60 protein-coding genes, 1 pseudogene and 1 riboswitch (2 of these 62 cut by a window edge) are annotated in these 57271 nt (G+C 50.4%); of the genes and pseudogenes, 45 read left to right on the forward strand and 16 right to left on the reverse strand.

Translation table 11 applies throughout. The annotated features are described in order from the left end of the window. Together B0G52_RS17805 and B0G52_RS17810 are read left to right on the forward strand one after the other, a co-directional pair. On the forward strand, positions 1–652 hold the end of the coding sequence (locus B0G52_RS17805; RefSeq protein WP_094046732.1) for an ATP-binding cassette domain-containing protein. Its footprint begins 1604 nt before the window's first position; the window shows 652 of its 2256 coding nt (coding positions 1605–2256); its start codon lies off the left edge, out of view; its stop codon occupies positions 650–652. Between the two features lie 34 nt (positions 653–686). After that, complete coding sequence (locus B0G52_RS17810) at positions 687–1397, forward strand: FAD-dependent oxidoreductase (RefSeq protein WP_094046733.1); 711 nt, start codon at positions 687–689, stop codon at positions 1395–1397. A gap of 118 nt (positions 1398–1515) precedes the next feature. On the opposite strand, the gene B0G52_RS17815 is transcribed toward B0G52_RS17810, so the two are convergent. Further along, positions 1516–2289, reverse strand: a complete 774-nt coding sequence (locus tag B0G52_RS17815) for an alpha/beta fold hydrolase (protein WP_094046734.1) — start codon at positions 2287–2289, stop codon at positions 1516–1518. Between the two features lie 171 nt (positions 2290–2460). On the opposite strand from B0G52_RS17815, the gene B0G52_RS17820 reads away from it, so the two are divergent. Together B0G52_RS17820 and B0G52_RS17825 are read left to right on the forward strand one after the other, a co-directional pair. After that, complete coding sequence (locus B0G52_RS17820; RefSeq protein ID WP_158223763.1) at positions 2461–3066, forward strand: TetR/AcrR family transcriptional regulator; 606 nt, start codon at positions 2461–2463, stop codon at positions 3064–3066. A gap of 154 nt (positions 3067–3220) precedes the next feature. After that, a complete protein-coding gene (locus B0G52_RS17825) occupies positions 3221–7057 on the forward strand; it encodes an S-layer homology domain-containing protein (RefSeq protein WP_158223764.1) in 3837 nt (1278 codons plus the stop codon). 63 nt (positions 7058–7120) lie between these two features. Here B0G52_RS17825 and B0G52_RS17830 read toward each other — a convergent pair whose 3' ends face one another. Together B0G52_RS17830 and B0G52_RS17835 are read right to left on the reverse strand one after the other, a co-directional pair. Continuing rightward, entirely contained in the window at positions 7121–7876 is a 756-nt protein-coding gene (locus B0G52_RS17830) for an EcsC family protein (RefSeq protein ID WP_094046737.1), read from the reverse strand. Positions 7877–7992: 116 nt separating this feature from the next. Further along, on the reverse strand, positions 7993–9090 hold the full coding sequence (locus tag B0G52_RS17835) for a glycoside hydrolase family 88/105 protein (RefSeq protein WP_094046738.1): 1098 nt from the start codon (positions 9088–9090) through the stop codon (positions 7993–7995). 130 nt (positions 9091–9220) lie between these two features. Here B0G52_RS17835 and B0G52_RS17840 point away from each other — a divergent pair, with 130 nt between their 5' ends. From B0G52_RS17840 to B0G52_RS17885, 10 genes and pseudogenes are all read left to right on the forward strand, one after another. After that, complete coding sequence (locus tag B0G52_RS17840) at positions 9221–10054, forward strand: AraC family transcriptional regulator (RefSeq protein ID WP_094046739.1); 834 nt, start codon at positions 9221–9223, stop codon at positions 10052–10054. 52 nt (positions 10055–10106) lie between these two features. Then, positions 10107–10414, forward strand: a pseudogene (locus B0G52_RS17845) (YdeI/OmpD-associated family protein). A 381-nt stretch (positions 10415–10795) separates the two neighbouring features. Beyond that, positions 10796–11020, forward strand: coding sequence for a glutaredoxin family protein (locus B0G52_RS17850; RefSeq protein WP_094046740.1), 225 nt, complete (start codon positions 10796–10798; stop codon positions 11018–11020). After that, positions 11017–11412, forward strand: a complete 396-nt coding sequence (nrdI, locus tag B0G52_RS17855) for a class Ib ribonucleoside-diphosphate reductase assembly flavoprotein NrdI (RefSeq protein ID WP_094046741.1) — start codon at positions 11017–11019, stop codon at positions 11410–11412. Before B0G52_RS17850 ends, nrdI begins: the two co-directional genes overlap by 4 nt. Continuing rightward, complete coding sequence (nrdE, locus tag B0G52_RS17860) at positions 11387–13480, forward strand: class 1b ribonucleoside-diphosphate reductase subunit alpha (protein WP_094046742.1); 2094 nt, start codon at positions 11387–11389, stop codon at positions 13478–13480. Before nrdI ends, nrdE begins: the two co-directional genes overlap by 26 nt. Continuing rightward, on the forward strand, positions 13468–14433 hold the full coding sequence (gene nrdF / locus B0G52_RS17865) for a class 1b ribonucleoside-diphosphate reductase subunit beta (protein WP_233162766.1): 966 nt from the start codon (positions 13468–13470) through the stop codon (positions 14431–14433). The genes nrdE and nrdF overlap by 13 nt, the downstream gene beginning before the upstream one ends. Before the next feature lie 174 nt (positions 14434–14607). Next, a complete protein-coding gene (locus B0G52_RS17870; RefSeq protein ID WP_094046743.1) occupies positions 14608–15207 on the forward strand; it encodes a TetR/AcrR family transcriptional regulator in 600 nt (199 codons plus the stop codon). Positions 15208–15283: 76 nt separating this feature from the next. Further along, positions 15284–17869, forward strand: a complete 2586-nt coding sequence (locus B0G52_RS17875; RefSeq protein WP_094046744.1) for an S-layer homology domain-containing protein — start codon at positions 15284–15286, stop codon at positions 17867–17869. After that, positions 17862–18551, forward strand: coding sequence for a hypothetical protein (locus B0G52_RS17880; RefSeq protein ID WP_094046745.1), 690 nt, complete (start codon positions 17862–17864; stop codon positions 18549–18551). The genes B0G52_RS17875 and B0G52_RS17880 overlap by 8 nt, the downstream gene beginning before the upstream one ends. A 132-nt stretch (positions 18552–18683) precedes the next feature. Further along, positions 18684–19895 carry a chromate transporter gene (locus B0G52_RS17885; RefSeq protein ID WP_094046746.1) on the forward strand — a complete coding sequence of 404 codons (1212 nt, stop codon included), beginning with the start codon at positions 18684–18686 and terminating at the stop codon, positions 19893–19895. A gap of 6 nt (positions 19896–19901) precedes the next feature. On the opposite strand, the gene B0G52_RS17890 is transcribed toward B0G52_RS17885, so the two are convergent. Beyond that, positions 19902–20606, reverse strand: coding sequence for a hypothetical protein (locus tag B0G52_RS17890; protein ID WP_094046747.1), 705 nt, complete (start codon positions 20604–20606; stop codon positions 19902–19904). 181 nt (positions 20607–20787) lie between these two features. Here B0G52_RS17890 and B0G52_RS17895 point away from each other — a divergent pair, with 181 nt between their 5' ends. The 8 genes from B0G52_RS17895 to B0G52_RS17930 all read left to right on the forward strand — a co-directional run bounded on the left by B0G52_RS17895 (position 20788) and on the right by B0G52_RS17930 (position 26541). Beyond that, on the forward strand, positions 20788–21642 hold the full coding sequence (locus B0G52_RS17895; RefSeq protein WP_094046748.1) for an ABC transporter ATP-binding protein: 855 nt from the start codon (positions 20788–20790) through the stop codon (positions 21640–21642). Beyond that, a complete protein-coding gene (locus tag B0G52_RS17900; protein ID WP_094046749.1) occupies positions 21635–22291 on the forward strand; it encodes an ABC-2 transporter permease in 657 nt (218 codons plus the stop codon). The genes B0G52_RS17895 and B0G52_RS17900 overlap by 8 nt, the downstream gene beginning before the upstream one ends. After that, complete coding sequence (locus B0G52_RS17905; RefSeq protein WP_094046750.1) at positions 22288–22653, forward strand: GntR family transcriptional regulator; 366 nt, start codon at positions 22288–22290, stop codon at positions 22651–22653. Before B0G52_RS17900 ends, B0G52_RS17905 begins: the two co-directional genes overlap by 4 nt. 139 nt (positions 22654–22792) lie before the next feature. Further along, positions 22793–23674, forward strand: a complete 882-nt coding sequence (locus tag B0G52_RS17910; protein ID WP_094046751.1) for a haloalkane dehalogenase — start codon at positions 22793–22795, stop codon at positions 23672–23674. A 161-nt stretch (positions 23675–23835) separates the two neighbouring features. After that, positions 23836–24462, forward strand: coding sequence for an NAD(P)/FAD-dependent oxidoreductase (locus B0G52_RS17915; RefSeq protein ID WP_094046830.1), 627 nt, complete (start codon positions 23836–23838; stop codon positions 24460–24462). Positions 24463–24547: 85 nt separating this feature from the next. Further along, positions 24548–24934, forward strand: a complete 387-nt coding sequence (locus B0G52_RS17920; RefSeq protein ID WP_233162768.1) for a MerR family transcriptional regulator — start codon at positions 24548–24550, stop codon at positions 24932–24934. Next, positions 24934–25938 (forward strand): oxidoreductase, encoded by a 1005-nt coding sequence (locus tag B0G52_RS17925; RefSeq protein WP_094046753.1) that lies wholly within the window; start codon positions 24934–24936, stop codon positions 25936–25938. The genes B0G52_RS17920 and B0G52_RS17925 overlap by 1 nt, the downstream gene beginning before the upstream one ends. 102 nt (positions 25939–26040) lie before the next feature. Next, complete coding sequence (locus tag B0G52_RS17930; protein ID WP_158223765.1) at positions 26041–26541, forward strand: DinB family protein; 501 nt, start codon at positions 26041–26043, stop codon at positions 26539–26541. Positions 26542–26553: 12 nt separating this feature from the next. Here B0G52_RS17930 and B0G52_RS17935 read toward each other — a convergent pair whose 3' ends face one another. After that, positions 26554–27294 (reverse strand): class I SAM-dependent methyltransferase, encoded by a 741-nt coding sequence (locus B0G52_RS17935; RefSeq protein ID WP_094046755.1) that lies wholly within the window; start codon positions 27292–27294, stop codon positions 26554–26556. A gap of 136 nt (positions 27295–27430) precedes the next feature. Then, positions 27431–28027 carry a TetR/AcrR family transcriptional regulator gene (locus B0G52_RS17940; RefSeq protein WP_158223766.1) on the reverse strand — a complete coding sequence of 199 codons (597 nt, stop codon included), beginning with the start codon at positions 28025–28027 and terminating at the stop codon, positions 27431–27433. Between the two features lie 113 nt (positions 28028–28140). Next, positions 28141–28201: riboswitch (Fluoride riboswitch) on the forward strand. A gap of 160 nt (positions 28202–28361) precedes the next feature. Here B0G52_RS17940 and B0G52_RS17945 point away from each other — a divergent pair. After that, positions 28362–29585, forward strand: coding sequence for a voltage-gated chloride channel family protein (locus B0G52_RS17945; RefSeq protein ID WP_094046831.1), 1224 nt, complete (start codon positions 28362–28364; stop codon positions 29583–29585). Here the strand turns inward: B0G52_RS17945 and arsC are convergent. Then, the gene (gene arsC / locus B0G52_RS17950) at positions 29575–30006 is read right to left on the reverse strand and encodes an arsenate reductase (thioredoxin) (protein WP_094046757.1); all 432 of its coding nucleotides are present in this window, start codon (positions 30004–30006) and stop codon (positions 29575–29577) included. The genes B0G52_RS17945 and arsC overlap by 11 nt on opposite strands. 26 nt (positions 30007–30032) lie before the next feature. Next, complete coding sequence (locus B0G52_RS17955) at positions 30033–31322, reverse strand: arsenic transporter (protein ID WP_094046758.1); 1290 nt, start codon at positions 31320–31322, stop codon at positions 30033–30035. 96 nt (positions 31323–31418) lie between these two features. Here B0G52_RS17955 and B0G52_RS17960 point away from each other — a divergent pair, with 96 nt between their 5' ends. Both B0G52_RS17960 and B0G52_RS17965 read left to right on the forward strand, forming a co-directional pair. Further along, entirely contained in the window at positions 31419–31817 is a 399-nt protein-coding gene (locus B0G52_RS17960) for a MerR family transcriptional regulator (protein ID WP_158223767.1), read from the forward strand. Further along, on the forward strand, positions 31783–32421 hold the full coding sequence (locus B0G52_RS17965) for a nucleotidyltransferase domain-containing protein (RefSeq protein WP_233162770.1): 639 nt from the start codon (positions 31783–31785) through the stop codon (positions 32419–32421). The genes B0G52_RS17960 and B0G52_RS17965 overlap by 35 nt, the downstream gene beginning before the upstream one ends. Before the next feature lie 150 nt (positions 32422–32571). On the opposite strand, the gene B0G52_RS17970 is transcribed toward B0G52_RS17965, so the two are convergent. Next, positions 32572–33000, reverse strand: coding sequence for an SRPBCC family protein (locus tag B0G52_RS17970; protein WP_094046760.1), 429 nt, complete (start codon positions 32998–33000; stop codon positions 32572–32574). A 221-nt stretch (positions 33001–33221) separates the two neighbouring features. On the opposite strand from B0G52_RS17970, the gene B0G52_RS17975 reads away from it, so the two are divergent. Continuing rightward, on the forward strand, positions 33222–33566 hold the full coding sequence (locus tag B0G52_RS17975; protein ID WP_233162773.1) for a hypothetical protein: 345 nt from the start codon (positions 33222–33224) through the stop codon (positions 33564–33566). 189 nt (positions 33567–33755) lie between these two features. Continuing rightward, positions 33756–34199 carry a cell wall hydrolase gene (locus B0G52_RS17980; protein WP_094046761.1) on the forward strand — a complete coding sequence of 148 codons (444 nt, stop codon included), beginning with the start codon at positions 33756–33758 and terminating at the stop codon, positions 34197–34199. Between the two features lie 133 nt (positions 34200–34332). Here the strand turns inward: B0G52_RS17980 and B0G52_RS17985 are convergent, their stop codons facing one another. Beyond that, positions 34333–34767, reverse strand: a complete 435-nt coding sequence (locus B0G52_RS17985) for a flavodoxin domain-containing protein (RefSeq protein ID WP_094046762.1) — start codon at positions 34765–34767, stop codon at positions 34333–34335. A 21-nt stretch (positions 34768–34788) separates the two neighbouring features. Then, complete coding sequence (locus B0G52_RS17990) at positions 34789–35277, reverse strand: MarR family transcriptional regulator (protein WP_094046763.1); 489 nt, start codon at positions 35275–35277, stop codon at positions 34789–34791. Between the two features lie 241 nt (positions 35278–35518). Between B0G52_RS17990 and B0G52_RS17995 the strand changes: the two genes are divergently transcribed. From B0G52_RS17995 to B0G52_RS18060, 14 genes are all read left to right on the forward strand, one after another. Next, positions 35519–36082, forward strand: a complete 564-nt coding sequence (locus B0G52_RS17995; protein ID WP_094046764.1) for a sigma-70 family RNA polymerase sigma factor — start codon at positions 35519–35521, stop codon at positions 36080–36082. Beyond that, positions 36072–36575, forward strand: coding sequence for a DUF3600 domain-containing protein (locus tag B0G52_RS18000; RefSeq protein WP_094046765.1), 504 nt, complete (start codon positions 36072–36074; stop codon positions 36573–36575). The genes B0G52_RS17995 and B0G52_RS18000 overlap by 11 nt, the downstream gene beginning before the upstream one ends. Before the next feature lie 130 nt (positions 36576–36705). Then, positions 36706–37596, forward strand: a complete 891-nt coding sequence (locus B0G52_RS18005) for a hypothetical protein (RefSeq protein WP_094046766.1) — start codon at positions 36706–36708, stop codon at positions 37594–37596. 48 nt (positions 37597–37644) lie between these two features. Then, complete coding sequence (locus tag B0G52_RS18010; RefSeq protein WP_094046767.1) at positions 37645–38403, forward strand: aminoglycoside adenylyltransferase domain-containing protein; 759 nt, start codon at positions 37645–37647, stop codon at positions 38401–38403. Between the two features lie 199 nt (positions 38404–38602). Continuing rightward, positions 38603–40858 carry an ATP-binding cassette domain-containing protein gene (locus B0G52_RS18015; RefSeq protein WP_094046768.1) on the forward strand — a complete coding sequence of 752 codons (2256 nt, stop codon included), beginning with the start codon at positions 38603–38605 and terminating at the stop codon, positions 40856–40858. Positions 40859–40957: 99 nt separating this feature from the next. Next, complete coding sequence (locus tag B0G52_RS18020) at positions 40958–41239, forward strand: hypothetical protein (protein ID WP_198960675.1); 282 nt, start codon at positions 40958–40960, stop codon at positions 41237–41239. After that, positions 41215–41517 (forward strand): type II toxin-antitoxin system RelE/ParE family toxin, encoded by a 303-nt coding sequence (locus B0G52_RS18025; protein ID WP_094046769.1) that lies wholly within the window; start codon positions 41215–41217, stop codon positions 41515–41517. Before B0G52_RS18020 ends, B0G52_RS18025 begins: the two co-directional genes overlap by 25 nt. Before the next feature lie 367 nt (positions 41518–41884). Further along, positions 41885–42286: a GntR family transcriptional regulator gene (locus B0G52_RS18030; RefSeq protein WP_094046770.1), complete on the forward strand. Its 402-nt coding sequence runs from the start codon at positions 41885–41887 to the stop codon at positions 42284–42286. Next, positions 42283–43380 carry a DUF5808 domain-containing protein gene (locus B0G52_RS18035; RefSeq protein WP_094046771.1) on the forward strand — a complete coding sequence of 366 codons (1098 nt, stop codon included), beginning with the start codon at positions 42283–42285 and terminating at the stop codon, positions 43378–43380. The genes B0G52_RS18030 and B0G52_RS18035 overlap by 4 nt, the downstream gene beginning before the upstream one ends. Positions 43381–43490: 110 nt before the next feature. After that, positions 43491–45494: a serine hydrolase domain-containing protein gene (locus B0G52_RS18040; protein WP_369827082.1), complete on the forward strand. Its 2004-nt coding sequence runs from the start codon at positions 43491–43493 to the stop codon at positions 45492–45494. A 179-nt stretch (positions 45495–45673) separates the two neighbouring features. Beyond that, on the forward strand, positions 45674–46123 hold the full coding sequence (locus B0G52_RS18045; protein ID WP_094046773.1) for a Gmad2 immunoglobulin-like domain-containing protein: 450 nt from the start codon (positions 45674–45676) through the stop codon (positions 46121–46123). 50 nt (positions 46124–46173) lie between these two features. Beyond that, entirely contained in the window at positions 46174–46692 is a 519-nt protein-coding gene (locus B0G52_RS18050; RefSeq protein WP_094046774.1) for a sigma-70 family RNA polymerase sigma factor, read from the forward strand. Between the two features lie 13 nt (positions 46693–46705). Beyond that, positions 46706–47632 (forward strand): DUF4179 domain-containing protein, encoded by a 927-nt coding sequence (locus B0G52_RS18055; RefSeq protein ID WP_233162775.1) that lies wholly within the window; start codon positions 46706–46708, stop codon positions 47630–47632. Between the two features lie 138 nt (positions 47633–47770). After that, positions 47771–48985, forward strand: a complete 1215-nt coding sequence (locus B0G52_RS18060; RefSeq protein ID WP_094046776.1) for an MFS transporter — start codon at positions 47771–47773, stop codon at positions 48983–48985. 78 nt (positions 48986–49063) lie between these two features. Here the strand turns inward: B0G52_RS18060 and B0G52_RS18065 are convergent, their stop codons facing one another. Then, positions 49064–50611 (reverse strand): MFS transporter, encoded by a 1548-nt coding sequence (locus B0G52_RS18065; protein ID WP_233162777.1) that lies wholly within the window; start codon positions 50609–50611, stop codon positions 49064–49066. A gap of 148 nt (positions 50612–50759) precedes the next feature. Between B0G52_RS18065 and B0G52_RS18070 the strand changes: the two genes are divergently transcribed. From B0G52_RS18070 to B0G52_RS18085, 4 genes are all read left to right on the forward strand, one after another. Continuing rightward, positions 50760–51617, forward strand: coding sequence for a LysR family transcriptional regulator (locus B0G52_RS18070; RefSeq protein ID WP_369827083.1), 858 nt, complete (start codon positions 50760–50762; stop codon positions 51615–51617). A gap of 302 nt (positions 51618–51919) precedes the next feature. Beyond that, positions 51920–52270, forward strand: a complete 351-nt coding sequence (locus B0G52_RS18075; protein ID WP_094046779.1) for an ArsR/SmtB family transcription factor — start codon at positions 51920–51922, stop codon at positions 52268–52270. 25 nt (positions 52271–52295) lie between these two features. Next, entirely contained in the window at positions 52296–53096 is an 801-nt protein-coding gene (locus tag B0G52_RS18080; RefSeq protein ID WP_094046780.1) for an arsenite methyltransferase, read from the forward strand. 89 nt (positions 53097–53185) lie between these two features. Next, positions 53186–53749 carry a dihydrofolate reductase family protein gene (locus B0G52_RS18085; protein WP_094046781.1) on the forward strand — a complete coding sequence of 188 codons (564 nt, stop codon included), beginning with the start codon at positions 53186–53188 and terminating at the stop codon, positions 53747–53749. Here the strand turns inward: B0G52_RS18085 and B0G52_RS18090 are convergent. The 4 genes from B0G52_RS18090 to B0G52_RS18105 form a co-directional block, all read right to left on the reverse strand. Beyond that, positions 53691–54323 (reverse strand): GNAT family N-acetyltransferase, encoded by a 633-nt coding sequence (locus tag B0G52_RS18090; RefSeq protein WP_233162779.1) that lies wholly within the window; start codon positions 54321–54323, stop codon positions 53691–53693. The two genes, B0G52_RS18085 and B0G52_RS18090, sit on opposite strands and share 59 nt — an antisense overlap. Continuing rightward, positions 54320–54931, reverse strand: coding sequence for a TetR/AcrR family transcriptional regulator (locus B0G52_RS18095; RefSeq protein ID WP_094046835.1), 612 nt, complete (start codon positions 54929–54931; stop codon positions 54320–54322). Before B0G52_RS18095 ends, B0G52_RS18090 begins: the two co-directional genes overlap by 4 nt. 299 nt (positions 54932–55230) lie before the next feature. After that, entirely contained in the window at positions 55231–56229 is a 999-nt protein-coding gene (locus tag B0G52_RS18100; protein WP_233162781.1) for a Ger(x)C family spore germination C-terminal domain-containing protein, read from the reverse strand. An 86-nt stretch (positions 56230–56315) separates the two neighbouring features. Beyond that, positions 56316–57271: the 3' portion of a GerAB/ArcD/ProY family transporter gene (locus B0G52_RS18105; RefSeq protein ID WP_094046783.1), read on the reverse strand. It continues 166 nt past the right edge of the window; the window shows 956 of its 1122 coding nt (coding positions 167–1122); its start codon lies beyond the right edge, outside the window; the stop codon is at positions 56316–56318.

The following is a 57271-nucleotide window of genomic DNA, read 5'->3' on the forward strand; positions in this document are numbered from 1 at the left end:
TCGCAAGGCGTTCGCTTCCGCGAACAAGGTCAACCAGGGCTTGTTCAGCTTTAATTCCAAAGGGGCTTGCGAGAACTGCCAGGGGCTGGGCGCCGTCTATACGGACCTTGCGTTCCTGGACAGCGTTAAGCTGCCGTGCGAAGTATGCGGAGGCAGACGCTTCAAGGAAGAGGTGCTCGCGTACAAGCTGGACGGCAAATCGATTGCCGACGTGCTGGAGATGACCGTAGAGCAGGCTTTGGAATTCTTCCAGCTTAAAGAGGTCGTGCGCAAGCTTCAGGCGATGAGCGACGTGGGGCTGAACTATATTACGCTCGGCCAGCCGCTCAGCACGCTCTCGGGAGGGGAATGCCAGCGCATCAAGCTGGCCAGCGAGCTGCACAAGAAGGGCAGCATCTACGTGATGGACGAGCCGACGACCGGTCTGCACATGTCGGATATCGGCCACCTGCTGGAGATCATGAACCGTCTCGTCGATGCCGGCAATACGGTCATCGTCATCGAACACAATCTCGAAGTGATCAGCCAGGCGGACTGGATCATCGATATGGGACCGGACGGAGGCAGCAAAGGCGGCCAAGTCGTGTTCGAAGGCACGCCTGCGCAGATCGTCGATGCGGAGCAGTCGATTACAGGAAGATATTTGAAGTAAGATTTTATTTTCTCGCTAGGAGGAGGACAAGGGAATGGGCTTTTTTCAAGATATGTTGGCCGTATTCAAGAAGAAGGAGTTAGTGTTTGTCGAAAGCCGCCGGGAGTCGGAAGACGTGCATTCTTTTCTATTCGAGAAGAGGGGCGATCTAAGCTGGAAGGCAGGGCAATACGGTTTATTCCATATTGCTCACACGACCGTCAAGAAGCCTACGCGGCCGTTCAGCATTGCATCTGCTCCAGCAGAGAACGTCGTCAGAATAACGACGGTTGTTCGGGAAGCCCCGAGCGATTTCAAGAAAGCGCTGCTGGAGTTAAAACCGGGAATGAAAGTGAAAGTAAGCGGTCCGGTAGGAGGGTTCCATCTGGAAGCCGGCAGTCCTTCGCTGCTGATTGCAGGCGGCATCGGCATAACGCCGTTCCGGTCGATCTTGAAGCAGATCGAGGCAGAAGGGAACGGAGACGGGAAAACGATCCAGTTGCTCTATCTCGATAGCCGCAAGTCGTATCTCTATAAAGACGAGTTTGATCAAATCGCCGCAAAGCACCCTTCAATTAAAGTTTCTTACCTGGAATCCAGGGACGAACTGAAGCAGGAGATTGAAAAATTTACGGCATTAAATAAGAATAACGGCAAATACTTGATCGCGGGTTCCAAGTCGTTCGTAGATGCTGTTGCCGAGACTTTGACAAACAATCAGATCGCAAAAGGGAACATCAAGAAAGACTCCTTCTTCGGATACTAGCGCATATCGCTTCGCTGACCGGAAGCGGAAGGACGTCATGGAGTTCGCTTGGAAAGAGTCGCGTAAATCGCGGCTTTTTTCTATAGACTCCAACTGGCGAAAGGTTGGAGGATACGAATTAGATGCCGTTCAGAAACGCCTCGATCCAGCGATTGACCTCGTCCGGGTTGTCCAGATTCGTCAAATGATGCGCGTTCGGGATCGTATGCAGGACTGCGCCGGGAATCCGCGCTGCCAGCTCGGCCTGTTGGCGGCCGACCATATTATCTTTGTCGCCGTGCAGGATAAGGGTCGGGCATTGGATTTTCTCCAGATCAGCTCTGCTGTCCATGCGGAGGTTGCCGGCCCAATGCCGCACGAAATTGCGGTGCGTCATCTTCCCGAACGCCTCCATAATGAAAGCGTGATTGGAGGGAGTAAGCTTGGAGAGCGCGGTTGCCGTCAGCTTGGCCGTTGTGCGAAGCGGAATGAGACGCGTGGAGAAACGGCTGAACGGCGCGGTCGTTCTCTCGAACCAGTTGAACGCGTTCGTGAACGGCGTGCCGATCAGCACGAGCGCCCGCACGCGCTCCGGGTAACGCACGGCAGTCTGCAGCGAAATATGCCCTCCCATGGATAGTCCGCACAGTACAGCGGAAGGAAGCTGCAGCGTCTCCATCAACGCGGCCAAATCCTTGCTGAACAGCTCCGGGTCCACCGCGCCATCCGGCAAGGAGGAGTTGCCGTGCCCGCGCACGTCCCATACGATCGTCCGGTGCGAGCGGGAGAAATAATCGACCTGCGGCGCCCATTGTTTGTGATACATCGAATGGCCGTGCGTGAAAATAAGCGCCGGCCCGCTTCCTTTCTCCTCGTAATAAATGTCGGCTCCATTGGATTGAAACGTAGCCATATCCTCACCTCTTTGTGTATAATTATGAAATTTTATAAGTTTGATATTTCATATCTTAATTAGAATATAGTCTTGGTCACGCGATAAAGCAATAGTTTTGAAATATTCAATTTGAATTATTTCATTATTTGGAGTATGTTAAGGGTAACCCTTCTGGAACGAGGTTGCGGCATGAACGGATTCGAGAGACGAAAAGAACGGAAGCGCCAGTCGATTCGCGAAGCGGCGCTTGGGTTGTATGTGCAGCATGGGGTCCGCAATGTGGGCATTGCGGCGATCGCGGAGGCAGCGGGCGTGTCGCAGGTCACGATTTATAACTATTTCGGAAGCAAGGACGAGCTGACGCGAGACGTTGTGGCCCATTATCTGGATCAGTATTTGGCGGATTTCTCAGCCTTCTGTCACGGGGAGCTGCCTTATGCGGAGAAGCTTGAACAGATGCTGTTGCGTTCCCGGGCATTCGATAGTCTGCACGTGCAGTTCATGGACACGTTTCTCTCCGAAGACCCCGCTGTTGCGGAAATCGTCAGAAGCTATGAAGCCAAGCTGGTTCCGCTATTCGCCGCTTTCATTACGGAAGGCAAGCAACTGGGGTATTTCAACAGAGCGCTTTCCACGGAGACGCTGCTCTTTTACATCCATCTGTTCAGCAGTCAGGCTCTGTCCAAATTGGGTGCGGAGCCGGATGAAGATCGCAAGCGTCAGATGTACAAGGAGCTGTTCGTTATTTTTTTTAACGGGGTGGCGGGCGAGCGGCCTATGAACCTGTCGCTATGAAGCAAGCAACGAATAGGAGATTTGTTGTAAACCGTGAAGCTCAGGCGCTTCGCGGTTTTTGTCGATGTATGGCCGGAACTTTTATTATTCTTTTATTGGCTTTCCGTATACTGTCCCTAGGCTAGGAAAAGGAAATCGAGGGGAGTATGCGGGAATGGCGGAAGCGGCAAGAAAAGCGAAAATCTGGCTAATGACGATAATGTTGTCGTTCGGCGCGGTGCTGGGGGGCGGTTTCGGCAACGGCCAGGTCTATGCGGCGGGCGGAGATTTTGCCGGAGGGACCGGAACGGCGATCGATCCTTATCTGATCGAAACGGCCGACCAGTTGGACAACATGCGGGACGCTTATCTGGATGCGGGGACGTATTTCAAATTGATCGCCGATATCGACTTGAGCGGGTACGCCGCAACGGGTTGGAATTCTATCGGAGACAGCGACACTCCGTTTTACGGACATTTCGACGGGGAAGGTCACACAATAAGCGGGCTTACGGATCATACCGGAATCAGCATGGGACTATTCGGAGTTTTATCGAGCGGAAGTTGGGTGGGCAATCTTAAGCTGACCGACGTATCGATTGTCGGAGACCACCTCGTGGGGGGAGTGGTCGGCGATATCTATCAGGGAACGATTGACAACGTCTCGGTTACGGGTGAGATATCCGGAGTCGATTCTGTAGGCGGCTTGGTAGGCTACGGCTACGAAGGAACGATTATAAACAGCTGCGCCTCGGTAGCAGTTACCGGAGTGAACCAGGTAGGCGGTCTGGTGGGTGAATTTATGGGGGAGATCACCGACAGCTGCGCGACGGGGGAAGTTAACGGAACCCGGCACGTTGGCGGACTGATCGGTTTCGCCGAGGAAACGGAGATCCAGCGGAGCTACGCTTCCGGAGAAGTGAACGGCACGGACGAGGTCGGCGGATTAATCGGCAGAATCGAAGAAGGAAGCATCGGTTACAGCTATGCTGCTGGAGACGTCAGCGGAAACATGGACGTCGGCGGATTGGTCGGGACGCAGATCGAAGTGACGATGAGCTACAGCTATGCGACAGGAAATGTGAGCGGGAATGAGCAGAGCAACTATATCGGCGGGCTGATCGGATACAACAACGACAGCAAGGTATTGTTCAGCTACGCGTTAGGAGAAGTCAGCGGACTTGCAGATAGCGAAAACCTTGGCGGCTTGGCTGGCGCGCATTACTCCGGAGGGTTCGGGGAGATCGCCGATAGCTACGCCATGGGGAATGTGGATGGGGGAACGAACAACTCCACGGTGGGCGGTCTCGTCGGAGTAAATATAGAAGGTACCATTCGCAACAGCTTCGCTGCTGGAGACGTGAACCCGATCTCGGGAGAGACCGGCTATTATATAGGGGGGCTCGTAGGGGATAACGTGTACGGAACGATTCAGGATAGCTACGCTTCGGGGAAGGTTAGAGGGCATTATGCCGTCGGAGGACTGGTTGGCGGTAATCCGAATGATATGGACGGGGAAATCAGCCGGAGCTTCGCCCTCGGAGACGTGGAAGGAAGCGGTATCGGAAGCCAGAATATCGGCGGTCTGGTTGGCTATAATGCCTGGGGTAAAATCGAGAATAGCTACGCTGCCGGGAAGGTGAGCGGCGACGACATCGTTGGCGGGCTGGCAGGAGAGAGCGGCTCGGGTTCGATTCGGACAAGCTATTCCGTGGGCGAAGTAACGGGAGGCTCCAACGTGGGCGGCCTGATCGGGAGAGGCAGCTTCGGAAGTTTCGTCAATAGCTTCTATGATGGAGACACGAGCGGTCAGAGCGTATCGGACGGAGGCACGGCTCTTAGTACCGTGCTGATGCACAGCCAGAGCTCTTATGAAGCGGATGCGGCCAATGCGTGGGATTTTGCCTCCGTATGGGGAATAGAACCGGCTATGAACGGCGGATATCCTTACCTGAGGGCCAGCCTCGTTCAACTGCAATACGATGATAACGACAGTACCGGCGGTACGGCTCCTCTCAGCCAAACGTTCGTCCCTGTAACTGAGCTCAGTTTGCCGGGGCCTATGGATCTGGTCAGAGCGGGTCACACCTTCGCGGGCTGGAGCGAGAAATCGGATGGAAGCGGGACCGTGTACAATGAGGGTGACTCCTTCGCGGTAAGGAAAAACACGACCTTGTTTGCCCAGTGGGACGCGTTGGCTCTGAGCAGCGATGCGACGCTGACTTCCACGATTGGAACGGTAAGCACAGATGGTACGGCTAGTGAGACGATTACTGGAGTTCCTTATGGCACAACGTTGGTCGCTTTCAAGGCTGCGATTACACCGGCTACGGGTGCTACGTTCGAGGTATATGAGGTCGATGGTACGACGATAGCCACTGTATTGGCATCAGGTTACAAAGTCATCGTTACGGCAGAAGATGGCACGACTCAAGTGACGTATACCGTTACGGTTAGCGCTCCTCCGCTGAGCAACGATGCGACGCTGACTTCGACGATTGGAACAGTAAGCACGGGAGGCACAGCTAGCGAGACGATCACGGGTGTGCCGTATGGAACGACGTTGGTGGCTTTCAAGGCTGCGATTACACCGGCAACAGGTGCCTCGTTTGAGGTGTACGAAGCTGATGGTGTGACGGTCGCCACTGTGTTGGCATCTGGTTACAAAGTCATCGTCACCGCAGAGGACGGCACGACGCAAGTGACTTACACCGTCACGGTTAGCTCGCCTCCACTAAGCACGGATGCGACGCTGACTTCCACGATTGGAACAGTAAGCACGGGAGGCACGGCTAACGAGACGATTACGGTTGTGCCGTATGGCACGACGTTGGTCGCGTTCAAATCTGCGATTACACCGGCTACAGGTGCCTCGTTCGAGGTGTACGAGGCTGACGACGTAACGATAGCCACTGTATTGGCATCAGGTTACAAAGTCGTCGTCACCGCAGAAGATAGCACAACACAAGTGACGTATACCGTCACAGTGAATGCGGCTCCGTCTAGTACGGGAAGCGGCGGAAACAGCGGCGGCCCCGCACCGGCGAACAACAAACTGACGCTCCAAGCCGGCAAAGCGGGAGAATTGAGCCTTTTCGATGAGATTACGGTAACCGTACCGACTAACGCCTCGGATAAGGAGATCGTCATCACGATCGATAAGATAACGAATCCGCAAAAATTGCTCTCGGACCGCGATGTGCTTCTAAGCGCGATATTCGAAGTTCTCAAGAACTTCACGGATGACTTCAAGAACCCCGTTACGGTTACGATCAAATACAACGTCGCAGATTTGCCCAAAGATCGGGTTCCAGCCGTATTTACTTACGATGAGACTAAGAAAGTCTGGGTGGAAGCAGCAGGGGGTAAGGTAAGCGGGGATCGCGTTTCCGTGCAGGTGATTTCCTTGGCGAAGTTCGCCGTTTTCGCGGTCGATCGTCCGGACGAGCCGATTAAGGAAAGCGAACCTGCCCCCCTTTTTAACGACGTCTCCGGACACTGGGCTGAACAGAATATTACCCAAGCGTTAAAGCTGGGAATTGTCTCGGGCTACTCGGATGGTTCGTTTAAACCGAACGGGACCATCACGCGCGCGGAATTCTCCCTTATGTTAATGAACGCCTTGAATCCGACCGATGAGGTCAGTGCATTGCCGTTCACCGACGCTGAGAAGATCGGGAAATGGGCTAAAAATGCGGTGGCACTCGCGGTTCAAGCCGGCTATATTAAAGGCTATCAGGACGGAACGTTCCGTCCGAACGCGGTGATTACCCGGGCCGAGATGGCGATGATGGCCGCCAATGTGTTGGGGCTATCGTCGCAGGCGGGTGCATCAACCGGTTTTGCGGATGATCAGGCGATTCCCGCATGGGCGAAAGGCGCAATTGCCGCAATTCATGCGAAAGACATCATGAAAGGCAAGTCGTCAGGCAAGTTCGATCCGGCGGCCAAAGTGACGAGAGCTGAGGCCGTAACCGTTGTATTGAACCTGTTAGGCGCGAAGAGCGAATAAACAAACAGGGCAGTCCTTCAATCGGCGATCAAGCCGGTTAGAGGACTGCCTCTTTTAATGGCATTATTTACGAATATCAATAACGACGGCAGCTTCATTTAACCTGCGCAACCGATAGGCGTTGGTCGCGGTCTGGCGAAGCTCCTCAAGAATGGTGTAATTCGCCCAGGCTCCCGCAACCGCGCCTATTCCAGGCACCATCTGCAGCAGCTTCCGAAAGTCGATGGCGTCGCGATATTCTTTCTGGAATGTCTCCCAGTCCATGTTTTTGTAGTGTTCGGTATCCGAGGACCAGAGCTTCTTCTCGGAGTTCCAGTTTTTGACGGAGTTCAGCAGCCTGGCGCGTTGTTCCGGTCCGGAGAACGTCAATTGGAACACTTTCAGAATAAAAACCCGTTCGGAAAAATGCTTCGTATCGTACCCGTAGTTGTGAGCCAGCTCGAACAAGTATTTCATCTTGATGGCGATGAGCGCAGGGAAGTCCACAACGTTAAGCAGTATGCCGCCCGCTCCGGTGCCCGCTCCTTCGGCGACGGCGATCTTCTGATACAGGGAAAACAGATTTTTCGCCTCTTCGTCGCTCCGTTCCAGATTAAGCTCCCGCTGCACGGGCCGCTTCGGCGTATATTCTGCGCCGAACAGCGCCGTGCGCACGATCGATTTGATCGTGGTCGTGATGACGTTCTGGGCTTTGGCGGGGATCATTCTGTTAATTCGATTGCCGATCGTCTTGGAGGTTCTCTCCAGCCACCCGGGCGGCTTGAATAATTGCTGTTCCCAAGCGGCAATTTCTTCGCGCGCCTTCTGTTCGTAGTGCATGGTTGATCGCTCCTCCAAAAGAGTTGGCTATAGTATACCGGATAACGACGGCATGCAAAACAGACCAGGGCAGGAGGAGGAGCCAGACGAAAGTCGTGGAATCGAAGCAGAGAGACTTAACGCGCCGCCAAATTCATCTCGACGCACATGAGAATGAAGGCGCCGGCGCCGTGCAGATCGTTCTCGCTGGTCGGCCGGGCGATATAATGGGCATAATCGCCGATTCCGGTGCCGATGCAGATGTTGCCGATCACGACGTTGCCGTTCTCATCGAATTTCAGCGTATCGATCACGCCCCGGTAGCCTTTCCAGGCATATTCCATGTATTCGGCATCCAGGTAACCGAATCGCACGGCCTTCGCGATGGCATGTACGAACAAGGCTGTACAGGAGTTTTCCAGCCAGTTGTCCGGACGGTCCCCCTTGTCGATAACCTGGTACCACAGGCCGGTGGCGGAGTCCTGATACTTCGTCAGAGCGATAAGCAGATCCTGTACGATCGTTACAAGCTTGGCTTTGTCGGGATGATCGTCCGGCAAGTGTTCGAACATTTCCAACAACGCGACAGGATACCAGCCGATCGCGCGGCCCCAGAATTCCGGAGCGAGACCGGTGACGGGGTCGGCCCATTCGGCTTCTTTCGTCTCGTCCCAGCCGTGGTACAGCAAGCCGGTTACGGGATCCTTCGTGTGCTTGTCCATGAGCAGCACCTGGAAGATGAGCTTGTCGACGTATTCGCGCTCTCCGAAAGTTTTGGCGAATTGCACGGCAATCGGCCCGGCCATGTACAAACCGTCCAGCCACATTTGATTCGGATAGTGCCCCTTGTGCCAGAAGCCGCCTGACCGGTTTGTCGGCCAGTTCTTCAGCAAGGGCACGAGATGGTATAGCGCTTTCTTGTACCGCTCGTCTCCCGTCCGCTCGTAGAGGGGGAAAAGCAGGACGCCGGGCTGAATGTCGTCAAGCTCGTCGGACTTGAAGTTTCTGATGCTGCCGTCTTCGAGAACCTGGCTGTCGACCCATCCTTTGATGTAGTCGTACAGCTTTTGTTCTCCGGTCTGCCGCCAGCATTTCTCCATGCCGGACAGGAAGACGCCTTGATGATAATGGAAGCGTTCCGGCGGAAGACGCTCCGGCTCGAACTTGGCCATTAACGCCTCGCAGGCTTTGAGCGCCCACTGTATAGGGGATGCAGGGGATGATGCGGTAGGCATCTTATCTTTCCTCCTCGGTTGTTTGTACTCCTATTCTAGCATCGGGGAATGTGCATATTTTGCGGTTTTGGCGGTTTTTATCTTATTTCTTGCGGTATAATAAGCGAGAGGCGGAAGGGGGCGCAGCGGCTTGGGAGATGTGTACTTCGAGAACCCGGCAGGCACTTTCCAGGTGTCCCACCGGAAGGCGTTAAGCCATCATATGCCGGCAAGCCATTTTCACGGTACCTACGAAATCTATTATCTGATGTCCGGCAAGCGGGAATTTTTTATACAAGACCGGACGATTGCGATTAACGAAGGCGATGTCGTCATCATTGCCCCGAATATTCTGCATCGTACGACCAATGCGGAGCGGCCGAAGCACGAGCGGTTCATTATCAATATGCACGAGCGGTTATTTTCCTCCGACGGCTCCCATAAGGAGGCGCTTGGGCCTTTGCTGGAGCGGGATTATTTGATCCTCAACGATTCGTTGCAGCACAGACAGTTAATCGAAACGCTCTCCAGAACAATTCTCCAGGAGATCCGGGAACGCGGGAGCGGCTTCGAATTGTTCGCCCAGACGCTGGCGGTGCAGCTGCTCATCGCGTGCTGCAGAAGATTCCGGGAGCAGGGCGCGGAGCCGCCGGCTTCGCCGAGTCCGATGCACGAACGCATATCGGAGATCGTCCGTTATATCAACGAGCACTACATGGAGGAGCTGTCGCTTCATGTGCTGTCGGACAAGTTTTATTTCAGTCCGTATTATTTGAGCCGGTCCTTCAAGGAGGTGACGGGCTTCGCATTCGTGGAGTACGTGAACAGCGTGAGGGTTAAGGAAGCCATCAAGCTGCTGGAGAGCTCTGCCATGAAGGTGAACTTGATCGCACGGAAGGTGGGGTTCGGAAGCGTAACGCATTTCGGCCGGGTGTTCAAGGAAGTAACGGGCAATGCGCCTTTGCGTTATAGAAGGCGAGGTTAGATACATAACGATCGAGTTTATAGAGATCGTCAACACGAAGAGGTGTATCCTGATGACAAAGGGCATTAGAAACCATAAGATTGATCCCTTCTTCAAGAAGGCGAAGCAGTGGAAGGAAGAATTCGAGAAGCTGAATGTCCAGGCGGCGCGTCAGCTTCGGTTCACCAACGTTCAACAAATAGACGAGATGCAGCTGCTGATCAAAACGTACATCGACGAAGCCATCGAAGTTGAAAAAGCCGGCGTGCAAGTCGAATATATCTTCTTTATTTTTCTTCGGCCAAGCAATCCAAAACCCGGGAGTCCAGAATTGAAAAATACTTGCCGAATATTCTCGACGGCAAAGGAATGGACGACTAGCGCAGTCATACCTAGTAAAGCCGCGGCTGCCGCGGCTTTTTCTAGTATAATCTAGATATTGATTCCATCCTGTAGATATGAACTCTATACATACTGTATCTTGGAATATCGAATCGCGTGTGCTACAATCTGTGTAGTTCAATTTCATATCTGTTTCGGTCTGGTACTACCAGATGACCTGCCTTGCCGGAACGTTGCTTGCATTTCTCCGGGGGCTGAGGAAGAAGACGAATCTAGCGGGAAAGTTTCGGCGACGCATGCCGTATGACGGATGCGAATTCGGGTTGCCGGAATGGAACCGTGCTATTCGGCAGAACACCCCCCTCGGAGACCTGGGTGTTCTTTTTCTTTGCAATATACATATTGGAGGAGACGAAAAAAATGAAGCTTTATACGAGAACGGTATGTCCGAAATGCATGTGGATCAAATCTGAATTGCAGCGCGCGGAAGTTGAAGTCGAGATCATCAACGTAGACCACGATGCGGAAGCGTTTGAAAGACTCGTAGCGGCTGGAGCGATGAGCGTGCCGGTATTGGAAGTCGAAGGCGAGTTTATTTTCGATACGAACGAAATGGTCAAGCAGTTGGAGAGTCTGACGGTATGATCGCGTTTGCGAGCCGTACAGGAAACGTGAAATATATCGTTTCGCGCCTGCATTTGCCCGCAATCGAAATCGCCGATGACGTCAAGCTGGCGGAGCCTTTTTTGCTGTTCACTTATACGGATGGATTGGGCGATGTGCCGCGGGCGGTGACGCAGTTTATGGATCGAAACGGCGCGCTGTGCCGGGGAGTGATCGTAAGCGGGAACAGCAACTTCGGTCATCGCGTATTCGGGGGAGCCGGCGATGCCATTGCGCGGCAATGGCGAATTCCGCTGGTTCGCAAAATCGACTTGCGCGGTTTCGCGGAAGATTACGAGGAGATCCGCCGTTATTACGAGGATTGTTTCCGGGAGGAGAGAAAGTCGGATGAAGTCTTACTTGAAGTTAAATAATGAAGTGCTTAATCAATACAGCCGGACGGGCAAGCTCGATCTTGCGAAGGATAAAGAGGCGACGCGCCGGTACTTCCTGGAACACGTTAACGCAAAACTGCGCTACTTTATCGATACGGAAGAAAAAATCCGGTATCTCGTGGACGAGGGATACTATGAAAAAGAATTCCTTCAGCAGTACCGTCCGGAGTTCATCGAGCAGCTTTACGAGAAAGCGTACGCGTACGAGTTCCGTTTCCCGTCGTTCATGAGCGCCAGCAAATTTTACGAGAGCTATGCGATGAAGAGCCGCGACGGCGAAGAGATTCTCGAGAAGTACGAGGATCGCATCGTCATTATCGCTTTGTATTTGGCGCAAGGGGACGAGAGTCTGGCCGAGCGGGCGGTGGAAGCGATGATGTCGGCTTACCAGCCGGCGACGCCAACCGCGCTGAACAGCGGCAAGATGGCGCGCGGCGAGCTTGTCAGCTGCTTCAAATTGACGATGGACGATTCGATGAACAGCATCTCGCAAAACATCGGCTACTGTCTGGAGCTGTCCCGCTTGGGAGGCGGCGTAGGCGTTAACGTAACCGACTTGCGACCACTCGGCGATCCGATCAAGGGCATTCTCAACCGCGCGAGCGGAGTTATGCCCGTCGCCAAGCTTCTGGAAAATTCTTTCTCTTATTCGAATCAACTCGGCCAGCGCAACGGCTCCGGGGTTATTTACTTAAACGTCTTCCACGCCGATATCGAGAACTTTATTTCGGCCAAGAAGCCTAACGCCGACGACAAGATCCGGCTCGCTACGCTGTCGACCGGCATCATCGTGCCGAATATTTTCTTCGAGCTGATGAAACGGGACAAAGACATCGTCTTGTTCAGCCCGTACGACATTTACAAGGAATACGGCAAACGGATGTCCGAGATCAGCATGAGCGAAATGTATTACGAGCTGCTGGACAACCCTAACATTCGGAAAATCAAGCGGATCAACGCCCGCAAACTGTATACAGAAATTAAAAAAGCGCAATTCGAATCGGGGTATCCGTTCGAAGTGTTCGACGACCACGTGAACGAGAAGCACGCGCTTCGCAACCTGGGCCGCGTGAAGATGTCGAACCTGTGCACGGAAATTCTGCAAGTGCAGGAAACGAGCGTCATCCACGATTACGGAACCGAGCACGAATACGGAATGGACGTCTCCTGTAATCTCGGTTCGATCGACATTCACAACGCCACGAAAGCGGAATCGTTCGAGCAGTTGATCGATACGTCGATGCGATTGCTGACGAACGTGTCGACGATGACCGATATCCGCAACGTTCCGTCCATTACGAAGGCGAACCGTCTCATGCATTCCGTCGGTCTCGGCGTGATGAACCTGCACGGACACTTGACCTCGCAAGGGCTGGCCTACGGCTCGAAGGAGTCCGTCCTCTTTATCGACGCGTTCATGGAGGCGCTCAATTATTATTCGCTGCTCTCCTCGATGCAGATCGCCAAAGAGAGAAAACAGACGTTTTACGGTTTCCCGCAAAGCGATTACGCGAACGGAAGTTATTTCGACACGTACATTGCCAAGACCGCCGAGTCGCTGCCGGAAGAAGTTGCCGCGGCGCTGGGCAACGTTCCGGTGATTACCGCGGAAATGTGGGCGGAGCTTAAGGAACAGGTCATGACGCACGGATTGTTTAACGCGTACCGGCTGGCGATCGCGCCTACCGGAAGCATTTCTTATATCCGCAACAGCACGGCTTCGATCGCGCCTTGCACGGAGAAGGTCGAAATTCGGGACTACGCGGACAGCCGCACCATTTACCCGATGCCGTTTTTGACGAACGAGAACATCTCGCTCTACAAGGAAGCCTACGAGATCGATCAATTCCGGATGGTCGACTTGTATGCGGCCGCGCAGCGTCACATCGACCAAGGGATCTCGATGACGCTATACGTCACGGATCAGTGGACGACCGAGCAACTGGCGCGTCTGTACATCTATGCTTGGATGAAGGGAATCAAGACGGTATATTACGTGCGCCAGCGTCTTCAGACCATCGAGGAGTGTGTATCGTGTTCGATCTAAAAGTGTTCGAAGCCGTCAACTGGAACCGGACCCAGCAGGAGTTGACGAAAGTGTTCTGGGATCAGCAGTGGAAGCAAATCTGGTTCCCCGAAGAAATCGCCGTCAGCAAAGACGTGAAGCAGTGGCAGGACTTCGCGCATCAGGATACGTATAAGAAAGTATTCGGCGGCCTTACGCTGCTCGATACGATTCAGACGAATATCGGGATGAACGTCATTGCCCGTCACGCGCCGGACCTGCAAGAAAAGGCGCTCTATACGGTGTTCGCTTCGTTCGAAGCCATTCACGCGAAGTCGTACTCGTATATTTTCACGACGCTGTGCACGAACAGCGAGATCGATGCGATCTTCGAGTGGGTTAAGCAGAACGAGTATTTGCAGTACAAAGCAAAGCGGATCAGCGACGTCTATCTGGCGATCGAGGAAGACGATCCGGTGTCCTTGTGGAAGGCGATGTTCGCTTCCGTCATGCTGGAATCGTTCCTGTTCTACTCGGGCTTCTTCTTCCCGCTGTATCTGGGCGGCCAAGGCACGCTTCGGAACAGCGCGGAGGTCATCTCGCTCATTCTGCGGGACGAGTCGATTCACGGCGTTGCGGTCGGTTATTTCGCTCAGCAGCGGTTTAAACAATTTTCGGCGGAGCAGAAAGAGCAGCTGACAGTGTGGGCGTATGAGTTCTTGCTGGACCTGTACCACAACGAGCTCAACTACACCAACGACTTGTATGCGGAAACCGGTTTGAGCCCGGACGTGAAGAGCTATGTTCGTTACAACGCGAACAAGGCGCTGATGAACATCGGCTTCGAGACGATGTTCCCGGACGAGGAAGTCAATCCGATCGTCATGAACGGAATTCGCAACGAGGGATCGACTTATGATTTCTTCTCGCAAAAGGGTTCGACGTACGCCGTGGCGAAGGTAGCTCCGATTACGGACGATACGTTCCGGTTTTAACCGATTGAATACTGCGTTCCCGAAACGATACGAGAGGCTGTCCAACAAGCAGTTGGCAGCCTCTTTTTTTCTTCATGGACCGCTATTGTGCAAAGACGCGAAGTTAATGTACAATAGTCTCGGACGTAATACATACACAGATGTATCTAATTTGGATGGCGGGGTTTGTCTATCATGAGGAAAAACAAGTTTCAACTGCGCAGCGAGGCCACTTACGAGAAATTGATGACGGCCGGCGAGGAAGTTTTCTGCGAGAGGGGCTTCTCCAGCGCCACCATTGACGAAATTTCCAGCCGGGCCGGCTACACGAGAGGGGCCTTCTATGCTCAATTTGAGAGTAAGGAAGTTTTTTTTCGCAGATTGATCGAGTATCGCCAGCAGATGAGAGCGGATACCCATGACCTTCTGGAACAGCGATTCCGTGCCGGAGCAACTTTGCCGGAACTGGTTTCTTTCCTGGCGGAGGGCTTGGTCGCGTACATCGAGAAATCACCGGAGTGGATTTTCGTCTACATCGATTATTTTATGCAGGCCGAAGACCGGGACGCTGTACAGAAGTTGTTCAAAGCCTATTACGAGAGCTGGATTGCAGAGACGAAAGGAAACCTGGAATGGCTGCGGGACAAAGGCTTGATCGCGCGGGAAGTCAATACGCTGGAAATCGCGGAGCAGCTGTACGCGCTGTTGGACGGGTACATCACGCATTATAATTTGTACGGAAAACCATTGGAAGGCTCGAAGATAGCCGGGTTCATTCTGAAGCTTCTGCAATGAAGTCTTCAGCACGTCAAATTAAATACATACATGTATATATTAAAATTGACATTCATTATTCTTGGGAGGAACCGTTATGGGAAGCACTTCTATTCGCAGTACCGTCGCAGTAGCTGCCTTATTCCTCATCGTTCGCTTTGGCTCTTCCATCTCGGCCGCGCCTGAAGGTTTAAGCGGAACGGCAGCCTATTCAGGGAAAATCATCGTTGATAGAACGCCTCCGATCATCGATATAACCGGCCTGGAAGAAAGCGGAGTGTATCAGGACGAGGCCAGATTAGCCGCATTCTCCAGCGACCTGTTGTCCGGACTAAAGGGAGAGGTTAAGGTGTTCCTGGACGGCATACCTTACCCGAACCACTTCCCGGTATCTTACGGAGGCACGCATATTTATCGCGTAGAAGCCGAAGACAGGGCAGGCAACAAAGCTTCCAGGGACGTCCCCGTTATCGTGAATAAAGCGCCGACTTTGACGGTCGATCATTGGGATTCCCATTTTCAGAATGGGCATGTGAATCTTACGGTCAGGGGTACCGTTTCGGATGCTTATAAGGAAGATATATTGACGTTGTATTATCGCACGGAACACGGTTCGCGAGTCGCTTTCAAGACGATAGAGCTTAACGGAAACGGGACGGCGAGTTGGGAAGAGACGATAGAGCTGGAGAGCGTTCCGGCCGGCACTCATTCAATCGAGCTTGTGGCGGAAGACCTGTTCGGCAGAACGTCCGCAGCATCCCCTTTGTCGTACAAAGTTTACAACCGAAAGCCGGTTGTGACGGTCGTGACCGACAAAGGACAGTTGTTAATCGGTAAAGACGGGATGCTTCGAGAGGGATCGAATGGCCGCACGATTGATGACGGGAAGCTGATTATCGAAGGGACCATTGTCGATGAGGATGAGGATACCGATCTGGAGGTGACTGCCGCATTCGGCGGGCAGTTGAAAGCGGCGGCCGTCGGCGGGACCAACTGGACGCTTGAGCTGAGCGCGACCGATCTGGGGGGCTTGGCAGAAGGGCGGTATCAAGTGACCGTGGAAGGAGCAGACGGCGTATCGGGACCGGAAATCGAGACGATTGATGGCTCAGGACCTTCCAGACTGGAGGATATCTATACGATTAGCGTAGATCGGACGCCGCCGGTATATCGCTCGTTCGAGTTGTCGGCCGATCCGAACGGCGTCATCGTGATTCCCGACTATGATGAAGCCCCTTATCGCTTGCTCTTCTCGCCGGACGGTGAAGAGGCTTGGACGGAATCTCCGCTGGCAGCGTTGGGCGATCGGTTGTTTGTCATCGCCTGCGATAGGGCGGGCAACTGCGGCGACCGGCAGGAGATCGCTTTGCCGTATCTCCCGAAGCTGATCGTGTACGTGAACGATTTGCCTAGAAACGCGAATATCGCAGATATCGCTTTATTGGAAACAGCTATGGCCAATGTTGGAAGGTTGGATACGGATTTGGACCGGAGACGCCTGCTAGAAGCGGATTCGAGTATTGCGACTCTCGCTGGCGGCGCATTGCAAGATGAGCTCGAACAGCGCCTCTCAGGCAAATGGCTGGAGTATGTGGTTCATCATCTATCGGATGCCACGATTGCCGATTTGGAGAGAATAGGGGCCCGTAATCTCGTATCCGGATTATTGGGCGATTATCGGCAGTATTTGCTTGAATACCAATCGGATCAAGAGAATCCGCCGCTAGATTCCTTACGCATCCAGTCGAGTGTAGATCTGGTTAACGCGATCGTCTATTTGAACGAGAAGATCGAAAACGGATTGTCGGCCGAGATTACGATAGCGGATTATCGCAATGCAGGCATCGTCGAGCTGGTGGATAGCTATCTGGCCGATTACACGAAGGCGCTTATTGACGCCAAGGGGGAAGGCCGTATTGGCCAACAGGAAATTCAAACCGTTATCCGGACAGTAAACGCGATTAATAAAAGTACGCCGCCTCCATCAGGCGGAGGAGGAGGCGGCATGACGAATCCGACGCCGACTGCTCCAGAAAACCCGGTTCCGGAAGACGAACTGGGAGAAGAGGCTGCGACGGGGCCTGCGAAGGAACCAAACGCCGTCGATGTTCGCTTTGCCGACGTAAGCGAGACCTTCTGGGCTTATGAATCGATCCGCGCTGCAGCGGCGAACGGCTGGGTGAGAGGCTACGAGGTTAACGGCGAACGGTTGTTCAGACCGAATGCGCAGGCGACTCGGGCCGAGGCGCTGACGATTATGCTGAACGGACTCGGAGCCGACAAAACGATCATTTCCAAGGGCGAAGGGGAATTCCCGGACGCGAAAGGAAAGTGGTATGAAGCCCAGGCGCTGCTCGGCTTCCGCTTGGGGATTGTATCGGGGTATGCCGACGGTACATTCCGCGGCGAAAATAAGTTGACTCGAGCAGAGGCGGTTAAAATGTTCGCGGCGGCGTTCAACCTCTTGCCATCGGATGAGGTAAATCTTCCATTTATAGACGTCGACCGCAACGCCTGGTATGCCGATTCTTTGAATGCACTGTATCGCAGAGGGATTATTAAGGGCAACTCAGGGAATCGATTCGTGCCGGATCGGTTCATTACAAGGGCGGAACTGGTTCATATCTTATATCCCCTGAAGAAGCAGCCAGCGGAAACCTATGGAGGAGAAACGAATGAATAAATCGTCGAAATGGATGGCTTTCCTCATTGTTGTTTCGGTATTAGGCATTGGACTGGTCGGACTGCAGCACAAGCACAAGGCTGCGGCTGCAACGGATAATGAGGGAATCTTGCTTGAATCTCGCACCTTCCAAAACTCGAATGGATGTACCTTTAAAATGACCTTGACTTATACAGACGGAATCTTAAGACCTGCTTTCTGTGGAATGCCGGCATTTGCGACTCCTCTTGATTTTGAGGAATATGACTATTACTATGTGCTGGCTCATAACTCAGGAGCTGTCATATATTCGTTAGACATTCCTGCTAATCTGGCCGAATTAGGTTCCATTGCGGATCCGACCACGATGTCCATTGGGGGAGCTCTCCATTACTCCCGACTTTACGGAATTCCGAAACGGAATATCGCTCCGGACATTCTCATCTCGACGAATGGAGAACTGATTTCCTCTTCGGGAGTTATCAGGATAACGGGAAAAGCGTGGGATCAAAATCGGGATACCCTCCGGGTAAGCGCAGCGTTAGGGGGAGTCCTGCGAATGGATACGATTGCGGATGCTCCAAGAGCAGCTCCTGGTGCGGATAATTGGGTGCTGGAGTGGGAAGCAAGCGAAATAGCCGAAGGCACATACGAGAACTTGGTCGTGACGGTGGAAGAGCTGTCCAACTTGAACCCGCGTTAATCGCGGGTTTTTCGCTTTATACGGCGGGCTTTTACAATAGCTTTACAATTCAGGGGAGGAAAGATGGTAATATCGGACTAAAGGTTCTATTGGCCTTGCACAGATATCGGCAATCGTGAAGGAGCGATTTCTTTGAACGTTGGGCAACAGGAGACAGGACGGAACTCTTCTGCCAAGGCAGCCTCCGTCTGGGAGGTTCTGCGAGTATCAACTAAGTTAGGTCTGACCTCATTCGGAGGTCCGGTTGCCCATCTCGGCTACTTCCACGATGAATACGTTCGGCGCCGGAAGTGGATGGATGAGAGGAGCTATGCCGATCTCGTAGCCTTGTGTCAGTTTCTTCCCGGTCCCGCAAGCAGTCAAGTCGGGATAGGAATCGGCATTGCAAGAGCCGGATTATGGGGCGGGTTCGCTGCTTGGGCAGGCTTTACGCTGCCTTCCGTTGTTGCATTGGCGCTTTTTGCATTTGTACTGCAAGGTTATGACCTGGCGAATGCAGGATGGATTCATGGGCTTAAAATCGTTGCCGCAGCCATCGTAGCCCACGCCATAGTCGGTATGGGGCAGAAGCTAACGCCTGATCGGGATCGCGTTACCATCGCTGCAGCCGCTGCAACGATTACGTTGTTATGGCCAGAAGCGTATGTCCAAGTGTTCCTTATTCTCGTCTCGGGCATGCTTGGGTTAAGGCTGTACAGGGGGAGCAAGGAGACAGCCGGTCACCATATTCGGATTTCTATCTGCAAAGGTGTGGCTGTGGGTTGTCTTGCTTTATTCTTTGTCCTCCTGGTTACGCTGCCTCTCTTAAGACAAGCGGCGGACATCGAATGGATAGCTTTATTCGACAGCTTTTACCGTTCGGGGTCCTTGGTGTTCGGGGGCGGACATGTCGTGCTGCCTCTGCTGGAGCGTGAGGTTGTACCGACGGGGTGGGTGAGCCAGGAACATTTCTTGGCGGGCTACAGCGCCGCTCAAGCCGTTCCGGGACCTTTATTTACATTTGCAGGGTATCTCGGAGCGATGTCTGGCGGCATGACAGGAGTCGCAGCTGCGACGATTGCCATCTTTTTGCCGTCTTTCCTGCTAGTTGTCGGTGTATTGCCGTTCTGGAGCGAACTCCGCAGCAATCCGAACGTTCAAGGAGCGCTGGTCGGGATTAATGCCGCGGTCGTCGGAATCTTGCTGGCGGCGTTGTATGATCCCTTGTGGACGACGGCAATTCTGAGTGCGGCGGATTTTGCCCTAGCGCTTCTGTTGTTCATTATGCTTGTCTATTGGAGACTTCCGCCCTGGATCGTCGTGGTTGTCGGCGCTATTGGCGGAGTTCTGCTCGAGTATCTATGAAACGATTCATCTTCTGATCGACTTGGCAGTCACTTTACGTTTGTTAATGAGCTGGATTAAAGAGGTAATCAGCGGACTTCTGGCTGCCGCTCGGCATTGGCCGGCATTTAATGTCGGGTTCAGAGGAACCGACGCCAACATCAGGTTATTAGGGTTGCTGCCAGCAGGCACATGACCAGCGCTGTCCAGCCCGGGCGTAGGGTCTGTATTTCTGTTCGTAACGGGATTATAGAGTAATGCATGTCCGAATTCATGGGCCAGCACTCTAACGCGGGCAGGAGATTGCGAGGCCATAATGACCGTTGCGATTCTGGGACCGGATTGCCCGGAAAATTTCAAAGTTGCACCGACCGTTCGATTATTCCTAAATGTAGTTCCCTCCACATAGATCACCGTAATATCTAGTCTGGTACTGCCCGGCGGCCTGAAATTAATGAGATTTCGTATTTTCGCCGGCTGGTTGCCAAAACTAACGGACTGATCGAACTCCTTATCCGCAACAATCGTTGTGACTCTCGATATTCGTCTCAAGAAAAAGGTGATTCCGCACTGTTCCCAGATCGCGCTAGCCAAGTTGTTGATATCCTGAGTAATCATTTGATTCGTAATGGGATTGTTCCTGGTGACTACAGCGTACACGTCAACGCCTAACAATTGCCGGGGTCTGGCCAATTTCGATTTTTTGTTTGTCGCCGATCGCGGTTGGGTCACTTGTCCCTCGACCTCCAGTTGGTAGAGAATACGTTAAAGTATTCAGCGGGATGGAGGTACGCTTGTACACCAGCCTGTGCCGATTACGCCAGTCAACTTGTATCCCAATGATTGACATGATGCGTTCGACCGTGATATATTGTGCATGCACAACATGCACAATTTGGCGGGGAGGTACGGTATGCTGGCTTTGGACATTCGGGGTGTAAATAAGAAATATCAAGCCTTTCAGTTAAAGGATGTATCTTTTCAACTGGAGAAAGGTTACATCATGGGCTTTATCGGCGCTAATGGCGCAGGAAAAACGACCACGATCAAATCGATTCTGAATATGGTTCATATCGATAGCGGCGAAGTGCGCATTATGGGCAAAAATATGGCCGAACACGAAATCGACTTGAAGCAGGAAATCGGATGCGCGTTCGGCGGCATCGATTTCTATACTCGAAGCAAGGTCAAAACGTTGACAGATGTCATTAAGAAGTTTTATACAAAATGGGACGATACGACTTACCGCCACTACTTGAGAAGATTCAAATTGGATGAAAATAAAAAAATCGCCGAATTGTCGACGGGGATGAAGGTCAAGTACGGCCTGGCCCTTGCCTTGTCCCATGGGGCGAAGCTTCTCATTCTCGATGAGCCGACAAGCGGGCTCGATCCGGTCGCACGGGACGATCTGCTGGATGTGTTTCAGGAGCTTGTCTCGGACGGGGAAGTCAGCATTCTGTTTTCCACTCATATTACCTCCGACTTGGAGAAGTGCGCGGATTTTATCACGTTCATCGAAAACGGGCAAATCGTTAACAGCGCGGAGAAGAACGAATTTGTAGAGTCCTATCGCTTGCTGCACGGCAACGAAAGTCAGCTGCGTCAGGTGAAGGAGCGACTGATTTCCTACAAAGTCAACTCGTTCGGCTTTACGGGATTAATTCATTCCACAGACTACGTCCCCTCGTCGGATATCAAAGCGACTACGCCGAGTCTCGAGGAGATCATGATTTATTTCGCGAAAAAGGAGGGTGCGAATGTATAACCTGGTGATGAAGGATTTGAAGCTGGGAGTCAGCCCTATCTTTCTGGTGATGCCTCTGCTGACAGGCGCTTTGATGCTTATTCCCGCCTGGATCTATGTTCTTGTCCCTTTATATTTTTGCTGGATCACGGTGCCGAATATGTTTGCCGGATTTAAGGCTCAGAACGATCTGTTATTTACGACGATGATGCCGGTTACGAAGCGGGACATGGTGAAAGCGAGAGTATCCGTGGTTGTCCTCCTCGAATTGTTGCATATCGGCATCGCCATGATTTTCGGCATATTCACGTTTCTCCTGTATCCGGATATGATCTATTATTTCTTTGCGCCAACCTTGGGATTCTGGGGAGTGTGCTTGGCCATGTTCGGAATTTTCAACCTGGTCTTCATCCCGATGTATTACAAGACGGCCTATAATTACGGCAAGGCAACGTTCGCATCGATTGCAGCCGCCATGCTGTTTGCGGGGATCGCGCAATGGGTGGGGATTAGCAATTCCAACGTCGCCGATGTGTTCACCGGTTCGCGCATGGATGATATGGCGCTTCAAGCTTTCATCCTGGTTGCGGGAATCGCGATATTCGCGGCATTCACGGCGATCGCTTATCGAGTCGGGTTCAACAGATTTCAGAAAGTGGAAGCGCAATGAACGTAGCGATATCGAATACGTCCGAGAAACCGATTTATCAGCAGCTTTTCGAGCAAATCAGCGCCCAGATTCTGAAAGGCGAATTGGAGAGCGGCTACTGCTTGCCGCCGATTAGACAAGCCGCTCAGGAGCTTCGCATTAGCGTCATCACCGTTAAGAAAGCTTGGGAAGAGCTCGAACGATGCGGGCTGATTCATACGATAACGGGCAAAGGATGCTTCGTGGCGGAATTTTCATCCGAAGAGATGCTGCGAATCCGCAACGATATGATTTTGACGCAAATGGAGAGCGACGTATCCTACTACAAATCTTTCGGGCTCAGCCTGGACGAAGTCGTTGAGCTGTTGAAGAGGATTTATTAGATGGCATCCATGTTGACCGAATCTCAGTTACCCGGAGAGACGGTCTTCTTTATAGTTTAAATTAGTTGCAATAACATCCTATTAGGTGTATTCTGGAATTAGTTGCAATAGCATTCTGTTTGAAAGGGAGAAATGAAAAATGATTAACGAGGCGTTCCCTTATGAGAAAAAACGAATTCAAGTATTCGGATTAGAGATGGCTTACGCGGAAGAAGGGAGCGGCGACCCGATCGTCTTCCTGCACGGCAATCCGGCATCCTCCTATCTCTGGCGCAACATTATTCCGTATGCCCGGAAGTTTGGGCGCTGCATTGCGCCCGATCTCATTGGAATGGGGGATTCGGCCAAGCTTCCGGATAGCGGACCTGACGCATACAACTTTGCCGAGCACCGCCGTTATCTGGACGAGCTGCTTGATCGGCTTGGCGTGAACGAGCGCGTGATTTTCGTGGTACACGACTGGGGATCGGTGCTGGGCTTTGACTGGAGTAAGCGACATCCGGGCAAGGTCAGAGGCATCGTCTACATGGAGGCGATTATTAAGCCGCGCAGTTGGAGCGAAATGCCGGAGACGGGACGTAAAATCTTCCAAGCGCTCCGGACGCCGGAAGGGGAGCAAATGGTGCTGGAGCAAAACTCGTTCATCGAGTTCAACCTGCCCGTCAATATACTGCGCAAGCTGACGGATGAAGAGCTGGCACAGTACCGCCGGCCGTTCCTGGAGCCTGGCGAAGGCCGCCGTCCGATGCTTAGCTGGGCGCGCGAGCTTCCGTTCGTCGGAGATCAGACAGGCATACCCGAAATAGTGACCGAGAATGGAGAATGGCTGGCGCAAAGCGATATTCCCAAACTGTTCATTCAATGCGATCCCGGCTTATTGCCGCAATCCCACATCGATTACTGTCGGACATGGCCCTCGCAGACCGAGGTTACCGTGCCGGGCCGTCACTATCCGCAAGAAGATGCGCCCGACGAAGTGGGCGAAGCTCTTGCCGCATGGCTGAGAAATCTGATTGGTTAAAGCAAACCCGGTCGAATTTCGAAATTCGACCGGGTTTTGGTTTACCCAATAATAGCTCGCGTTAGAACAGACCAGACCGCTCGATTGTTGACCAATTATAGGGTAGTAGGGTATTCTATTTAGAGTTAGGAATTTGAAACGAAAAAAAGGTGATGATACTTATGGGAGAGACAATCAAGATCGCCATTAGTCCTGCGGTTCAGCTTGGAGGCAGTCTGTTCACTCCGAACCAGCTTATAGAAATCGGCAATATCCTTGGAGCGGATACAACAGTAGAATTGACCTCCTTCAAGCAGTTATATGCAGAGGTGCCGATCGATCAACGCGATGCCATAAAGGAAGAGCTTGAACGAAACGGACTTGAGGTGAACCCGGCGGGCTTCGTAACGAAGAGCCTAATCGCTTGCAACTTCTGCAGAGGAGCAGAAGACGCAGGGCTTGAAACGGCGATTAACCTAAACAAAGCAATATCAGGTATCGCAACGCCTACACCTCTGAAAATTGGCTATGCCGGATGTGCGTTAGGTACGAGCGAGCCGCTAATTAAGGATATCGGTATCGTCAAAATGCGCGACAAGTTCGACATTTACATTGGCGGCGAGCCTAAGGGACTTAAAACCTCATTCGCCAAGCTGCTTCTTTCAGGAGTGATGGAAAATCAGCTTATACCTGTCATAACCGCCATTATTGAATTTTATAAGGTAAATGCTAAAGGCAAAGAGAAGCTCAGCAAATTCGTAGACCGAATGTCGCTTGAGAAGTTGAGAGAGATCTCATTTATTTTTTAGTTTAGTGCTTGACCTGGAGCATACTCCAGGGATTAAAGTTAGGATGCACAGCAATACTGAATGCTTGAAGGGGGGGTTCAAACGGTTGCCTGAACAGACTTTCACGATTTCCGAAGCGGCGGAAATGACCGGACTTAGTATCGATACGCTCCGCTATTACGAGAAAATCGGCTTGGTCGGATCTCCAAACCGCGGTCCTGGCGGGCAACGGATGTACGGCAGCGAAGATGTGGGGAAAATCCAATTTGTCACCTATCTCAAGCGAACGAATATGCCGCTCAAGAAAATCATGGCATACGTTCAATCCTATAACGAACAGGACGAAGATTCCTGCTATGCACTGCTCGACGAACATCGGTCGTCAATCGAGAGCCAGCTGACCGAATTGAACACAACGCTTCAGTTAATCCGGTACAAGCTTGAACATTTTCAGGAAATTAAAGATGGTAAAGAAAAGGGAGGCAATCTGTGATGAATACAGCAAACTTGGCCAAAACGCCTCAACAGCCGCTCCATTCCGGTTACGGCCCCCGCACCACCGCGGAAGAATTGATCGGCAATGTCGATTTGAACGGAAAAGTCGCGATTGTCACGGGCGGCTATTCCGGTCTCGGACTGGAAGTGTCCCGAGTGCTGGCCAAGGCTGGCGCCCAAGTCATCATCCCCGCGAGATCGCCGGGCAAAGCGGAAGCCGCAGCAGCATCCATTCCGGGAGCGGAACTCGCGGAACTGGATCTGGCCGATCCCGCTTCCATCGATCGGTTTGCCGGCGCGTTCGCAGAGTCCGGACGTCCGCTGCACATGCTGGTGAACAGTGCCGGCATTATGGCCATTCCGGAGAAACGCGACGAGAGAGGGTACGAGCTGCAATTCGCCACCAACCATCTGGGACACTTTCAGCTTACGGCAAGGCTGTGGCCGGCGCTGCAACGCGCGAACGGCGCGCGTGTCGTATCCGTATCTTCAGGCGGGCACAGTCTGGGGGATATCCATTTCGAGGATCCGAATTTTGTGAACCGGCCCTACGATAAATGGGAAGCTTACGGGCAATCGAAAACGGCTAATGCGCTCTTTGCCCTGGAATTGGACAGGAGGGGAGCCGCTCATCATGTGCGGGCTTTCTCGGTTCATCCCGGCTCTATTATAACCAATCTGTCCCGCTTCTTATCCGACGACGAGATGAAGTCGATGGGGGCGCTTAACGAACAGGGACAGCGCACTTTTACCGAAATGACGGAGGAAAACAAGACGATTCCCGAAGGGGCGGCCACGATCGTCTGGTGCGCGGTAAGCGAGCAGTTGGACGGCAAGGGAGGCGTGTATTGTCAGAACGTTGACATTGCTCCGGCGGTGCCGAAGGAGCGAATCCATGAGCCCGGCATGACCGGCGTATGGCCTTGGGCAACGGACGAGCAATCGGCCGAGCGGCTCTGGCAATTGAGCGAGAAGCTGACGGGCGTCTCATTTCAAATCTGAGATATCGGAAACGTGGCTGTCTCCTATTCGTTTAGGGGACAGCCACGTTGCACGGCGACCAACAAGTTGATATGATGGTAAAAAATAGGGAGGTTGCGTGCATTGGATACTTCAACTGTCGTCATTGATTTGCTGTTAAGAAAATACAAGTCGGATCAAACCTGGGTTCGCGTGGCCCTTAAGCAGTTATCCGAAGAAGATATCGTTTGGTCGCCTACACCTGACAGCAACAGCATTGCGAACCTGATTGCGCACATATCGGGAGCGGTTAAGCAATGGTTTGAAACCGTTTACTTCGGTGTCTCCTATGAAGATGTAGATAGAAGCAAAGAGTTCGATCAAGGACTGCAAATGACCAAAGAGCAGGCATTGGAGCTTTTTCAAAATGCCTATGATCGAATCATTGACGTCCTCGAAATGATGAAGGCGAATCCGGAAAGGTTGCTGGAGCAGCCGTATCTAGATTTCCCGCCGTTTAACAGCGGCCTGGATAATAAAGCGACGATTCTGGACATGCTGCTGCATCAGTTCAGGCATTTGCCGGGTCATATCGGACAAATCATCTATATTGCGAAAATGAGGAAGGGACAACTGCAGTGGTAGGGTGGTAGGTGACTATAGCTTCCTTGCTTTGATTACAAAAGTGACAGGAAGCATCTTGGCTTTCTTGACCAAATCGCTGCGATCGTCCCGCGATTGCATCATTGCTTCATCGGATTCCTCAATCAGTTGCTCGATTACAAATCCCGCTTTGGCCAACGCATTCACGTAGGTTGATAGTTTACGGTCCGATAACTTTAACTCACCTTCAACAAGAGGTACGGAGTACCAGGATTCATCGAAATAACATTTTTTGAAAACAAGACTATCGTTTTCCGCAACAACGCATTTATGTATCGGGTGAGACCAGCTGAAAATAAATACGCCGTCTTTTTTTAGATAAGAAGCGATGCGGCGAAAAGTTCCCTCAAGGTCGGTGGTCCAGCCTATGGCGTATACGGAATAAACGAAGTCAAAATAATTCACGGGCAGGCCGCATTCTTCTTCCATGGGGGAACAGATCAATTTGGCCGATAGACCGCAGGACTGCAAATGTTGCGCGGCCTTTTCGAGCTGGTTTTCCGATATATCCACGGCCCACAGTTCAGAGGCTTGGCGTTCCCCGTGATATTGCAGCGATTGACCGTTACCGCAGCCGATCTCCAGCATCTTCTTCCCCGCAACGTCGCCAAAAAGCCGGCATTTCTCTTCCGAGACAAATGCTCCATACGAAGGAAGCACGATTGCTCCTAAGAAGTCGTTTCCTTTGGTGTCCCAATAGAAGCTGTTTGTTTGATAAACGGAATGTTTGTCCATGTCGACATCCTCTCCAAAACGTAGCTTATTACGCTAATAACTGAATCGACTAATACTGCCGAGCGGGATGCGTCATTTTTTTAATTGCAATACTGATTCTCATAAATAGGGTCATGAACAAGGATAGTCGCTAGTCCTACTCGGGGGCATGTGCGATTTGAAGGCCGTTAAGAAACAAATCAACAATCTGCCGGGCCACTTCCTTCGGCGACAACCGATCGGTCAGCAATTGGGTGACTGTCAATCGATCAATGGCTCCGACCAGGCTATGCGCCACCACTTCCATGTCCAGCTCTTTCCGGAAGTAGCCGAGCTCCTGCTCCGAACGCAGGTTGCCTGCGACGATATCCACGATTGTTTTCTTGATCGCTTCCGCCTCCGGATGTTGGATGAAGCCGATCTGCGTGAGGCCGCGATTATCGTTTAAGAAGCCGAGAATACGTTCCAGGACGAAGGCGACCCTCCAGGCGATTTCCCGCTGCTGCAATCCCGGTTCAATTCGGCTGCTCTCGAGCAAATCGATTATGCCGGTGCGGAATTGGCGAACGAGTTCCTCGTAGATCGCTTCTTTGCTTGAAAAGTATAAGTAAAAGGCGGGCTGAGTCAAGTCCGCTTTCTTGACGATCTCGCTGATTTTGGCCTCATGATAACCGTGCAAGGCGAATTCCCTTTCCGCTACGCGCAGCAATCTCTGCCGCGTTTCCCGCCCTTTGAGCCCCTTCGCGTTCGACATCTCGTTGTGCATCCTCCAATTCTGCCGAGTATACCGCAATAATATAATAGTACGTTTCTTCATCGGAATTGTAAATTGGGCTCCTTTGGTGCTATACTACTAAATGAAGCAGTAACCGAATAGGCGATGGAGTTCGCCATTAACCGCCTTAGTGCTAATAACTCCTACCAATGTCACGTTTATTTTGCGTGCATTGGTAGGAGTTTTTTTGCATTTATTACACGATAAGGAGAGAATAAGTTTGAAAAATTTCATTGAAGACCGAGCATTACAAGTTAGAAGCTACGCGAAAAGATGGATTCATGCGGGAATTTTTGCTGACTTGCTTAAATGGATGTTATTAGGCGGGCTTGTGGGAATCTTTACTGGATCTGCATCAGCACTGTTTTTGGCGAGCTTGGATTGGGCAACGGACATTCGAACGGCCCATTCGTGGATGCTTTGGCTCCTGCCTGTAGGCGGAGCTGCTGTCAGTTACCTTTATTTGAAGTTCGGCAAGGAGGCATCCAAAGGCAATAACCTAATCCTGGAGCAAATTCACGGAGGTAAAGAGGCGGCGATTCCGTTCCGAATGGCTCCCCTTGTTCTCTTTGGAACGATTGTAACGCATTTGTTCGGCGGATCGGCAGGAAGGGAGGGAACGGCGGTACAAATGGGCGGGAGTTTGGCCGAATGGATTGGCAAAGTTTTCAGGTTGAGTCCGCTCGACCGTAAAATCATTTTGATGTGCGGAATAAGCAGCGGATTTGGCTCTGTGTTCGGCACTCCCTTAGCAGGCACAGTGTTTGGTCTTGAGGTTCTTGTTATTGGTCTTATCCGGTACGAGGCGCTAATTCCCTGCTTCATCGCAAGTTTCGTAGGCGATCAAGTTACAACAGCTTGGGGAATCCATCATCTTCAATATCAAATGGGGGAAGTGCCGGATTTTAGCGGCTTGCTCTTGTTAAAGGTCGTTTTGGCCTCCGTCTTGTTCGGATTAACAGGTCTGTTCTTCAGTGTGTTGACTCACCGCCTAAAAGCGCTTTTCACAAAGGTGTTTAAGAATCCCGTCATCAAGAGCTTTTGCGGCGGGTTTGTCATTATAGGCATGGTGTACCTCTTCGGAACAAGGGAATATCTAGGATTGGGTATTCCGCTCATTCAGCAATCTTTCAGTGAAAGTGCAGCACCGTTCGCCTTCTTGCTGAAAACAATCTTTACGTCCGTCACGCTAGGAGCTGGGTTTCAAGGCGGCGAAGTAACCCCGTTATTTGCAATCGGTTCGACTTTGGGGAGCTCACTGGCACAGTTGTTGCATTTATCTGTTCCATTCCTGGCCGCCATCGGTTTTATCTCGGTATTCAGCGGCGCAACCAACACGCCGATCGCTTGCTTCATTATGGGAATCGAATTATTCGGAGCGGAAGGCGCCGTGTATCTGTTTATTGGGTGTATGATCAGTTATTTATTCTCCGGCCATACCGGAATTTATGCGGCTCAGCGGATCGGAGTTTCCAAGAGCAGATCAATTGTCATCGAGGAAAATGCCACTCTTGGCTCCATGCACATCAAAAAATAGTTTTGCCTTCCTGTACGAACCGTTCAACACGAGCCTTAATAGCGTTCCGTACTTCACGGAACTGACTCATAACCTCATCCTCTGTTCCAGCAGCTTTCGCGGGATCGTCAAAGCCCCAGTGCCATTTGATCACGTTGGGATTGGAGATGACCGGGCAATGTTCATCCGCATGGCCGCACAACGTGATGACGTACGTCGCTCGATTCAGAATGTCAGGATCGATGACGTCGGAGCTGTTCGAAGAGATATCGACACCGGCTTCCTCCATCACTTTAACCGCTCGCGGGTTAAGTCCATGCGCTTCAAGGCCTGCACTCTTCACTTCATAGAGATGACCTCCAAGCGCGTTCAAGAAACCGTCCGCCATCTGGCTTCTGCATGAGTTGCCGGTGCAAAGAAAGTAAACCAAAGGTTTCGTCATGATCATCTACTCCTTAATTTATGAGGTTAATGAATGATCTTCAGCCAGAAATACAGACTTGTCAGTGTGATGAAGAGGACCGGAATAGTCAACATCATGCCAATCTTGAAGTAATAGCCCCAGCCGATTTTTACTCCTTTGGCGGCAAGGACATGGAGCCACAGAAGGGTGGCTAATGAACCGATCGGCGTCATTTTCGGACCTAAATCAGAACCGATCACATTCGCGTAAATGAAGGCTTCCCGAGTTAATCCCGTTACCTCGGTACTCTGAATCGCAAGCGCGTCGATCATTACCGTCGGCATATTGTTCATGATCGAGGACAGGATGGCCGCAATGAATCCGGCAACTAAGGCGGCTGAGTAGAGCCCTTGAGCGCCGGCCCATTCAAATAATCTGCCGAGCTCATCCGTAAACCCGACATTTCGCAACCCATACACAACGACATACATCCCGATCGAGAAGACGACTACTGCCCAGGGCGCACCTTTTACGAGCTTCCAAGTATGAATTCCTTTGCTTTGGCGGGCGAGCAGAAGGAGGAGGAGCGCTGCAATTCCAGCGATAATCGAGACTGGAACACGAAGAAACTCACTCCCCAAGTAACCGGCCAGCAATACGGCTAAGATCACCCAAGATAACCGGAACAGCCGCATGTCCTTGATGGCTTCTTTCGGCGCTTTTAATTGAGCGAGGTCGTATTGCTTCGGAATCTTTTTGCCAAACGCGAGGTACAGCACCAACAAACTAGAGCCAATGGCGAATAGGGCGGGGACGATCATACGCCCGGCATATTCGACGAATCCAATCCCGAAGAAGTCTGCAGATACGATGTTTACCAAATTGCTGACGATGAGCGGGAGGGAGGCGGTATCCGAGATAAATCCGCTGGCCATGATGTAGGGCAATATCATTCGTTCATCGAACTTCAGCGCTCGAACCATAGCCAAGACGATCGGCGTCAGGATCAGAGCGGCCCCGTCGTTCGCGAAGAACGACGCAACGGCAGCACCGAGCAAGATGACGTACACGAACATCAGATTTCCGTTGCCTCTGGCCAACCGGGCCATATGAAGCGCGGCCCATTCGAAAAAGCCGACTTCGTCAAGGACCAACGAGATCAGAATGACCGCTACGAAAGCAAGCGTCGCATTCCATACGATCTGCGTCACATCCCACACATCATTCCAATTTACGACCCCGAAGAGCAAAGCCAGAATCGCACCGGCGCTCGCAGACCAACCGATACTAAGTCCGCGAGGCTGCCAAATCACTAACACCAAAGTCACGATGAAAATTGCCAACGCTGTAATCATGATCCCTCCCCTAAGTTGTCCTGAACGGATCGATATTGTATGCTGGGGAAAAGCATATCACTTCAAGTGAACTTGAAGTCAAGGGGGCGGATTTCTGTGTTATCGATAGGTGAAGTCGCGGAGAAGAGCGGAACGACAACATCGGCTTTACGTTATTACGAACAGATCGGATTGCTTGAGCCGCCTCAGCGCATAAGCGGTAAGCGGGTGTACAAGGAGGAGATTTTAGGACGAATAGATACGATAAAACTAGCCCAAAGCGCGGGATTTCAAATTCAAGAAATCAAACAGCTGCTGGATGGTTTTGATTCGCAAGTGGCGCCTTCCGAGAGGTGGAAGCTGATGGCCGCAAAAAAACAGGAGGAGCTCGAAGCGAAGATTCAACAAATGACCCGAATGAAAATGATTCTAGAAAACAGCGTGAATTGCGATTGTTTGTCTTGGGAGGAATGTTTTCAAGATGAGCGACCTGAATTTTCGAAAGGCGAGGGATAGGTTGAGGACGGATATAAGCAATTGGATGCCGCTATCCGTGTCGGAGATCCATGCAATTTTTGCCGTCATACCGATAAGATGGTGTATGGCCGGGGGCTGGGCATTAGATTTGCATCTGCGCAAACAAACCAGGGAACATAGTGATATTGATGTTATCATTACTCGTGAAGAGCAATTAATAGCGTACACTCATTTAACCCGGGATTGGGTGTTATACAGGGCCGAAGATGGCAAGCTGAGTCTATGGGAAGATGGGGAGTATTTGAGTTCGACAAGTGATGTATGGATTAGCAGGAATAACGAGTCTCCTTGGGCTTTTCAACTTATGATCATCGATACCGGAGAAGATTGGTGGACGTATAAAAGAGATAAATCCATTAGAAGGCCAATATCCGACCTTATTTTGAAAACCGACGAAGGCATACCTTATTTGAGACCGGAAATCCAACTTCTTCATAAAGCAGGCAGTTCGAAAATACGGGAGAAGGATTATAACGACTTCCTGACCATGCTTCCGTCGCTACTGCCACATGAAAAAGCATGGCTGAAGTCTGCTATAAACCGTCAATTTCCGGAAGGCCATGACTGGGTCAAGCTTTTGTGAATTGTCCCATTTACCAGAGCAACACTTCCGCTCAGGGAACTGCATCCCGGTTCGGACTGAAGCTGAAGTTAATATTGACTATAAGAAAACCGCCTTGGTGAAAAGGCGGTTTTTTCCACATTAGCGGAATGAGCAGTAGCACATGAAATATTAAAATTTACGTTTTTGATAGGGGATACCGTTGCCATCTTCACAATAGGATTTGAGACTATAAAGGAAAATAGCCCAGTTGTAGTTGCAGGAGCGATAAAATGGCGTTACTTCTTTCCAGTTCATATGACGCAAAGTAATAAAAGACTTCCCATTCCTCTCTTCAATATCAAAGGAAATCATCGTACCAATCCACTCTGCATCTGAATCCATACACTGCCAAACAACTTTTTTATCAGGGATCAATTCCTCTATTCGCATCTTGGTTACGTCATTGCTGCCGAATCGAAATTCATTAATAAAGCCAATCTGGTTATGAACAATGAGTTCATTGGTCCATATTTCCGACAATCCTTCAGCGGTGGTTAAAATTTCATACACCTTCGACGCTGGAGCATGTACGGTTTGCAAGTGCTCAATATTGGCCATGACTTACCCCTTTCTAACTGGAATAATTTATGCTTGATGCTTATGATAACATAACTAACTAATAGATTCTTTTGGATTGCTGCTTCCTGCCCGGCAGAAACGGAAAACCAGAACTTGACGGACAAATGAGGACTAGGCAAACCCGAAGGGGCTAATCTAACATAGAACGTACCAGTCAAAAGAGAACCTTTAACGACGAAGGAGAAAAGGGGTAATCCGCTATGTTCAGATCGACATCCTTGCGCATATTTGTGATCAGCGGCATTTTCTTCGCCATTACGATTATTCCGTTTTCTTTGTTTCTGGCTAACCGATTTTCTCACTTCGCGTACTCTCAGATGGGAACGTTTAATCAGGACCGCATCGATGAAATGGCAGAGCGGACGGAGTTGATGCTGGACAAGCTGAAATGGTACAGCCTGAATATGTACGAAGACCAGACCATTCAAAGCTGGATCTATGCTTCCGCCGATAATTTGCTGCAAAATGCCGGTACGATGCGGGTTCTAACCAAATCCTTATCCAATGAGCCTTTTATTGAATCCGCTTACTTATTTCCTGGATGAGATCGAAGTTCTCGGAGTTAACGGCAAGGCGGCCGGAGCCGCGGTTTTGCCGGCTGCGCCGTAAACCGTAAACCATCAATTCCCAGAAGGCATGACGGGTCAACTTCTGGGAATTGACGGATTCGGTCACAGTAACACATTCCGTTCGCCTACAATATGATGAGTCTAGAAAGCTAAAGAGGTGAGCCAATGGCAGTCGTTAAAGCCCGGCAACAGGACATCGATATGTTGGCAAGACTGCTTCGAGCGGAAGCTGAGACCGAAGGCGAAATGGGTATGCTCCTGGTTGGCAATGTCGGCATTAACCGAATCAGATCCAATTGCTCCGATTTCAAAGGACTTCGGACCATTCCTCAGATGATCAACCAGCCGCATGCGTTCGAAGCCTTGCAGCATGGGATGTACTATCAAAGCGCAAGAGATAGGGAACGCCGTCTGGCGCAACGGGCCGTGAACGGGGAGAGGAATTGGCCGGCCAAGTTCTCCCTGTGGTATTTCCGTCCTGGAACGTTCGATAATCCCGGTCCCTGTCCGCCAACGTGGTATAATCAGCCGTTCGCAGGACGGTGGAAGAAGCACTGTTTTTACGAACCGACCGCCGAAGAATGTGAAAATGTATATAATACGTTCTAAAGTTATAAGCATTGTTCTGCAACAAGCCGCGTAAATCGCGGCTTTTTTGTGTGCCTGAAATGGCGAGTACGATTTTAATTAAGGGTTGTAACACGTTCAGGAGAGAACCCGTCCGATGTGGATGGGGTTCCTTTTACTGTTCGAACTTCTCGGCGAAAGCCTTGATCCGATCTACAAAAATCCCTTGCAGCTGATCGGTGCCTTCCTTAGGCGCCTTGTAGGCTTTATAACCCCCGAACGATTCAATGCAGAGCGCCGCTTCTCTTAGGTCGGCTGGAATATTTTTCTCGATAATCTCATCCGTCTCCTTGGGCTTCTCGTTGCAAATAAAGTATCCCATGACTTTCTTCAGGAGCTCATCATGATTCTTTTTGATGAAGTCCCGAATCGGCTTGTATATTTTCCCGTCTCTTACTCCCGCCCCCAGAATGATCCGGTCGAATTCTCCGATAGCGGGCTTGTCCGTCTCCAAGTTGCATGTCTTGCAATCCGACAGTTGCTCGGACAATACGTTAACGCATTGCGCCGTTGCTCCGGTTTTTGTTGCGAATAGAACGAGTACAGCCATTTTTTCTTCACCCTTATCCTTTTATGCTTTGTTGCGCGCTTTCGAATTAAGATGATGGATCTGATCCTCCAGGACCGCGCTAGCTTGGCCAAGGAATTGTGTTATGAGAGCGAGTTCTTCATCCGAGTAGGAAGAGGCTAACTTCACCATCTCCGCATGAAGCTGAAGGTATATTCTGCTGACGTCTTCTTTATTCTCGTATAGCGGAACGATAATGACCTTGCGGCGGTCCTTCGGATCAGGTTGTCTTTGAACAAAGCCGTTCTTCTCTAACCGATCGATTAGCGCGGTAACGCTCCCTGTCGTGAGCCCGGTTAGCTTCGAGAGCTCGCCTGCCGTGATAGGGCCTTTCTCATGCAGGATATCGATGGATAAGAAATCATTATTGTATAACCCGAGAGCGGTTGCGACGCTTTGCTGATAGAGCACCGTTCGGGTTCCTAAGCCTCGCATGCGCAACGTGAAATTTTCCTGCTGCTCCGTAGGTTGTATTGGCCGATCACTTGTCACAAGGCAGCCCTCCTCTTCAGAATCACAATATCTTGATTATCAAGATTCTTTATGATTAATATACTTGATGATGCGTCATAAATCAAACTTCTTATCGGAGGTCTGTTTCGCGATATCGTAAATCGCGGCTTTTTTTGGTTTCCTAAAATGGCGGGTATCGCCAAAAAAGTTTATTCTTTTACTGAACCTTTTTCCCCTTGGGAGCGAATTAAGGGTTGTAACACGTTCAGGAGGGGCCCCCATGAATGATAAAGAGTTGCTTCCATGGCTTGAAAAAGCGACGTCGGGCGATGAGTCGGCCTTCCAGCTTGTCTATCAGGCGACTCATCAAGACGTCTATCGGACGGTTGCTTTTCTCGTCTACAGCAAACAGGACATTGAGGATATCGTGAATGAAGCTTACATACGCATGTGGCGATCGTTTCACACGTACGACCCGCAGCGGCCGTTCCGGTATTGGCTGCACGGGATCGTTGTACGTCAGGTTCAGGATTGGAAGAGAAAGGCCTGGCGGCGAATTCGCCTCTTTGAACGAAATCGCCAGATGACTCGCGAACAGTTCGAGTGGACGGACAAAGCCGTCCTGCAGTCAGAGATGCAGCTTGAACTGTTCAGACTTGTCCGACAGTTGTCGTACAAACTGCGTGTGGTCGTCATTCTGCGTTATTTTCACGACTATGCTCTGGAAGAAATCGCAGACATGCTGCAGATCCCCGTCGGCACAGTGAAATCCAGGCACCATCTGGCACTGAAAGAACTCCGGAAAAGATTCGAACTGACGGGAGGAGACGCATATGTCTATTGACAAGCAATTGCGCGAAGAGCTGCGCAAGGGGGCAGATTCAATGCACTGCCCACCCGATTTGTATGGACGTGTCCAACAGTCCTATCAACAATACGTGAACGAAAAGAGAGGTAGATCCCCCATGAAAAAACGCATACTCGTAGGTATTGCCGCAATAGCGATCCTCATTCCGTCTGCTGCGCTTGCTGGTTCCTACCTGGCCGACGATATTTTCGGTTCTTCTGCGACCATTGAACAACACGGCGGCTCGCAGGAAGATTATCAAGTGATTGAAGAGATGCTTCAGGCGGCGAAAGGCAAGCTTACGGAAGACGAGTTCAAGGAGTATATGGAGCTGACCAAGCAGATGGTGCAATTAAAGCTGAAGATCACCGATGAAAACGGCGTCGTACACGAGGAGAGCCTGACTAAAGAAGAGCAGCAGCTGTTTGAGCAACTGGCCTCCAAACTCGGCCCGTACTTCGAGAAGATTAACGCAACCTCCAACCCGTAAGAAAATGGAGCAGGAACCCCGTCCGATGTGGAGGGGGTTCCTTTTTCGTTTTCCAGAAATATCATTTTTTGATACGATGGAGAGGCAGGGAAAGATGGCTTTCTAAAGAAACGGAGCAGAGACCCAAACCATGATGGAACTAACGATCGAAACGGTTACTCATTTACTTCAAAAACATCAGATTAAGGATGAAATAGTACGTATTCAAAAATTATCAGGAACAACTTCCGGATTCGTTTTCAAGTTGGAATCCAAGCAAGAAAGTAAATTTATCTTGAAGTTTGATGATCCAAACCAGATTGAATTAGCTAAACACTTGCTTGATACGTATAGGGACTCGATATTACTTCCTAAAGTCCTTTTGATTGCTGAAGACAATTCATACTTTGTTTATACTTTTATTGATGGAACAACTCATGTAGGTCGCGGACAAAAGAGAGAGTGGATGAAAACTTTAGTCAAAGATTTACTTAATAAATATGTGAAAGATACAAAGACAAATACATGGGGAAGAATAGCATACCCACGGGAGACATGGAAAGAATTTAATGAAACAAGCATTGAAGAAGCAAGGATGAATCTTAAGAATGTACTATCAATAGAAGACTATAATTACGTTAAATTCAAAACTAATCAATTGTTTAATGATGATTCAGAGCAAGGCAATAAATACTTATTGCATGGGGATACTGGCGTTCATAATTTTGTCTATAATGATTCAACATTAATTGGTGTGATTGATCCGTCACCTATGGTGGGACCCATTATATACGATTTTCTATATGCCTTTTGTTCGTCTCCTGATGATATTGATTCTGACACTTTGTTTTACGCATCGGAATCTCTTCAACAAGGAAATGTTGAAAGGACAAGATTAGTTGAGGAAACTCTGATCCATCTTTATTGTCGAACAGGTCTTAGCGTACGGCATCATCCGAATGATTTGACCGAATACATAAAGGCGTGGGAACATTGGAAGCAAATGTGCAAGCAGATCGATGAGGGTAAAGGCTTCATCTAACTTCGCGTTCACGCTGCACCGAGCAAATAACATGAAGGTGGAAACCAAGTGAATCAACAAGCCGTTTTGGATCGTATAACCCATCTTTTGAAAGATGATTTGTCCGAATCGCTCACAGGTATCTATCTACATGGATCTATGGCAATGGGATGCTTTAATCCTTTTCAAAGCGATATAGACTTATTAGTGTTAGTCAAAGAAACACAACCAATAAACGTCTATAAGAAAATTGCAAAGAAACTAATCGCTCTGGAAGAAGAGTTAAAGATCTATAAGGGGTTTGAATTAAGCGTGGTATTGGACACTTATGCCCTTGATTTTATCTACCCAACTCCTTTTGAATTTCATTATTCTTCCTATCACAAAGAGAACTATAGATTGGATGAAAGCTATTTCTGCGGAGGATATGATGATCCTGACTTGGCGGCTCACTTTGTTGTGATCTATCATCGTGGGATTGTACTTAGCGGAAGTCCGATAATGGAAGCATTCCATCCTATAGACAAACGATTTTACATGGATTCAATCAAGTCAGATGTTGACGGGGCCCTGGAAGGAATTATAGAAAACCCAGTGTATTACGTATTGAATCTATCAAGAGTGTTACTGTACTTAAGAGAATCTGTTGTATCTTCAAAGAAAGAAGCCGGTGAATGGGCATTAAGCGAATTGCCTAAACAATTTGAAGATACAATCACACAATGCCTTGCCAAATATGAAAATAGATTGGATGTCTTAAATCTTGAAGGTAAAACCCTCATCGATTACACGAATTATATGCTTGGTGAAATTGAAAAGTTAATGTGATTAAATACCAAGTTAAAAGACTTATATAGGGAACGATCCGCTTTCCGTCGAAAAGAGAGGAGACCTGCAAGTACCGGAATTCATTCAGTCGTCAATGATAAGCGATAGAAGCGGGCGATAATTCTTTGATTGTTGACACTCTGTTGACAAGAATGATGGAATACAATGTCCTTAAGAACTTATGGAAAGGATGTTAGTCATGCCAGTATTCGATCATGATCACATTGTCATCACTGGAGCGAGGGAGAACAATCTAAAGAACGTTTCACTGCGTATACCCAAACGAAAAATCACGATATTCACCGGGGTATCCGGATCCGGAAAGTCTTCCATTGTTTTTGATACAATCGCAGCTGAATCGACACGGTTGTTGAATGAAAACTTCAGCATGTTCGTACGAAACTTCCTGCCCCGAATTCCGCAGCCTGATACGGATGCGATCGAGAACTTGAGCATGGCCGTCATCGTGGATCAGAAAAGATTAGGGGGAGGTTCCCATTCTACAGTGGGCACGATAACCGATATCGCTCCGATTCTTCGTCTCCTATTCGCCAGAGTGGGTCAACCTCATATCGGACAAGCAAGCCTGTTCTCATTCAATGATCCGCAAGGGATGTGTCCTGAATGCAGCGGGTTGGGACGCAGGCTTGGGGTGGACATGGGCAAAGCGGTGGATATGTCGAGATCGCTTCGCGAAGGGGCTATAAGACTTCCGGATTATGCAGTGGACGGATTGGAATTGAATATGGTCATTCAGGCGGGTGCTCTGGACCCAGATAAGAAGCTGAACACGTATTCAGAGGATGAGCTTGATCGGCTTCTGTACGCAAAGGCGAGGAAAGTTCAGATGGATTTCGCAGGAAAAGCGATGAATATGACGGTTGAGGGCGTTATCGAGAAATTCACCAACAAATACATCAAGCAGGACGTAAAGACGAAGTCCGAACGCACTCAAAGAGCGGTTGTGCCTTTTCTCACCGAAGGGCCGTGTACGAGTTGTCGTGGAGCAAGACTCAGTCAGGCAACGCTGGCCTGCAGAATTAATGGACGCAATATTGCGGAGATGACTTCAATAGAGATTGGACAGCTCATCGATGTCATTCGGGAGATTGATGATACCGTTGCTGAGCCGATCGTGAGATCCTTGACTGAGCGACTTCAGCATCTTGTCGATATTGGACTGGACTACCTGACCTTGGATCGCGAAACGGATACGTTGTCCGGTGGTGAGTCGCAGCGTGTGAAGATGGTGAAGCATTTGAGCGGCAGCCTGGTAGATGTCACATACATCTTTGACGAGCCTAGCGTCGGTCTGCATCCCCGCGATGTACATCGTCTGAACGAACTGCTTCAGCGACTGCGCGACAAGGGGAACACGGTTATTGTCGTCGAACATGATCCCGATGTCATCAAAGTGGCGGATCATATCGTGGACGTTGGACCCCGCGCAGGCAGCAGAGGGGGCCAGATCGTATATGAAGGCAGCTTCCATGGTTTGCTGGACTCCGGCACGCTGACGGGCAATTATATGAGACGACCGCTTCTCCTGAAACAAGAGTGCAGACAGCCTTCCGGCAAGCTGTCCATTCGGGACGCTTCCCTCCATAATTTGCGGCATGTGAATGTAGATATTCCTACCGGGGTATTGACCGTCGTTACCGGAGTCGCCGGTTCCGGGAAAAGCACGTTGATTAACGAATTATTCCTGCAGCAACATCCGGATGCGATCGTCATTGATCAATCAGCGGTTGGCGTGTCTACTCGGTCGAATCCCGCCACGTACACAGGCATCATGGATGACATTCGTAAAGCGTTCGCTTCGGCCAATAAAGTGAATCAAGGCTTATTCAGCTTTAACTCCAAGGGAGCATGCGAGAATTGCCAAGGGCTAGGCGTTGTGTATACGGACCTTGCGTTTCTCGACAGCGTGAAGCTGCCATGCGAAGCATGCTGCGGGAGGCGGTTCAAGGAAGAGGTGTTAGCCTACCAGCTGCACGGCAAGTCTATTGTGGAAGTTCTGGAGATGACGGTAGAACAAGCACTGGACTTCTTCCAGTTGAAGGACGTTGTGCGCAAGCTCCAGGCCATGAGCGATGTCGGGCTGAATTATATAACGCTGGGCCAGCCTCTCAGTACCTTGTCAGGCGGAGAATGCCAGCGCATCAAGCTGGCCAGCGAATTGCATAAGGATGGAAGCATTTACGTCATGGACGAGCCAACGACAGGTCTGCATATGTCGGATATCGGCCTTCTAATGGAAATTATGAACCGGCTCGTGGACAAGGGCAATACGGTCATCGTTATTGAGCATAACCTTGACGTCATCAGTCAGGCGGACTGGATAATTGACATGGGGCCTGATGGCGGCAGCAGGGGGGGCCAAATCGTATTTGAGGGGAAACCTGAACATATCATTCAAACGAAACAATCTCTCACAGGGGACTATCTAAAATAAACATGGCGCTTTTACTGAACGAAGCAGGAACCCGTCCGATAGGGGCTGGGTTCCTTTTTCCATTTTCCAGAAATATCATTTTTTGATACGATGGGAGGGGTGGCTCGTGAATACCAAAAATGTTATGTAAAAGAGCGAAGAGAATTCCAAATCCGGGTATGTTATAATATTGTCGAGGTGATGCTAAAAATGCTTAAAGATGATGTAAAACACATGCTTGATAAGCTTCCTGCCGATTGTTCCATTGAAGATATTCAGTATACACTGTATGTTCGTTCCAAGATCGAAAAGGGACAAAAGGACATCGAAGAAGGAAACCTCCTGACTCAGGATGAGGTTAAAGCGAGGCTGGATAAATGGCTGAACAAGAACAAACAGTAATTTGGACCGTTACAGCCTACAAAGATCTTCAAAACATTGTAGAATTTATTTCGGAAGATTCAACATATTATGCACTTTCATTTTATGAAGACATAATGAATAAAGCAAGGACACTAATTGACTTCCCGCACAGAGGACGAATCGTTCCAGAGATGGACGATCCTAATTTGCGGGAAGTTTTTGTACATAGGTATAGATTGATTTATCAAATACAAAACGGAAGCGTAATCATCAAGACAATAATACATGGGGCAAGAAACATACTAAATGACAGTTAAAGTTTAGGTGTTCCTTTACATTTAACTCTCAACCGCTCCTTCGGATCTTAAAGGAGTCGGACAGCCGATTGAACCGATCCAGCGGTATAACGATTGGAACAGGCCACTTTTTCCTGATCTAGGGAATTTCTATGATACCACGGCAGCTGACCCCAAATCAGCTGCCGTTTTCTGTAAGTAAGGCTTTGTTTAGCGATATCACTTATGAAAACTCATTAAGCTAGATGGAAGAATCTTCAACTGGATCTTGCTTATCATTTTCATATCTGTTATATATGTAATATAACAAACAACAAAACGAGGCGGGTGGTTCGATATGGAACAGCTTCGACATGTCAAAATCGCGCGCGGTTAAGGAGGGATATTCTTGTTTATAGAGCTCGATTTGCAATCGGAAACCCCGATTTACGCACAACTGGTTGACCAGATCGTCGAAGGGATCGCCTCCGGTGCCTTGAAGCCTGGCGATCCGCTTCCGTCGATCCGGAACTTGTCGGAGGACTTGGGGATTAATCTCCATACCGTCAACAAGGCCTACAATTTGCTCAAGCAGGAGGGTTTTCTTCAAGTACACCGGAAAAAGGGCGTTATCGTTCAACCCGACGGGATGCCGGGCGTGACGGAGGAATTCGAGGAGAAGCTCCGACAGCAGCTGCGGTCTCTTGCGGCGGCAGCTGCGGTACGAGGCATGTCGGAAGAGGCATTCGCGCAAGAGAGCAAGTCGGTGTACCGGGATATGATTATGAATCGCGGAGGGGAACAGCGTTGACTGTACTGGAAACCATCCTGATATCCAGCTTCTATTTGTTTATTGCGTTGCTGATCAGCATACAGGGCTATACTGGCTTGCGGACCCTGCTGTTCGGCATCGCACTGCCGGAGGAGGCCGTTCAGGATACGGCCGTCCGAGGCATTCGCCGCAATTACGTCTTGCTTACCGGCGGTTTTGCGATCGTCATCGGAGCAGCTTGCTTTACAGTAACGCGTGATCAAACGACGGTTTGGAGTTTGCGGTGGTGGGGGGCCGCCATCTTGCTTTTAATGATTGTGTCGGTCTTCGCCGTTCGCATCAGCCGGATGTCCGCGCAGCGCCTGAAGACGGCCAGAGGCTGGCAGGTCGCGCTCCAGACAAAGCGCGCAGCAAATCTTATGGTCGGTCGGACACAGCGTTCAGTGCTGGGCTATTGGTGGTATTTGGCGCATGTCGCCGTGATGATGGTAGGTATCTTCTTTGCCGTTACAAGATGGAACGAGATCCCGCAGTCGTTCGCGATACATATGGGCCCGAATGACTCTCCGGATTACTTCATTAACAAATCCGTATGGACCGTGTTCATGATGAACATCGTGCAAGCTTTGATGATCGCGTTATTCGCCGGCTATAATCGGATGATTAGCCATGCCAGGACATCCCTAGATCCCCAGGATCGGGAAGCTTCGTTGCGTAAACAGTTGAAGCTCAAGAAAATCCATTCGATTACCGCTTGGGGGATTTCTCTGCTGGGGATTGCAAACTTAGGGTTGCTGCAAGCCGTAATCTTGTACGGTTGGAAGCTTAATCTGCTCTTGCGCTTCAACATCTCGTTTGTGGTGGTGTTCATCATAACGCTGATCGGCGTCTTGCTTTACCTGCGTTTCAGAGGTCTTGATCAGCACCGGGACGTTCCGTCGCAGGAGGAGCGGCACTGGAAATGGCTCGGCAGCATTTACGCGAACCCCGAAGACCCCGCGTTGTTCGTTCTGGATAGATACGGCTTCGGATGGACGATCAATATGGCTAATCCGCGCGGTAAGATCATAGCTGCTGCGTCGATAACCGTACTGATGACCGCTGTTCTCATCCCCATTTTCAGTTTTCGATAAACAAAGCAAGCTTCGGAGGGAGAGTTTCAATGCTAGAAATTCGATGGATAACAGGAGTTGTGCTGGCTGTGTGTCTGCTGCTAACCCCTTACGGCGACAAGACCGCAGCAATGGATTCGCCTTCGAACAAGGCTGCGATCGCCTACGAGGCAACCCGGAAAACGGCAACCGAGAAGGCCGATCTCCTCACGAAAGCTTACGGCGCGAACAGCGTGCAGTATGCCATTATCGATCATGGCAGCATCATCGTATCCGGCCAATCCGGCAGGAATGATGAGAAGGGGCATATTCCGCTCACGAAAGAAACGATGTACGGGATCGGCTCGACGAGTAAAATGTTTATCACGGTTGCCGTCATGCAATTGGTCGACCAGGGGAAAATCGATCTCGATACTCCGGTCGTCCAGTATATTCCCGAGTTTACGATGAAGGATGAACGCTACAAGCAGATTACGCCGCGCATGCTGCTGAATCATTCTTCCGGTCTAAGCGGAACGTCGACGACGAGCATTGTGTTATTCGAAGATAACGATACCTACAGCTACGATACGCTGCTGAAGCAATTGGCCGGTCAGACCTTGAAGGCGGAACCAGGTGCTTATTCGGTTTATTGCAATGACGGATTTACGCTGGCCCAGATTCTGATCGAGCGAGTCAGCGGCATGGACTTTACCGCTTACATCCACCAATCTATTACGGTGCCTCTGGGTATGACCCATACGAAGACGCCGCTGGATTCTCCGAACACGGAGAAGATGGCGGGACTCTATTATCCTGCCTATGCCGGACAACTTCCCAACCAGACGTTCAACTTGATTGGGACGGGAGGCATTTATTCCACGGCGGAAGATTTAGTTCGATTCTCGAAAATTTTCACGGGCGAAGCGGAAGAAGTCTTATCCGTCAAATCCGCTGCGGCCATGGCGCAAGACGAGTACAAGACGTCCCTATGGCCAGACGATGCGGACAACTCATTCGAATACGGTCTGGGCTGGGACAGCGTCAATCTGTATCCCTTCAACGAATACGGATTAAAGGCGCTGACCAAAGGCGGAGACACGCTTCTGTATCACGCATCGCTCGTTGTGATTCCGGAGCACAATATGGCGGCGGCTGTTGTCTCATCCGGCGGGCACAGCACGATCAACCAACTTCTGGCGAACGAAATTCTGCTTCAGGCTCTAAGAGAGAAAGGGACCATTGCCGAATTCAAGCCCGAGAAGTCCTACGGCGCTCCGGTAAAGGCGGATATGCCGGAGTCCGTGCTGCAGTATTCGGGAGTCTATGGCGCGACCGGTACAACGATCAACGTCGATATTGCCGAAGGCGGCGTCATGTCCATCTCCTCGGAACCGTGGCCCGATAATCCGGCCCAGATTTACGAATATTCAGCAGACGGCACGTTTCGGAGTGCGGATGGGAGTGTGATGATCAGCTTCGAGACGGAGGAAAATGGCCGTACCTACGTATGGCTTCGCCGATACGCTTCGCTTCCGGGTCTTGGGCAGTTGGCCATGTCAGAGTACAGCGCCGAGAAGCTCCAGCCTCAGGATCTTTCGACGGAGACTCAAGCAGCATGGATGAAGCGCGACGGCAAGAAGCATTATCTGTTGAATGAGAAGTATACGTCGCTCGTATATCTGGGGTTGCCGCGCATCCAATTGAATATGTCGAGACAATTGCCTGGGTACGTGTTGGATAAGCGAATAACAGGTCCGAATACAGCCGTCTCCGAATTGCAAATTCCGGGAATGAACGGACGGGATCTCACAGATTTAACATTCATTACGCAAGACGGCGTTGAGTACCTGAATATCGGCGGAAGCCTCTTCGTGAATGAAGGCGCCGTGAAGCCCATCTACGTCGGTAAGAAGTCAATCGTTACGATTCCGTCGAGCGGATATGCCAGATGGTATACGATAAGCGACAAAGACGGGGGCAAGACCGTTAAGATCAGCCTGTCCTCGAATGCCTCCTTCGCCGTTTATAATGCGGAGGGAGCATGCATCTACTTCAGTGTCATCGGAGACCAGGATCAGGTCGAACTGCCCGCTGGAGGATCGATTGTTTTCGCAGGAGATGCAGGCACGAAGTTCGAGATTTCCGCACGGTAGGTTCAGGATTTAGAGGGTGTACCAACGTCATCATATGACGGAGGGACACCCTCTTTTTGTTTTCAAATGTAACAGATTTCCAATGTATCTATTGCGTCTTTTCGGGCAACCCCGGCGTCTAACGAATGTATCTTCATGAAGCTGCAAAAAATATCACCATATAAGGAGTGCAACAAACCATGAATAAAAAAATTATCGCATTGGGCACGGCTGTCGTTATTGGAGGGTCCGCTTTTTTCGGAGTCATGAACACGTCCTGGGCTCAGAAACTTCCGCAGCAATTCAAACAAAGCTTCCATAAGCCCGCCGTAATAGCCGCCGAAGAAACGGTCAAAGAAGAAACGTTCCGCAACGTCAAAGTATCGGAGCGCTTCGTACAGTACACTGTGTCTGGTAAAGCTCGAGTCCATGAAGGCACGTACAATTACGCGGTGAAGCAAGCTGACGTTGTCGTAGCGGAAGGTTTCGGCACGGCATCGATGGGAGCTCCGGACTGGGGAACGTTCACGCAGGAAGTTTCGATTCCCGCAAGCAAGCTGTCCGGCGATCAGCCGTTGATGTTCGAATTGTACGAGATCGACATGGAATCCGGCGAAGCCGTTAACAAAGTCGTATACGAACTAAAATAAATTGAAGCTCATCGTGTCTTGCGGAATTCTGGCGACGGGAGGTTGGTGCAATGGAAGAAACGGAGCTAGCGAGAAAAGCGATAGCCGGCGATGAAAACAGCTTCACGATCTTGATCCAGTCCAAGAGAGAGCGTCTATATCGGATGGCGTATACGTACGTAAGAAACAGGGAGGATGCGCTCGAAGTCGTGCAGGAGACCGTATATCGCGCATTCCTCGCCATCCACAAGCTGCAGCAGCCGCAATATTTCAATACATGGTTAACGAAAATCGCGATTAACAGCGCCTTGGATTTCATACGCAAATCGAAAAAGGTCGTATACGCGGAACCGGGAGCCGAAGGCAGCTACGCACCGAATCATAACGAAGAGGCGCTGGATCTGCGCGAAGCGTTGGACAGTCTCGACGAGAAATCCAGAACGGCGATTATGTTAAGGTATTTCGAGGATATGCAGCTCAAAGACATTGCGGACGTGCTTGATACGCCGCTCAGTTCGGTGAAATCGATCATCTACCGGGGGCTGGAGCGGTTGAAAATCAAGCTGGGGGAGAGTGAGTCCATTGGATGAGAGGCTCAGACGAATGAAGCAATCTTACGACGAGATCGATATTCCCGATGAGTTGTCAATAGCCGTTGTCAAAGGAATAGAGAGAGGAAAACAGCAGCAGCTTCAACCGAATACGCGGCGGCGCAATCGGCGGTGGATCGGCCGGGTGAGCGCGAGCGCGGCAGCGTTGTTCATCGTTTTGACGATTGGCATCAATACGGTTCCGGCTTTTGCGAATAGCCTGCAAGAGGTTCCCGGGCTGGGTCAGCTGGTGAAAATTTTACAGTTCAACAAAGGCAGCGCAGAGGGAGGAACGATCCAGGACGCGACAGACGTTAACTTTATAACGGTGAAAGAGCAGGGGGACAAGGAAACCATTATTTTGAACTTCGCGCAGAACGGAGAGGCGCAGCAGGTGGCCAGCTCCTTCCACGTCTCGTTCACGGAGTATCCTCATACGATGACTTTTACGGTCGGCGGCGCCAGGAAATTTTCCGCGGTTAAAGATTTCGCTGCGTTAAAGAAGAGCGCACGGATCGAGGACGCCTACGAGCTCATCACTTTGGACGATTCGACGGTTCGGTTTAACGTAACTTTCAAAGAAGCGGTAACTTACGAAGTCCACGAGTACAAGGAGCCGGCGCAGGTGGTAGTCACAATCGCTTCCGATCCGGCGCGCAACGTAGATCGGCCTCCGGTATACTCCGTGCGTACGGCATCCATCCCGTTCGGAGAGTCCGTTGGGATCGCGGAAGAAATGCTGTTCGGCGCAGAAAACATGCGCGCGCTGAAAGACAAACAAGGCCTATACTTCGTCGAGACCGGAATTTACGACACGGAAGCCGAAGCGAATGCGCAGATGAACGCGATTAAGGAACAGCTCGGATACACGGATCCGCTATTCGTCGAAAAGAGAGAAGACAGGCAAATACCGGAATCCATTCAGACACCTGCCCAATAGGCGGTGTCTTTTTTTGGGTTACCAAATATTGCTGTTTTAACGCGAAAAACTTGACCTTAACACTAATGTCATACTTTATGATGATATATAAGTGATTTTCACCAAAAAAATATGAAACTGAACTAGGACGGTGTCGTTATGAATGAAACTTCCAGTCAAAGTTACTGGTCGAGCTCCTTTATTCGCATATGCCTATGCACTCTGCTGCTCTTTAGTGCATTTCAAATGCTTTTACCGATATTACCGATCTATATGGCAGGCAACGGCAACAGTAAATCAGAGGTTGGCTGGATTGCCGGTCTCATTACTATCGCGGCCGTGCTGATTCGCCCGTTCATCGGGTATGCGCTTGATCACTATAACCGCCGTCTGATCGTGCTCTTCGGTTCGTCCGCTCTTGCGCTGGCAGCCGGCGCGTTCACATTGTCAACTTCTACCGGATGGATGGCGACAGTCAGCCTGGCGCTGGGCATCGGCTGGGGGATAATGACAGCAGCGTACGCGACGATTGTATCCGATCTGATCCCAGCCGGCCGTCAAGGTGCCGGAATTGGCACGTTTATGATGTTCGGCTTCGCATCCATGGCTGTTGGTCCGTACATCGGCGGTTGGTTGATTGAGGAGTATGGACCAACGGTGTTGTTCGTAACAGCAAGTTTGCTCACAGTTCTGTCTTTGATCGTGTTCCTGACAGGAGGCGTCATCGGGTCGACATCAAGGAGGGGACTTTCAGCGGGAGAGCAACAACCTGTTTTGAAAAGGTTATTTGAGCAATCGGCACTGTTCCCAGCCCTGTTGATTTTGCTTTTTACGATTGGTTACGGCGGGATCATTTCCTTTGTCAGCTTGTTCGGGATGGAACTGGGAGTCAAGAACGGCGGCATCTTTTTCCTGCTGTCTAACATAGCTGCGATGCTTGTTCGTCCGGCGGTCGGCAAAATGTTCGATACGAAGGGTCACGCCGCGGTGCTTCTCCCAGGCATAGTCATCGGCATTCTTGCGATGATCGTCTTGTCGACGGCATCCACTCCAACTATGTTTATTATCGCGGCCTGTCTGTACGGACTGTCGTTCGGGGCAGTGCAGCCGTTTATCCTTGCATGGACAATCCAACGCGCTTCGCCTGAGCGCAGGGGAGCCGCGAACAGCACGTTTCTGGTCGGTATGGACGGCGGCATTTCACTTGGTTCGATCTCATTCGGATTTGTAGCACAAATGTGGGGCTTTGTCGCCGTGTTCCAATACTCGGTTGTATTATTAATTGCGCTTCTGATCATTTACAGCATTAGCTTAGTCAGATCGAGAGCAAGCCGGACTCCTGGAGCGGTTAAAAATCGAGAAGAACAAGTATAGGGATTAGATCATTACTTTCGGGTGATGAAAGAGATCCCTATAATTTACAATGAGAGGACACATCTCAGATATTTATTCTTAATGTGATTCAGCGCGCTTGGATTCAACCGCTTCGTCGCCGTCGACAGTACCGCCGTCAGTTCCAATATGACGCAAGATGACGGCCGCGAGTATGGAGAGGATGGCGATGCTGACTGCGCTCGTTGCCGCTGCCGCATTGAATCCCGCCGTGAATGCTGACTGCGCCTCTTCAAGCACGCCGGCAGGCAGTTCATGCGCTACGGACGATGCCCCTGCGAGGCTGTCTCCCACGGCTTTCCGGACATCCTGAGCCAGCGTATCGGGTATCCGGTCGAACATTTGGCTGCGATAGACGGCGGCCGTGAGGCTGCCCAGCGTGGCAATGCCAACCGCCAGGCCAAGTTCCTGCACAGTCTCGGACATGGCCGAGGCTGATCCAGCCTTCTCCGCAGGCGCCGCGCCTACCACTAGATCCGTGCCTAGTGCGGCGATCGTGCCAAGGCCAAGATAGACGAGTGAAAATGCGGCCGTGACCAGGGCAACGCCAGACGGCTCGTTTTCGAGGCGCATGAGCATCAAATAGCCGATGACCGATAGTCCGAGCGCGCCCGCGATCACATAGCCGGGCCGGATACGACGTGATGCAAGCGGTGCCGCGATACCGGCGGCGAGCATAGCGAGCGCCGGCGGCCCCATCCAGAGCCCTGCTGCCAGAGGCGTTAGTCCGGCGACCAGTTGCAGGTACTGAGTGACCAGCAGCATCGTTCCGCCGACGCCAATGAGGCCCACAAGGAGTACGGCCAATGCGACGCTGAACACCTTGCTGCTGAAAAGATCCAAGTCGATGAGCGGACTTTCCAATCGGCGCTGTCGCCGAACTAACAAGAACATGAAGACGAATCCACCGGCAATCGCAAGCGCTGTTTCGGTACTGAGCCCATTTTTGGAGACCTGCTTGATGCCGTAGATGATGGGCAGCAGGGCCAGGAGCGAAAGGGTGACACTCGGGATATCCAACTTGCCGGCCTGTGGCGCCCGGTATTCCGGGAGGAGAAATGGTGCGGCTGCAAGCAGGAGGCCGACCACCGGCACCGCGACAAGAAAGGCCGCTCCCCACCAGTAGTGCTCTAGCAACGCACCGCCCACGACCGGGCCAGACGCCATGCCGAGCGCGAACATGGTCGCCCACACCCCAATCGCAAGCGCACGCTGGTGACGGTTGACGAACAGGTTGCTGATAAGTGCCAGCGTCGATGGCATCAGTGTCGCGCCCGCCACACCAAGCGCCGCACGTGCCGCAATGAGCGTGGAGGCGCTGGGGGAATAGGCCGCCAGCACAGAAGTGATTCCAAAGGCAGCAGCCCCGATCATCAGCAGCTTGCGCCGCCCGATGCGATCACCCAACGTTCCCATCGTGATGAGGAAGCCGGCGATCATGAAGCCATAGGCGTCCACAATCCATAGGGTCTGTGCGCTGGTCGGCTTCAGATCGAGTGCTAGCGCCGGCAATGCCAGATGCAACAGCGTCAGGTCGAGTCCGAGCAGGATGGTTGGCAGGGAGAGAAGCGCGAGACCGGCCCATTCGCGCGGGCCGGCGAGCGTCACGGACTGAATTGTTCGCCCCGCAGGACCTTCAGTGGTACATGAATTTTCCAAGAGAATCACTCCTTTATTGTCTGAGTCGAGTATACACCTCTATTGATATCAGGTATAATGACCGTTACTGATGTTGATATCACTTATAGTGATGGAGGTGCAGTTCTTGGAACTAAGCGATCTGAAGTTATTTCAAACCATTGCTGAAGAAGGAAGCATTTCTGGAGCTGCCAAGCGATTAGATTATGTTCAGTCCAATGTAACTGCAAGGTTGCGTAGACTAGAGGATGAGCTGGGAGTTCTTCTTTTCCATAGAAGACCTAAAGGAGTTCAGATCACAGAAAAAGGCGCACTTTTCCGTAAGTATGCCGATTCCATTTTGCAAATGGCAGATGAATCGATCAAAATACTTCAAGATCACGGTAAACCAAGCGGATCATTAAAAATGGGTGTTGTTGAAACGGTAACGTGCGGAAATTTCATGAACCTGATTGCTTCTTATCAATCGCGGTATGAAGAAGTATCTCTCAGTTTAGAAACAGGCAATTCTCTTGAATTAATGGAGAAGGTAGAGAACTATGAATTAGATGCTGCCTTTGTAACAGGTGAGCTGTCCAATACAAATTTCTTGACCGACTTTTTATTAACGGATGAAATTGTATTATTATCTGGCAGGACATTAGCCCCGGATTTAATAGAGCAAAAGTGGGCAATCTCTCCAAGGGGTTGTCCTTTTAGAATGAGATTGGAACAATGGTTGAAGGATGAGGGAATTGCCCTAAAAAACTTCATAGAGATTAGTTCGTTAGAAACGCTCTTAAGCAGTGTGAGAGCTGGATTGACGTCCACCATTCTGCCTAAATCGGTTTTAAAAGGTCCATATGCAGATTTACATGTGTACCCTATACCCGAATCGTATCGTTTTATTGAAACAGGTCTTATCAGAAGAAAAGAAAAATATATGAGCCATGCTTACAAAGCTTTTGCAGCTCTAGTTCAGGAGGAAGGCCTGTAACATGTAATTTTGCGGTATCCATCTTGTATATAAATCAAAATTATTTGATTTAACATTGCTTATAATAACCAGTTATGCTAATCTCTATATATCAAATAAATTTGATTTATGAGGTGTTCGGATGTTAAATGTTCATGCGCTCGAGTATCTGATTTCTCAACATCAGCAAACGATTGAAAACGAAGCACGGCATGCTTGGAAATGGATAAAGCGGGCCGAGGACGACACTGCGTATGAAGTTAAGGACATTCAACCGGGCGTCGTCTGCTGCCAACCTGTTTGTTGCTGAGGAGGCGTGAGCAATGATAAGACAACTTCCTGTTATTGAAAAGGAGAATGACTCGATTGACTTCACTCCATATGAGAGTAAGTTCAAAGCGCTGGCTGACCAGAAACGTTTGCAAATCATGTACGAACTTACGCAAAGGGGAAACACATGCGTATGTGACCTTGTCGATATCTTGGATATGCCTCAATCGAAATTGTCTTACCACCTCAAGATCTTATTGGATGCCGGCTTAATTCTTCGGGAGACAAAAGGGACTTGGAGTTACTATGAATTGAATCACTCAGAGGTCAATCGATTGCTTTCCCCCGAACTGTGCTGCATTTTCCGGCAAACGGATGATCGCCCGAGCGATTGCTGTTCTTGAATCTTAGCGATAGGGGATGATCTCAATGCATCAAGTACAAAACGATGAAGTTCGTCAGCATGTGCGGGACCGTTACAAGCAAATTGCAATCCAAGACGTTTCCAATGCAGGTTGTTGTTCTCCCAGTACTTCGTCTTCGAGTTGTTGCGGTACAGCAAATGAGGTTTCCTCGAAGTTAGGGTACTCCGATGAGGAACTATCAACAGTTCCAGAGGGATCTAATCTCGGTCTTGGTTGCGGGAATCCTCAAGCCATGGCTTCGATCAAGGCGGGGGAAGTTGTTCTCGATTTAGGTAGCGGAGCGGGTTTCGATTGTTTTCTTGCCGCCAAGCAAGTAGGGGAGACCGGCAAAGTTTTTGGAGTCGATATGACCCCTGAGATGGTTAGCCGAGCTCGACATAATGCCTCGAAAAACGAATATACGAATGTAGAATTTCGATTGGGTGAGATTGAATACTTGCCAATTCATTCTGAGACGATTGATGTCATCCTATCAAATTGTGTGATAAATTTATCTCCTGATAAACAGCAAGTATTTCATGAGGCATACCGAGTTTTGAAATCAGGTGGTCGCTTGGCTGTCTCAGATATCGTTACAACAGCAGAGTTGCCGGCAGAAATTAAGGATGATCTAGATTCTTTAGCCAGCTGCATTTCCGGTGCATCAACTATCGAAGAAGTCAAAGAAATGCTTCGTAAGAGCGGATTCGTCGATATCAGCGTTGAACCCAAAGATGAATCACGAGAGTTCATTAAGGATTGGGTTCCTGGTGCAAATATTAATGAATATATACAATCTGCTGTCATTAAAGCAATTAAGAAATAAACAAGAAAACACAATTTTTCAATATCAGCTTAGACACATCTAATCCTGATAATGAATGTGCAAGAAAACCAGGAAGGAGAGTCCGTTGTATGGCAAAGATCGTTTTCGCATTGAACCAGTCTCTGGACGGGTTCGTCGACCACATGGCGTTCCAGCCTGACCCCGTGCTGTTCCGTCACTTCATCGACGATGTACGCAACCTGACGGGGAGCCTGTATGGGCGCCGCATGTATGAGACCATGCGGTACTGGGACGGAGACCCTTCTGAATGGGATGGGCCGGAAAGGGAATACGCAGCGGCATGGCAAAGCAAACCGAAGTGGGTGGTGTCGAGAACGTTAAAGTCAGTCGGTCCGAACGCTTCTCTGATCGAGGGCGACCTCGCAGCGGCCATTGGCGAGCTGAAGGTTCAGCATGAAGGGGAGATCGAAGTAGCCGGGCCGGAGTTGGCGCACAGTCTAACGGAGCTCGGTCTCGTTGATGAGTATCGGCTCTATCTCCATCCAGTCGTGCTGGGTCACGGCAAGCCGTTTTTCGCCGGTGCTCGGCCGCCGCTGCGTCTCGTGGCAAGCGACCGAATTGGCGAGCAGGTGATCAGGTTGACCTACGTTCCAGTTCAGGCCTATTCCAACACAGCGAAACCATGTGATTGATACCAGATATACGAGCCTGCCTGGGGGAGAGGGACTTGCGTTTGTATTCCGTGAACCCCAGCTTCTCATACAGGCGAATGGCCGGGACATTCGTATCGGCGACCTCTTCGATAAGATAGTTACGGTACGGCAAATGCTCCAGCATATGCCGAATAACTGCCGAAGCGGCCCCTTGGCCGCGGAAGGATAAGGCGGTAGCGATGAACTCGACCGATCCCGTTTCGGCCGGCGGGTTGACAAACGGCTTTTGGAACTCTCTCTTCAGAATCAGTGCAGCTATCGAGCCCTTAAACCAGCCCAGATGTCGGCGGAGCGGGGCGCTCTGAAGCTCCAGGGAGAAGCTCTGACAGTCGGTGCATGCGCCGAAGGCTGCCACCTGATCGCCAGCGAGCGCCACATAAAATTGCTCCAGTCTGAACGTATGGGCGAACGCCTTTGCGATGACTACACGATCTTTAGAGAAATACGTAAGCCACTGCGAGAAACCGTCGGCGAAAATCTCAGCCATCTGGTCTCTGACCTCTACAGCCGCACGGTCTGCCCGGACAATCTCAAATGCGCCTGAGTCCTTCACAACGTTTCACCTTCCTTTTCGAATACTAAAGTCAAGAGCGATCTCGAAGGCATCGAAAATTGCTCCTCCAGCATCACCTTCATCACCGCCAGCCCCTGAATGGAGGAGAAGAAATATTGCGCCATCTCAAAAGCATCTCCTTCTCGGAGCTTGCCTTGCCGCTGTCCTTGGACGATGAGCGCGGCAGTCGCTTGCAGTAGATCGCTATTGATCTTCTTGAGAGCGGCTTGCCGACCGTCCGTCTCCGTGGAGAAGAAGGATTGCGTCATCAGGAGTAAGAGGTGTGCCAATTCATCGCCGGTAGACAGATCGAGATGCACCTCGTCGGCGAACCGCGACAGTTCCTCAACTGGATTATCGCTAGTCTGAAATTTGGCAATCAGCGCCTCAAGTCCGGCCATGGCGAACTGCACCAGTTCCTCGAATAGCTGATCCTTTGTTTTGTAATGACGGTACAGTAAACCTGTGCTAATGCCAGCCTGATCGGCAATATGCTGCACATTGGTGGAGCCGTATCCTTGGCGAACGAACAGCCGCATCGCCGCTGTCTGGATTTTGGTGCGGGTTGCAAGGCGAAGAGCTTCGTATTGTTCAGATGTACGAGGCACAGTGTTTTCCCCTTTGATGAATGAATTATTATTCATTATAAAAATGATAAAGCAAATTGTCAATGTGTATTGCTTTTGATAGGGGGAGGACATTCAAGAATCTTCACCTTCTTATTCAGCGGGGCGATGGCCGGCTCTGTCAGTCGCTATATTCAGTATCTGCTGCGACAAAAACATAGATTGTTTGCCGCCTGGCGCGCTTTCAGTGTATTTTAGACATCATGAAGTACAGCAACAAAAGCATTGGAGTGCCGGATTCAGTGACAAGCCGAGCTCGTTGAACAAGATTCCAACTTACTCTATTTAACCTTCGTAAGTGGCTCCAAATGTAGCCGCACTTTTACATTAATCTTCATAGTAGACCAATGTCGATCCCATGTATCTCTGGTTATTGGTCTGGAGAACGGTTTAATTGTCAATCCCCCGATTTGAAGGGGGTCAATCCGCAAGTGTTGCATTTGGGATAGCAGGTGGAAGACATTCTCCTCCAAGTACCGTTCGATTTTTTGTGTGAGAGCGACATATTGGAAGTTATCCTCGATTCTTGTAAGCGAATCCAATTCATCAATTCTGCCTTTCACGTCGATTTCGATGGATAGGGATGATAAATCCGAAGTGAGTTTCTTGCGGGTATGCGCGCGAATATGCCCTAACGTGACCGAGAGGTCAGGAAGGACTAAGTATCGTACGAATCGATCTCGATACAACAACTGGCTGATTTGATCGTCCTGTCCTCGTATCTCCGCGACCATACGATCCCAATCGAATAATGCAGTGCCTTCGTACAAGAGTTGCTCGCCTTCCGCTCGAAATACCGGTAGCTGGGGGTCGGAAACCTGGGAGTACAGCATTTTCATAAACTGATGCAAATTGACGACGGTAATTTCGCCTTGTTTTTTCTTTTCATAATGCTTGAACATCCGGTAAAGGTAAAAATCGATACTGTCTTTTTCATCCAAGTGTTTGGCTAGGAACTCATCAAAGTTGCCTTTTGTGATGACTAAAAAAAGCCGTTTCGAAATGTTCGGATCGGTCAGAACGGTATTGATAAGACTGGTCAGCCCCCGCTTAGCATAGGCTTCATCCACGAACAGCAAGCGGATTTGACCTGCTTTCAATTCGTTATGATAGATCAAATTAAACCCTTTGTTACCTTCATTCAATAAAGACACATTAAGGGTAAGCACGCGCTTCTTTTCCTTGCTAAGAGGAGGGACGAGCGTACTGATGGTTATCTTTCCGTCCTCTCTTCCTCCCTTCACGGACCAGAAAATGATCGGCGTGATTTCTTCAATCATATTGTTTTCCGGTAATGGGACGCAACCGCAAGGCAGTATCATTAAAAAAGACGCTAGCAGCACTATCGTTGTTCGTAGGAATCTTGTCATGACGTTGTCCTGGCTTTGCGTTTCATCGCGAACCAGACGAGGAGCGGCAATAACAAATACGAAGAGGATCCTGCCCACATCTGCAGTTCTAACCAAAATGTTTGTTCGATCCCGGGCTCCCAAAACCATTTACTGATCGAAAGCGTGCAGGTTACCATCGCACAGCCGCTGACGATCAGACCCAAACGCGAAGTGCCTTTCTTTGCCTTGCCTAACAAGCGGGAAGCGCCATACACCATCAACGCGAACAGAGCGAGCAAGTAAATGATGCTGAACATATACGCCGAGATCAGGATAATATCCACCCTTTCAAATATAGGAGATTGCAGGTAGCGCCCCATCTCCACGCTCGGGTATTTGATGGTCGGCAAGTAATTGGATCCATAGAAGAGCAAAGACGCAATGGAAATAAAAAGATACTCGCCGACCGAGATGGCGTTAGCGATCGTCAAATATTTAAGCATTTTCCGCTGCGGACTCAACCAATATGAAATAGCGATCAAATATTCAGGCCCGGATAACGATGAAAAAACGAGCAGTAGGGATTTCCATGCAAACGGCTCAGGGCCTATTGGAACGAGAGGATACAGATCGTGAATCGAATTTGATGGCAACAAAAAGAAAGGAATATACAAAAATAAGATCCAAATCATTCCAATTATCACAATCGTTACGAACCGCACCATGTTTTCCATTCCGAACAGAGCCAAATAACAGCTCAGGATAATAGGAAACACAATGTGCCATTCCCGATCCATAGAAGGAAAAACGAAGTGCTGCATAATGTCGGCGTAACTTACAGAAATGAACGAAATCTTAAGCATAAGGAACGGCAAGCTTACCAAAGCTAAGATTTTGATGCCTGTTTTTCCGAATAATTTTTCAAAACCCTGGCACCCTTGGGCCGGGTAGGGGGATGCAAACCATTTCGAGAGGATGTACAGGCAAAACT

It is taken from the genome of Cohnella sp. SGD-V74 (genome assembly GCF_003001675.1).
GTDB lineage: Bacteria > Bacillota > Bacilli > Paenibacillales > Paenibacillaceae > Cohnella.

Bases quoted from the DNA above. Each gene is read 5' to 3' on its own strand.
- B0G52_RS17810 (WP_094046733.1), top strand. From the start codon at position 687: ATGGGCTTTTTTCAAGATATGTTGGCCGTATTCAAGAAGAAGGAGTTA.
- B0G52_RS17815 (WP_094046734.1), bottom strand. From the start codon at position 2,289: ATGGCTACGTTTCAATCCAATGGAGCCGACATTTATTACGAGGAGAAA.
- B0G52_RS17820 (WP_158223763.1), top strand. From the start codon at position 2,461: ATGAACGGATTCGAGAGACGAAAAGAACGGAAGCGCCAGTCGATTCGC.
- B0G52_RS17825 (WP_158223764.1), top strand. From the start codon at position 3,221: ATGGCGGAAGCGGCAAGAAAAGCGAAAATCTGGCTAATGACGATAATG.
- B0G52_RS17830 (WP_094046737.1), bottom strand. From the start codon at position 7,876: ATGCACTACGAACAGAAGGCGCGCGAAGAAATTGCCGCTTGGGAACAG.
- B0G52_RS17835 (WP_094046738.1), bottom strand. From the start codon at position 9,090: ATGCCTACCGCATCATCCCCTGCATCCCCTATACAGTGGGCGCTCAAA.
- B0G52_RS17850 (WP_094046740.1), top strand. From the start codon at position 10,796: ATGAAGCTTTATACGAGAACGGTATGTCCGAAATGCATGTGGATCAAA.
- nrdI (WP_094046741.1), top strand. From the start codon at position 11,017: ATGATCGCGTTTGCGAGCCGTACAGGAAACGTGAAATATATCGTTTCG.
- nrdE (WP_094046742.1), top strand. From the start codon at position 11,387: ATGAAGTCTTACTTGAAGTTAAATAATGAAGTGCTTAATCAATACAGC.
- B0G52_RS17870 (WP_094046743.1), top strand. From the start codon at position 14,608: ATGAGGAAAAACAAGTTTCAACTGCGCAGCGAGGCCACTTACGAGAAA.
- B0G52_RS17875 (WP_094046744.1), top strand. From the start codon at position 15,284: ATGGGAAGCACTTCTATTCGCAGTACCGTCGCAGTAGCTGCCTTATTC.
- B0G52_RS17880 (WP_094046745.1), top strand. From the start codon at position 17,862: ATGAATAAATCGTCGAAATGGATGGCTTTCCTCATTGTTGTTTCGGTA.
- B0G52_RS17895 (WP_094046748.1), top strand. From the start codon at position 20,788: ATGCTGGCTTTGGACATTCGGGGTGTAAATAAGAAATATCAAGCCTTT.
- B0G52_RS17900 (WP_094046749.1), top strand. From the start codon at position 21,635: ATGTATAACCTGGTGATGAAGGATTTGAAGCTGGGAGTCAGCCCTATC.
- B0G52_RS17905 (WP_094046750.1), top strand. From the start codon at position 22,288: ATGAACGTAGCGATATCGAATACGTCCGAGAAACCGATTTATCAGCAG.
- B0G52_RS17910 (WP_094046751.1), top strand. From the start codon at position 22,793: ATGATTAACGAGGCGTTCCCTTATGAGAAAAAACGAATTCAAGTATTC.
- B0G52_RS17915 (WP_094046830.1), top strand. From the start codon at position 23,836: ATGGGAGAGACAATCAAGATCGCCATTAGTCCTGCGGTTCAGCTTGGA.
- B0G52_RS17925 (WP_094046753.1), top strand. From the start codon at position 24,934: ATGAATACAGCAAACTTGGCCAAAACGCCTCAACAGCCGCTCCATTCC.
- B0G52_RS17935 (WP_094046755.1), bottom strand. From the start codon at position 27,294: ATGGACAAACATTCCGTTTATCAAACAAACAGCTTCTATTGGGACACC.
- B0G52_RS17940 (WP_158223766.1), bottom strand. From the start codon at position 28,027: ATGTCGAACGCGAAGGGGCTCAAAGGGCGGGAAACGCGGCAGAGATTG.
- B0G52_RS17945 (WP_094046831.1), top strand. From the start codon at position 28,362: ATGTTATTAGGCGGGCTTGTGGGAATCTTTACTGGATCTGCATCAGCA.
- arsC (WP_094046757.1), bottom strand. From the start codon at position 30,006: ATGACGAAACCTTTGGTTTACTTTCTTTGCACCGGCAACTCATGCAGA.
- B0G52_RS17955 (WP_094046758.1), bottom strand. From the start codon at position 31,322: ATGATTACAGCGTTGGCAATTTTCATCGTGACTTTGGTGTTAGTGATT.
- B0G52_RS17965 (WP_233162770.1), top strand. From the start codon at position 31,783: ATGAGCGACCTGAATTTTCGAAAGGCGAGGGATAGGTTGAGGACGGAT.
- B0G52_RS17970 (WP_094046760.1), bottom strand. From the start codon at position 33,000: ATGGCCAATATTGAGCACTTGCAAACCGTACATGCTCCAGCGTCGAAG.
- B0G52_RS17975 (WP_233162773.1), top strand. From the start codon at position 33,222: ATGTTCAGATCGACATCCTTGCGCATATTTGTGATCAGCGGCATTTTC.
- B0G52_RS17980 (WP_094046761.1), top strand. From the start codon at position 33,756: ATGGCAGTCGTTAAAGCCCGGCAACAGGACATCGATATGTTGGCAAGA.
- B0G52_RS17985 (WP_094046762.1), bottom strand. From the start codon at position 34,767: ATGGCTGTACTCGTTCTATTCGCAACAAAAACCGGAGCAACGGCGCAA.
- B0G52_RS17995 (WP_094046764.1), top strand. From the start codon at position 35,519: ATGAATGATAAAGAGTTGCTTCCATGGCTTGAAAAAGCGACGTCGGGC.
- B0G52_RS18000 (WP_094046765.1), top strand. From the start codon at position 36,072: ATGTCTATTGACAAGCAATTGCGCGAAGAGCTGCGCAAGGGGGCAGAT.
- B0G52_RS18005 (WP_094046766.1), top strand. From the start codon at position 36,706: ATGATGGAACTAACGATCGAAACGGTTACTCATTTACTTCAAAAACAT.
- B0G52_RS18015 (WP_094046768.1), top strand. From the start codon at position 38,603: ATGCCAGTATTCGATCATGATCACATTGTCATCACTGGAGCGAGGGAG.
- B0G52_RS18025 (WP_094046769.1), top strand. From the start codon at position 41,215: ATGGCTGAACAAGAACAAACAGTAATTTGGACCGTTACAGCCTACAAA.
- B0G52_RS18040 (WP_369827082.1), top strand. From the start codon at position 43,491: ATGGATTCGCCTTCGAACAAGGCTGCGATCGCCTACGAGGCAACCCGG.
- B0G52_RS18045 (WP_094046773.1), top strand. From the start codon at position 45,674: ATGAATAAAAAAATTATCGCATTGGGCACGGCTGTCGTTATTGGAGGG.
- B0G52_RS18050 (WP_094046774.1), top strand. From the start codon at position 46,174: ATGGAAGAAACGGAGCTAGCGAGAAAAGCGATAGCCGGCGATGAAAAC.
- B0G52_RS18055 (WP_233162775.1), top strand. From the start codon at position 46,706: ATGAAGCAATCTTACGACGAGATCGATATTCCCGATGAGTTGTCAATA.
- B0G52_RS18060 (WP_094046776.1), top strand. From the start codon at position 47,771: ATGAATGAAACTTCCAGTCAAAGTTACTGGTCGAGCTCCTTTATTCGC.
- B0G52_RS18075 (WP_094046779.1), top strand. From the start codon at position 51,920: ATGATAAGACAACTTCCTGTTATTGAAAAGGAGAATGACTCGATTGAC.
- B0G52_RS18080 (WP_094046780.1), top strand. From the start codon at position 52,296: ATGCATCAAGTACAAAACGATGAAGTTCGTCAGCATGTGCGGGACCGT.
- B0G52_RS18085 (WP_094046781.1), top strand. From the start codon at position 53,186: ATGGCAAAGATCGTTTTCGCATTGAACCAGTCTCTGGACGGGTTCGTC.
- B0G52_RS18100 (WP_233162781.1), bottom strand. From the start codon at position 56,229: ATGATTGAAGAAATCACGCCGATCATTTTCTGGTCCGTGAAGGGAGGA.